Genomic DNA, 57,671 nt, shown 5'->3' with positions numbered 1-57,671 from the left:
AAAAAACGTAATCAAGAAACAAACAAGAAACAAAAATGCACCTAAAAAGAGCAAAGCAACAGAAAACGTAGAAAACAACTGAAAATAAAAACTCGTATATAAATTATTGATATATAGATGATTTATCTATATTTATTTGGAACTTGTTTTCATTTTATATATGTCTTTATGATTATTGGTAAGTAATTCCCTTTCAATAATTACCTTACTCATTACATTCATTTATCCGGCTGCCGGAGGTATAATACTACTTATCAACAAACAATTAGCCTCATCCAGTTTCTTGTCTTCGATTGGTTTCAGATAGGTTTCCGTCACCCGTAAAGAAGAATGGCCGAGTCCCTTGCTGATAATCCCTAAAGCCAAGCCCAGATAGAAGGCCAACGTCGCCCAGGTGTGCCGTGCGGTATACGAACTGATTTTCACGCCGGGCAATAGCTGCTTGCCGAGCTTTTTCAGCTTACGGTTGAAATTACGTAACGCTTCCAGGTAACAGCGATAGAGCTGCCACTCGTTTTTTAACTTTTCATTCAGGATTGGAAAGAGGTAGGGCGAAGCCGGGTTCTTATCGCGAAACGCTTCGAAATATTTCATCGCTTCACGGGGAATATCGACCACCATCTGCCGCCCTGTCTTATGACGGCAATAAACAATCGTGTTCCCTTTCAGTTCGTTTTTACGCAGATAGGCCAGATCGATAAACGGCATGCCGTGAAACATGAACATCAACAGGAACCAGGCGAGTGCACTTTTCATATCTTCGGGCAAAGTATCGAAATCGACATTCGAGAGCGTTTGCATCTGTTCCTCGGTCAGTGCACGTTTGGTTTTCGACTCGACTTTCGTATATACTCCGTCAAAGAGTTTCGGATCGTGTCCGGCCATTCCGGGTGGAAAAAGGCGGTTATACATGGCACGCAACACGCGCATATAGGTAGACACCGTATTCCAGCTCAACCCCTTTTGCCGCAACCAGTCCTGATACTCCCGCAGCGTGCCCGCCATAAAGACCCGGCAAACCGGTAGCGCAGCCTCTCTCCCACCGGAAAACATCGCCAAAGAATGCAACGCAGCCATATACGTATGTACAGAAGAGTATTTCCTCTCTTCCTTCAACTCCTCAACGACTGACAATACAGCATCTGTCAGATCACTTCTTTCATTTACTTCCATAATTATAATGTGTTAATGTGCTAATATGCAAATTTGCCAATAGAGATACCTAAAGATTCAGATATTGACTGTTTACAAACATAGAAACAGAGACATTGGTTGTTTCCAAATAAATTCGCTACATTTGTGACCCATTATATAAGGAAGGAAATAAATTAAATGATCGATCAACCTACCATAGACCGGATACTTGACGCTGCAAACATTGTGGATGTTGTTTCAGAATTCGTTACCCTACGCAAACGAGGGGTGAACTATGTAGGATTATGTCCGTTTCATACGGATAAAACACCCTCTTTCTACGTCTCTCCGGCCAAAAATATCTGTAAGTGTTTTGCCTGCGGCGAAGGCGGTACGGCTGTCCACTTCATTATGAAGCATGAACAGTTGAACTATTTCGACGCCCTGCGTTACCTGGCCAAGAAATATAACATCGAGATACAGGAACGGGAACTGACCGACAAGGAGAAGCAAAGGAAAAGCGACCGCGAAAGTATGCTGATCGTCAATAGCTGGGCGCAGCAATACTTTACCACCCAACTATACGAACACATAGAAGGGAAAACGGTCGGACTGCGCTACTTTGCCGAACGAGGATTCCGCGAAGACACCATCCGTAAATTCCAGTTGGGTTACAGCCTCGACCAACGGGATGCCCTTTACAAAGAAGCGAAAAAGAACGGATACAAAAAAGAATTTCTGGAAAAGACCGGGCTAGTAATCGCTTACGATAACGGAGGGGTGAACGACCGCTTTCGTGGCCGTGTGATTTTCCCGGTTCATACGTTGAGCGGTAAAGTGGTCGCCTTTGGCGGACGTGTACTCAAAAAGGATGAAAAGACGGCCAAATACGTCAACTCCCCCGAGAGTGAGATTTACCACAAGAGTAACGAGCTCTACGGTATTTTCTTTGCCAAGCAGGCCATAGTCAAAGCCGACTGTTGCTTCCTGGTGGAAGGGTATACGGATGTGATATCCATGCACCAGGCAGGTATAGAGAACGTAGTCGCCTCTTCCGGTACGGCTCTTACGCAGGGACAGATACGGCTTATACACCGTTTCACCAGTAATATAACCGTATTGTATGACGGTGATGCCGCCGGTATCAAAGCTGCCCTGCGCGGTATCGACCTGCTGCTGGAAGACGGCATGAACGTCAAAGTGGTTCTTTTGCCGGACGGTGAAGACCCCGACTCGTTCGCCCGTAAACACAACGCGAGCCAGTTTGCAGAATTTATCAAACAAAACGAAACGGACTTCATCCGCTTCAAAACCCGTTTATTACTGGATGATGCAGGAAACGACCCGATCAAGCGTTCGTCGCTGATCACGGATATTATCCGCACGGTAGCCATCATCCCCGATAATATAGCCCGTTCCATCTATATCCGCGAATGCAGCAGCATGATGGAAATAGACGAACAGGTGTTGCTGAACGAGGTCAATAAGATCCGGTTAAGCAAAGACGAAAGACAGAGTACCCAGGCTCCTCCTCCACAGGCAAACATCAGCCCGATCCCGGAATACACCGATATTCCCGGCTATCAACCATACACGGGAGAAGTTGCGGGAGAAGCAGAGAGCTTCCTTCCGCCGGACGATAACATGCCGCCTCCTCCTCCACCCGAAGAATATCCAACGGAAGAGACAGGCCCTATGGAGGTTCCGCCGATGGCTCCGCCTCCTCCCCAGCCGCAGATGCCTCCGCAACCGAAACGTTCGCCTTATGAGGCGTATGAGGTGACATTGATGAAATATATCGTGCGGTATGGTGAAAAGGTATTGTTCGACTATGTGGATGAGGAAACAAACGAGCATATCGTTATGCATGTCGCCGATTATATCCGTTACGACCTGGAGCGTGACGACCTGACTTTCTATACCCCGATCTTCAAGAGCATGCTCGACGAAGCCGCCGAGAAATGCAAGAACGAGGGATTCATTGCCAACCGTTACTTCCTTGCCCATCCCGATCCGAACGTAAGCCGTCTGGCCGCCAACCTGATAAGCGAGAAGTATCAGCTGAGCAAATACCATAGCAAGTACCGCGAACTGGAACAGGAGGAGGATAAACTGGATCAGCTGGTGATCCGTGAAATATATGCCATCAAGGATGCTTATATCATCCACCAGATAAAGGAAACCCAACTGGCGATCAAGGAAGCGCATCTGAAAGGAAACGAAGACCAGGTGTTCGAGCTGATGAAAAAGCTGACTCACCTGAACGAGATAAAGAATGTATTAAGTAAAGAACTGGGAGAACGTATCGTATTAAAAATGTAACAACAACTTATAGCCTATGAACTTTTTGGAAACGGAAGATGTGGTAAAACAGTATGCCAACCATCTTGCATTGAACAAGGTTAGTATACAGGTTCCCGAAGGAAAGATATTCGGGTTACTCGGGCCTAACGGTGCCGGCAAAACCACCCTTATTCGTATAATCAACCGCATCACCGCTCCCGACAGTGGGCTCGTTCGTTTCAACGGACGTGAGTCGCAGCCGGAGGATATCTATCAGATCGGATATTTACCGGAAGAACGCGGACTGTATAAAAAGATGAAAGTCGGCGAACAGGCAATCTACCTGGCGCAACTGAAAGGGTTATCGTATCCCGAAGCCCGCAAACGCCTTACCCGTTGGTTCGAGAAGTTCGATATCATGCCCTGGTGGAACAAGAAGCTGGAAGAGTTGTCGAAAGGGATGCAGCAGAAAGTCCAGTTCATCATTACGGTTATCCACGAGCCGGCATTGCTTATCTTCGACGAACCGTTCAGCGGTTTCGATCCGGTGAATGCAGAACGGCTGAAACAGGAGATCCTGGAACTGAAGGAGAAAGGCCATACCATTATTTTCTCTACCCACAATATGGCTTCGGTCGAAGAGATATGTGATAATATCGCCCTGATCAATCAGTCGCAGGTCGTACTTTCGGGGAATGTAACGGAAGTAAGGAACCGTTTCCGCAACAATACGTTTACCCTGCGTATCACTTCCGACAGTTCCCTGCAGGACGACCAGACACATATCTTCACGTTACTTTCCGAAAAGGAACAGAGCGGGATACGCGAACTTCAGATACACAAGGCCGAAGGGATCAGCAATTCCACCCTATTATCCACCCTGTCGGAACAGGCTGAGATCCTTTCATTTGCAGAAGAGCTACCTTCCATGAACGATATATTTATTAACACCGTATCAGGTACAAACACGACACAGGCATGAATAAAATAGGACTTATAATCAAAAGAGAGTATTTGCGCCGGGTAAGTAAAAAGTCGTTTATCCTGCTTACGTTACTGACTCCGTTCCTGTTTGCCGCACTGGTATTCGTACCGTTATGGTTATCCACGATCAAAGGAGACGAAGTGCGTAATATTGCCATTATCGATACGACCGGGAAATATGCCCAACTGTTTGAGAATAACGAAAGTTTCCACTTCATCCATAGCGACAAGACGTTAGACGACTATCGCCGGAACAGCGACAAGGAAATATTCGCCTTCCTGAGTATCACAGATGACCTGCTGAACAACCCCAAGGCTGCAACCCTTTATTCGGAAAAGCAGGTACCTGTCGAACTGAGCCGGCTGGTCAACCAGACATTAAGCAAACAACTGGAAAGCGAAAAGCTTGCTTCGTTCAATATTCCCAATCTGAAAGAGATTATCAAAGAAAGCAAGATCAACTTTAACGTACAGACTATCAAGTGGAGTGAAGACGGGCAGGAAAGTACCTCGTCGGCCACCGTAGCTTCTGTGATCGGAATGGTGTTTACCTTCATTATCTATATGTTTATTATGATGTACGGGGCGATGGTGATGCAGGGCGTCATGGAGGAAAAGACGAACCGTATCATCGAGGTGATGATCTCTTCCGTACGGCCGTTCGACCTAATGATGGGAAAGATCATCGGGATAGGCTTTGTCGGACTGACACAAGTGTTCCTATGGGGGATTATCACGACCATACTGGTTAGCGTAGGAGGTTTTATGTTCTCCGGTGGAGTCGATGTGGCATCCCTGCAAGCCGGGCCTCAAATGGGGATGATGGATGCGAATGCGCTGGCGTCTTCTTCGGGCAATGAAATTATGGGGATTATCAATTCGATCAATATCGCAGAGATCGGTATTTCCTTTATTATCTACTTCATTGGCGGCTATATGTTGTATGCATCCATATTCGCAGCTATCGGTTCGGCCGTAGACAGCCAGGAAGATACACAGCAGTTTATGGCGCCTGTTACGATCTTTATGATCTTTGCGCTGTACGCCGGTATTTATAGTATGGAAAATCCGGATGGCCCGCTGGCTTTCTGGTGTTCGATGATCCCGTTCACGTCACCGATCGTTATGATGGTACGTATTCCGTTTGAAATACCTTTGTGGGAGAAGCTGCTATCCGTTTCCTTATTATATGCTTCTGCTATCGGTATTGTCTGGTTATCCGCCAAGATATACCGTGTAGGTATCCTGATGTACGGAAAGAAACCGAGTATCAAAGAAATGGTTAAGTGGATCAAGTATAAATAAGATGGACTCAACGATATCACTCATATTAAGCCGTCATGGAGAGACGGAAGAGAACAAACTGCATATCATGCAGGGACAAATGCCCGGCCATCTGTCTGAATTAGGTAAACAGCAGGCGGAACAACTGGCCGCCCTGCTGGAAAAAGAAGAGATCGACGTGATCGTAAGCAGCGACCTGGCCCGCAGTTACGACACCGCTATGGCTGTTGCCCGGCGCAAAGGACTGGAGCCAGTCCAGACTCCCCTTCTCCGCGAAATGGATTGGGGAATCTATACCGGAAAAGTAGCCAATGAAATGGATTTCAAGAATCTGCCGGAAAGTGTGGAGAGCGTGGAGGCGTTGTACAAAAGAGCCGGAGAGTTCCTGCAATTCCTGCAAACGGAATTTCCCGGTAAACGTATCTTGGCCATCGGACACGGCGGGTTCAACCGGGCTATTATCGTACAGATAGAAAAAAGGCAGCAAGAGGATATCCTGAAGCTGCCAATCATGAGAAACACAGCTTGCCTGCGTTTCTCGATATAAAACCGAATTTGTTTATACCTGTGGTTGTACGACACTGAATGTGCCGGATGCTTTGCTGACGAGCTTATCGTCGCAGTAAATCTCGCATTCGCTGAAATGTACATGCCGTCCAGGTTTGATAACCGTGCCTCTGGCAATCAGTTCTTTTCCCCAGGCTGCCCGCAGGAAAGAAACTTTCAGTTCTGCTGTCAGCACATCCTTGTCCAACGGGGTCATTGTATAAGCGGCAAAGCCTGCGATCGTATCTGCCAGGGCTGCCAACACACCGCCGTGGATAACGCCGCTGTATTGGCGCTGTTCGTCATGCAAAGGCATACGCGCCTCAACGATCCCGTCTTCGACAGTGGTGAATTGTACTCCCAGATGATTTACATAGGGATTGGTCTTCACCCTGTCGAGCAATCTTTCTTTTACTTCTGTATTCATTATTTTTACTCAATTAGTTGGTCTCTTTCTAGCGAATCGTGATCTTGCAGTCGTCCAGGCTGTCGATAATAGCCAGACTTTCCACATGGATACCCGACTCGCGTAAGGCTTTCCCTCCATCCTGAAAAGCTTTTTCAATGATGAAGCCCATACCGGCAATCGTTGCGCCGGCCTGTCCGGCCAGGTCGATCATTCCCATTGCGGCATTACCGAATGCCAGGAAGTCGTCGATAAACAGGATATGGTCGTCTGCTGTCAGGAAGTTATTGCTGATACAAACTGAATAATCACGGTCTTTGGTGAACGAATGGACTACCGTACTCAACATATTCTCCATTGTCTTGGGTTGCTTTTTCTTCACAAACACAACAGGCAATTGCAGGATATATCCGACCATGATAGCCGGAGCGATACCGCTGGCTTCGATTGTTACGATCTTGTTGATATGTTCTCCTTTAAATCGATTGATAAATTCTTCGGCAACCTTATACAGAAGCATCGGATCCATCTGGTGATTTATAAAACTATCTACTTTCAGGATACCTCCCGGATAACATCTGCCGTCTTGCAGAATACGCTGTTTAAGTAATTCCATTTGCTTTTTTATTGTGTTTTATCTTCTTTATCTTCCTTCACCCGGATGAATATATTGGCAATAATAGCCGTCAGGCCACCCGTCGTAATGCCGGATGCAAAAATACCTTTTATAGCATCCGGAGCCGTTTTCAGGATATCGGGCATCAGCTCCACTCCCAGTCCCAACGACAGGCTGACAGCCAGAACCAGCGTCGCCTTCCGGTTGATCTCCTGTGAAGCGATGATACGGATACCTGCCGCAGCCACAGTACCGAACATCAGCAGGGTCGCACCTCCCAGAACCGGATCGGGCATCAGCGAGAACACTACGCCCACGATCGGGAACAATCCCAACAGGATAAGCATTCCGGCTATATAGTAACCTACATAGCGGCTGGCTACCCCCGTAAGCTGAATAATTCCGTTATTCTGTGCAAAGATAGAGTTTGGAAACGAATTAAAGATGCCGGCGATAAAAGAATTTACACCGTCTGCCAGTACACCGCCCGAAACACGTTTCAGATATCCCTCTCCTTCAATGGATTTACCGGAAATCATTGAATTGGCTGTAACATCCCCGGTCGCTTCAATGGCTGTGATCAGGTAGACCAGGCCGATGGCAATAAAAGAAGATATATTAAAATCCAGTCCGTATTTAAAAGGCATCGGGATATTGAACCCGGCCAGGTTCTGGGAAGCGGCGGCACTCATGTCGACCATTCCCAACGCGAAAGAAAGTCCGTAGCCGATACACAACCCCAACACGATGGAGCTCATGCGCAGGTATTTATTCTTACAACGGTTAAAGAACAATACGCTTAACAGCACAGTTGCCGCAACACCTATATTCTTCAGACTTCCGAACGTACCGTTATCCATAGCGGCAAAACCACCGCCACAGGATACCACGCCTACTTTGATCAAGCTCAACCCGATCAGCAATACCACAATACCCGAAACAAGCGGGGTGATGATAGAACGCATATACTTAAACGTACGGCTGATAACCATTTCAACCGGAGCAGCCGCCATACAAACACCAAAGATAAGCGGCAATCCGCCTGCCAGCCCGGCCGATATGATCGGGCCGATAAAGGAAAAGCTGGTACCTTGTATACAGAGCAGCCCGGCTCCTACCGGGCCAATCCGCTTACATTGCACGAAAGTTGACACACCTGAGGCGAAGAGCGCCATCGACACCAGGAAACCGGTCGTTTCGAGATCGAGTTTTAATGCTCCGGCGATAATAAGAGGCGGAGTGATGATGGCGACAAAAATGGCCAGCAGATGCTGCAAAGCGGCAAACAAAGCCTCTTTCAAAGGCGGGCGGTCATCTATACCATAAATCAGATCTGTTTCTTTTACCGGAATAATAGTCTCTTCTAGCTCTTCAGTGTTAATCTTCATATTTACTTTTTATATATTACAATTTTAAATCCTGGAGGGTTTCGCCTTTAGCATTCAATACCCGTAACGTCATTTCCTTTCCTTTTTTCTGAAGTACCATGACCGTTGCTCCGTCCATCCGGTAACCGCCGCCTACAACAACCGGGAAGTTGTTATTATTGGCTTCTCCTTTCGGATAGTAAGCATGACGATGCGTATGTGCATTGATACAAACATTGAACGGAGCCTTAGCCAGTAAACCGCCCCACAATTCCAGACAAGGATTATAACGGTCTACATCTTTTCCATAAATAGGCACATGGTGGATCAGGACACGTTTAGCTGCTTGCTTGAAAGGTTTGGAAGCCAGCTCTTCTTTCAGGAAGCCGACCTGTGCTTCACGCAAAGCGGAAAAGTCGTTCAGTCCGTAATACACCCAATGATCATCGGGTTTATCTTCGCCGCAATCGAGCATAACGATACGGGTATCTCCCCAGTTAAAGGAACCATATGTTTTATCTCCTACATAGTCAAACAGGTTACGCAGTCCGATCGAATAAGCATTTCTGATCTCATGGTTTCCACGCAGATAGAAAACAGGCTTATTAGCTGCACCTACTGTTTCATTCAGCTCTGAAAGGAAATGAGTCGCTTCGTCATGATTGGCCGGGTCATCGATACAGTCGCCGTTGAAGATCACGAAATCATAATCTACATCCTTTACCTGTTTATACAAGGCCTGTAATGTTTCAGAGTGTTTGTGCAGGTCATTGAAGATAACTGCCGTGAAATCTGACTCGGAAGATGATGGCAACGTGAATGTATGGAAATCCGAAACGGCTGTTTCGCCGAACACCTTCTTGTATGCCTGATAAAGCATGATCTCCTGTGAACAGATACGGTAATAATAGGTTTTACCCGGTTCCAGATTATCCAGTCTTATTTTATTTTGCAGGTCATTACAAATTACCTGTCCGTCTACAATCGTACGGGCTTTCTTTAGTTGGTTCTTGTCCGTGCCATATTCTACCCAACTGTAAGTAGGTACGGTTGTCTGCCACATAACAGTGATACCGTTTCCTACCGGATTCTGCAGATAAGGTTCTGTACGGAATATCTTAGCGGCAGGTTGCACAAAAACAATATCCGTAACGATCGGACGGTGATCCGAAGCAACCGGTTCGTCTACCACCCAGGAGGAAAGACGGGTGAATGCGGTAGTATCTTTTGCATAAGCAGCAATATAGTCGATTGTTTCTGTCGGTTTATCAGCCGGGAAAGTCGGTTGCTTGATATTGGAAAGAATAACGAAATCGTTTTGCATTCCCTTGATTACCTCCGAGTCGGGATGTGCATTCAGGTCTCCGGCAATAAATAACGGTTTATTGGCTTTAGCCGCTTCCTTACGGATGATATCCAGAGAAGCCAGACGATCTTCCCCTGTCAGGGAAAGATGGGTACAACAATAAATATAATTCTCAAATTCAACGATCAACAGGGCACGTTCTTCTTCCCTCCCCGGCAGAGCCAGGTAACGGGTAACGAGCGGCTTTTCTTTACTTAACATACCGATCCCGTATTTACCTCCATCATAATCGATGGCCGGCGCATAAGTAGGGTACATCAAAGTCTTTTCACCCAGGATACGCAACACATCGGTCTGTCCGCTCCTGCCTGTCACACTATCCACTTCCTGCAAGGCAACAACATTCGGACGCACTTTATTGATCACATCAGCCGTACGCTGATAGTCGGTAACATCATCCATCCCTTTTCCGTTGCGGATGTTATAACTCATAATACGTAAGGTATTATCCTCCCTTGCTCCATTCTCCTGTGAATGAAGGCTGCATAATGGCAGTAACATAAAAAGTATTGCCATTAACCTGTTACTGTGTTTCATGATATTTGATTTTAGTGGTTTATTATTTCATCACTTCTTTCAAGTCCTGCTCAAACTGCGCGATATCTTCTCCGGTCGTATCCCAGGAAGTTACCAGGCGCGCCTCGTTATTTTCTTCATTCCACATATAGAAGAAATAACGCTCCAACAACATCTTCAAGGGTTCGGAAGGAATTGTAAAGAATATCTGGTTGGTTTCCACCTTTTGCGTAAACTGTATCTGAGGATATTGCTTAAGGGCTTCCGCCAGTTTTGCAGCACTGATATTAGCTTTCATGGCGTTTTCAAGCCATAGGTTATTCTCCAGATAGGGAATGAACTGGGCTGACAGATAGCGGAGCTTGGAAGCCAGTTGGGCTGACTGCTTTCTGTAATACTGCAAATTCTCCGTAATCTCAGGACGGAATGAAATGACAGCTTCTCCCATCATCATACCGTTCTTTGTTCCACCAAAGCTCAGGATATCCACACCTGCGTCTACCGTAACCTGTTTCATCGTACATTTCAGATAAGCACAGGCATTTGCCAGACGGGCACCATCCATATGCAGATACATATTATGGGCATGCAGCAAATCAGCTATAGCCTTCACCTCCTCTATCGTGTAAACGGTTCCCAATTCGGATACCTGCGAAATATAGACCGCTTTAGGTTGCGAATGATGGCATACGCCAAAATTGTGTAAACGGGGTTTGATGAGTTCAGGAGTCAGTTTACCGTCTGTCGTCGGAATGGTCACGACGGCACATCCGGTCATCCTTGCCGGAGCTCCACACTCATCGACATTGATATGTGCCGTTTCAGCACACAATATACTATTGAAAGGACGTGTAACAGCCTGCAAAGCGACCGAATTGGCTCCGGTTCCGTTAAAAACAAAAAAAGGAGAAGCCTCTTCACCAAATACACTTTTAATCTTCGCTACAGCGGCTGCTGTCCAGGGGTCATCACCATATCCTACTGCGTGATCCTCATTTGCCTTAATCACGGCTTCCATGATCAACGGATGGACGCCGGAGTTATTATCACTTGCAAAACTTCTCATTATATTCCTGATTTTTGCGGCAAAAGTACGGATTTATTCATTAATATGTCATTTTTAGGATCTATATATTAAAAAAGAAGGAGTATCCGTTTGGACACTCCTTCTTTTTATTAACTTGTTTGTTAGAATATTAACCATTATCCCAAGCGAAAATCCTTCAAAACTTTCTGTAATTCCTGGCGGGCAAAGAATATACGGCTCTTTACCGTTCCCAGTGGTACATTCAATTTGTCTGCGATCTCGTTATATTTATAACCACTCAAAAACATTGAGAAAGGAACTTTCAGTTCATCATTCAATCCATTAATGGCTTTTGTGATCTCTTGAATTTGATATGCTCCGTCCGGAGAGTCAAATCCCGAATCATTTACGACGTCCAAATTATACAAGTCGACACCTTGGTCTACAACTGTTTGCGTACGTACTATCTTATGATAATTATTAATGAAAATGTTACGCATGACGGTCAGGACCCATCCTTTGAAATTAATATTGTCAACAAACTTCTCCTGATTGTCTAAAACCTTCAGCGTTGTGTCTTGCATCAAATCTTGGGCGTCATCCCGATTTGCAGTGAGCATCAGTGCAAAATTCATCATGTTTTCTTGCATGCTCAGTAATTTTTTCTGAAATTGCAACGCGTTCATATTATTACTTATTTATAAAAGGTTAATACCGGTTAAGTATTGCCTCTCACTATCGAGCGGCAATACAAATATAGGTATTTTTCCTGAAATAAATAACCCTTTGAGGAATATTAATATTAAAAACCGTAACTTAATATATTTATAGTAAATGTCGCTGAGAATGAACAGTATTTGCAAGTTTAAGACTTGCAGAATTACAAAATTTACAAGTTACGAGTTACAATTTTCAACAATGTATAAAAAGTATAGACAATTAGACAAAATGATGAAAAATTCAGGATTCTTATGGATACTATTTTTACTACTGACAACAGCCTTTAAATCAGTAGCTAAAGACACTCCGCTCATTTATCAGATCGATATAAAGAAGGAGATAGATAATACAACCCGTATTTATCTTAGTAACGGTTTATCAGAGGCCAACTCACTGGGTGCCGATGCAATCCTGATCCATATGAATACGTATGGAGGATTACTCGAAGCGGCAGATTCAATGCGTACCGCCATTCTGTACAACCCTGTTCCCGTCTACGTTTTTATCGATAATAACGCAGCTTCGGCCGGAGCTCTTATCTCGATCGCGTGTAAAAAAATCTTTATGAGAAAGGGGGCCAATATCGGTGCAGCGACGGTCGTCAACCAAACCGGAGCCGCTTTGCCTGATAAATATCAGTCGTATATGCGCTCCATGATCCGCTCTACCGCGGAAGCACATGGAAAAGACACCATCATCCAGGGGAACGACACCATCTATAAATGGAAAAGAGATCCGCTGATTGCCGAAGCAATGGTAGACGAGCGCGTAGTTGTCCCCAACCTGATCGATACGGGGAAAGTGCTCACCTTCACCGCCGACGAAGCCCTGCAATGGCATTATTGCGACGGGATCGCAGAAACACCGGATGAAGTGATCACCCAATATCTCGGATACGATACCTATGAGCTGAAAACATACAAGCCATCCTGGTTCGACGACCTGAAAGGATTCCTGATGAACCCGATGCTGCAATCACTTCTTATCATTATTATTATAGGAGGGATCTACTTCGAAATGCAAACGCCGGGATTAGGGTTCCCGTCGGCCGCTGCCCTTGTCGCCGCCATCCTCTACTTCGCCCCGTTGTATCTGGACGGGCTGGCCCAGAACTGGGAAATACTGGTATTTGTCATCGGCTTGCTGCTGATAGCCGCGGAGATATTCGTTATCCCCGGCTTTGGAATAGCCGGGATCAGCGGAATTATTTTCCTGATTGCCGGCCTGACCCTCAGCTTACTCAATAACACGGATTTCAACTTTGATGGTGTTTCTACCAAAGAGATAGGGGAAGCCTGCCTGACAGTACTGGTTGGTCTCGGCCTCGGATTCGTCCTGATGATCTGGCTCTCCAATAAGATCGGAACCAAAGGGCTGATGCGAAAAGTGGCACTCCACAAAGACCTGGAGGAAGCCCACTCCTCTCCTTCCCTCGCTCCGCTTATCGGAAAGGAAGGGACAGCCTTTACGGTGCTCCGCCCTTCCGGGAAAGTAATGATCGACGGCGAATTATACGACGGGGTATCCGATTCCGGTTTTATCGAAAAAGGGACGAAGGTGAAAGTCGTGCGTTTTGAGAATGCCCAGGTATATGTAGAAACACTGCATTTATAAGGAAAGCTTATCCTCTCCCGGTATGCGCTGATAGAGGATGCGTTTATCCACCACTACATACCGCAGGGCATCGATCGCCAGCAGATCGCTCAGAATATTTTTGGCCGTGTAGTAATTTACGCGGCCAATCCGGCAAAGCTGGCTTACATTTATATATGGGTGTTCATCCAGATAAACAAACAAACGTTCGACGGGTTTGCTGATCTTCAGCAAAGTACCGTCCGGCTTATGCTTCTTCTCCCAGGATAGCATGAGAACTTCATTAGCCAGGATATTTTCATCCGCCACACGGATATAGGCTTTGTATTTATCTTCTTTGTCAGGGGCCAGATGGGGCTTCTCACTGCTCGGTGCTATATAAACCTCCAGCACCGTCTTCCCGTTTATCTCCCAACGGGTAGCCTCGAAAGGGACTTCCGGACGGGTGTACATCTTCGAAGCAGCCTCTATCATGTAATATTCTTCTTCACTCCGGACACCGGATATATTTCCGTTATCCTTCACTCCTATCAGCAACCGACCGCCATCGGTATTGGCAAAAGCAGACAAAGTACGGGCAATTTTCTTACTGTCGCTTACTTCGAACTTAAAATCGAGTTGTTGATGCTCGCCCTGTTCAATCAATGCTTCTATCGGATGTTTCTTCTTCATTTTGGCATACTGTTTGACCAGCAAAATTAAAATAAATGTCTAACTTTGCCAACGGAAAAAGAATGAAAGCATGTCGCAGATTCCTCCATTAATTTCTGACCTGGCAGTAATATTGATTTCTGCAGGGTTTGTCACTTTGCTTTTCAAGAGATTAAAGCAACCGGTCGTATTAGGTTATATTGTTGCCGGAATTCTGGCCGGACCGGCTATAAAAGAGATTCCCACTGTTTCAGATGTAGAAAGTATCCGTATCTGGGCGGATATAGGTGTCGTGTTCCTGCTTTTCGCACTGGGATTGGATTTCAGTTTCAAAAAACTGATGAAGGTAGGCGGGACTGCTGTTATCGGAGCGATAACGGTCGTGATCGGCATGATGACGTTCGGATATATCACCGGTATGTCGCTGGGTTGGGGACACATGAACAGCCTTTTCCTGGGCGGGATGCTCTCGATGTCGTCTACTACAATCATATTCAAGGCATTCGATGATATGGGGTTGCGCAACCAACGGTTTGCCGGCGTTGTCTTCGGTATACTGGTGGTGGAAGACCTCTTCGCCGTCTTATTGATGGTGCTACTTTCCACCCTGGCTGTCAGTAAGCACGTCGAAGGTATGGAGCTATTGGACAGCGTGGTCAAACTGGGCGTTTTCCTGCTCTTCTGCTTTGTCGTGGGAATTTACCTGATCCCTTCTTTCCTGAAAAAAGCCAGGACATTCCTTAACGACGAAACTTTACTGATCGTCAGCCTCGGTCTTTGTCTCGGCATGGTGATGATCGCCACTAAAGCCGGTTTCTCCTCCGCACTGGGAGCCTTTGTGATGGGATCGATCCTGGCTGAAACAATCGATGCGGAACATATCGAACATATTGTAAAACCGGTAAAAGACCTTTTCGGAGCCATCTTCTTCGTTTCGGTCGGTATGCTGATAGATCCGGTATTGCTCTGGGAATATAAAATACCGATCCTGATACTGACAATCGTCGTGATGGTCGGACAGATATTATTCGGTAGCTTCGGAGTGCTGTTATCCGGACAGACAGTAAAGGTAGCCATCCAATCCGGTTTCTCGCTGGCACAGATCGGTGAGTTCGCCTTTATCATTGCCTCCCTGGGGTTGACATTAGGCGTGACCGATAATTTCCTTTATCCGATCGTTGTCGCCGTCTCCGTCATCACGACTTTCTTTACCCCTTATATGATACGGATGGCCGGCCCTGCCTATAAAATAGCCGAACGTACCATTCCGGCCAACTGGATGAGCTTCCTGGAACGTTATTCCTCCGGCTCGAATACCATCCGGCAGAAAAGTGCCTGGAACAAACTGCTAAAAGCATTGATGCGCATTGTCGGAACTTATACCGCCGTAACACTGGTACTGATCTTTATCTGGCTGCAATTCGTCGCACCGTTCATCATCAGCAAGTTGCCTGGCATACGGGGAGAAGTGATTTCATTAGTCTTGATCCTTATCATGATATCTCCGATGCTCAGGGCCATCATGATGAAAAAGAATCATTCCGCCGAATACCAGCAACTCTGGCACGACAGCAAATACAACCGAGGCCCGTTGGTTTCCCTGATCGTATTACGTATTGTATTATGCATAGGTCTTGTGATGCTCCCCATAGCACGTTTGCTGAACGCTGCCGCAGGAATAGCGATTGCCATCGCCGCCACAGTAATAACGCTCGTGATCCTTTCCAAATGGCTTAAAAAGCAATCGATCCTGATGGAACGTCATTTCTTTACCAATCTGACAGCCCGGGAAATGGAAAGCGAACGTAATGCCCCCATCAAACAGAAATTTGCCAGCCACTTGCTGGAGCGCGACCTTCACCTGGCGGACTTCGAGGTGAAACAAAACTCACCCAGTATGGGCAAAACCCTGATGGAACTGAACTTCCGGCAAAAATGCAACGTCAATATCGTTACCATTATCCGGGGCGACCGCCGTATCAATATACCGGGCGGTAACGAGCGGCTTTACCCGTTCGACAAATTGATCGTAGTCGGTGCAGACGACGACCTGAACCATTTCCGGCATTATATAGAAGAACGTTATAAGGAATCGTTGAATAACCGCCAGGAAACGAAAGAGGTCAATATGGAGCAATTCTTTATCAGCGAAGGCTCCGGACTGATCGGACGAACCATTCTCGCATCCGGGATACGCGACAATTCGGGTTGCCTGGTGATCGGTATCGAGCGGGACGCCCGTTCCATCAAAAACCCTCCTCCTACGACCGTATTCGAACAAGGCGACATCGTTTGGATCGTAGGCGAACATGAGAAAGTAGTACGCCTCAGTGAAGGAAAAACAGTGAAATAGTAATTAAATATATAAACAAACGGAGTATGAAATTTATCGGAATTATACCGGCAAGATATGCCTCGACCCGCTTCCCCGGGAAGCCTTTGGCCGACATGGCCGGAAAACCCATGATACAACGCGTTTATGAGCAGGTAAAAGATGTTCTGGATGCTGTATGTGTTGCGACCGACGATGTTCGCATAGAAGCTGCGGTAAAAGCCTTCGGCGGTGAAGTCGTTATGACATCCGACCAGCACCAGAGCGGAACCGACCGTTGCTACGAAGCTTATACCAAAGTAGGCCTGGGATATGATGTCGTTGTCAACATCCAGGGAGACGAACCTTTTATCCAGCCGGAACAAATAGAAACACTGAAGGCCTGCTTTACCGATGCCGGCACACAGATAGCCACATTGGTAAAACCGTTCCGTCCGGACGATGATTTCGAGACAACGCTGTTCAATGCGAATTCCCCGAAAGTCGTTCTGAATAAAAACAGTGAAGCCATGTACTTCAGCCGATCGATCATACCGTATCTAAGAGGTAAGAATTACCGGGAATGGTTGCCCAACCATACCTATTATAAGCACATCGGTTTATATGCCTACCGTGCCGATACATTAAAAGAGATCACCCGCCTGCCCCAATCATCGCTCGAATTGGCCGAAAGCCTCGAACAACTCCGGTGGCTTGAAAACGGCTATAAGATAAAAGTCGGCATCACCTCACAGGAAACAATCGGTATCGACACACCTGAAGATATGGAGAAAGCCCTGGCTTTCCTTAAGAAACAGCATGGCTAAGCACAGAAGATATCACAATTAATATCAGCAGTCCGGACATCACGGATACCGACCATACGTTGGCACGCATGTTCCGGATTGCCTTGAATTGAATAACGACCAATACACCGGCGACCGCTATACCCGGAAAGAATGCCGGAAGCCACGGATGCGGATATTGATAAGCCTGTGCCTCAGAAAGAGAATACACGCTTTTCAGGAATTCGGGTAATACAGTTCCCGTTATCAACAGTAAAGCCCAGTAAACCCATCGTTTTTCTCCAATCTCCGCCTCATACAGCAACACCAGGATAACAAAGATAAACAACCTGCTACCCACCAGGCTGTACACAATAAACAACAAGGCAAACCCCGACAACATCGACAGCCATTTATTTTTAATGAGTGTATAACCGCAAAACACCAACAGGACAAGAACCAAAGACAGGATAGAAGCCAGATGATAGCTCGGACTGCAATAAGTACCCCATTCCAGGGCGACAGGAAATAAAGCATATAAGAAAGCCATCTCCCCTACATTAAACCGCTTCAGAATGACTGTTAATACCCACCACTCCAATAACAATATAATAGTAAGCAGTAAAGCTCCTCCTCCAACAGGCACCAGCAGTGACAAAAGAGTTTTCGCCAAAGCGCAAGCCAGCCATGCCGGTTTATCCATACATTCCGACACAGCATCCGACAGGAATGATAACCCCACCACCTGCTCTTTATCAAACAAATGATTCGAATCGAAAAACTGGAAAAAAACGATACATGACAATACAAAGATCCCAGTTATAACTCCTTGTAAAAGTCTTTCCCTCTTATTCATCTTGGTTAATTATTTAGAATCCAATCAAAAAAGTCGTCAACATCAACCTAACAACCATAAAATGACTTACTGCCTAGTGTTGCAAATATGTAGGCTAAGCACCCAGCGCCTTGTCATATTTCTATGGTAGGTTTCCAAATGCTCGCCCCCGAACCGGACTTACACCTCTCAGCGTATCCGGCTCTCCACTAATTTTAGTCTATCTTTCCGTCATGTATCTTTTTGTGACAACTCCTGCACACGGCAATCGTTTTGCGTTTGCGGGCAATCATGTGTCGTTCCCAGCTTTCCTTACCCTGCAAGTTCTTTAGTTTCCTTACATGGTGCATAACAAGGTCGTCTGTCGCTCCACATAATTCACACTCATGGGCTTTCAGCCTTTCAACAAGACTTGTCCGCCCCGCAGTATAAATTGTTCGTGGCATGGTGTCACATTCCGATTTATAGGTGGGCTTCTTGCGTTTGAAGCCACCGTCGTAAAAGTATCTTTCCTTTACACCTGTTTTAGTCATGTGCTTTATGATAAACCTACCGTTCTTACGATATTTCTTGTTTACCTTGCGTGTGCGGCACTTATATTTGCCTGCAAACGTTTTGTACATGCTGTATTCCATGATGTACTTGAAATTATTCAAGGCATGGGCACAGTTGTTGGCTATGGAGTAGTAATTATAGAAACCCACGATTTCCCGATTATAGCTATCAAGGATTTCAAGGTCGTCATTGAATATCAGTCCCGATTTACATTTCGGTTTCCATATTTCCTTTCCGTTACGGTTTGTCATTTCCAAGACTCCCCAATCGAACAGTTTTTTACGGACAGTTTCCATACTGACATTCAAGCAGACCCTTTTACCATAGGTTCTTCTTAATCTACCCCGTTTATCACGTCTTTGGTCGTTGGACTTTCTTACAGTAATTTCATATCCGAGAAACTTGGCAGGTCTTTCGGTATGGGTGACAAGTGTCTTTTCATCAGACAGTTCCAATGCCAGTTTATCAGCAAGGAAGTTTTTAATATCTCCCTTTATCTGTTGCGCATCTTGCTTACTTCCGATAATTCCCACGAGAAAATCATCTGCATATCTCGCATATTTCATTCTCCTGTAATCGGCATCCATTTCTTCGCCATTGGGATATTTAGCCCGTCCTTGTTCTATTGCTTTCAGTTCAAGGATTAGCTTTACCCTTTGCCTTTCGTCTTTTACGGACTTCAATCTTCGCACAATACGTTTTCTTGCATTGCCGAAGTCCAAACTTTCTCTACTGAATTTTCGTTTCTTCCCTTTATCGAATTTGGCTATGTATTCCTTTATATACTTATCCAGCTTGTCAAGGTATATATTAGCCAATATCGGGCTGATGATACCCCCTTGCGGTGTGCCACTGTAAGTATTGTGGAATTGCCATTCTTCGATATATCCCGCTTTCAAAAACTTGCGTACTAAGCGTATGAAGCGTTCGTCCGCAATGCGCTCCTTGAGTATGTTTATTAATACATCATGGCTTATATTATCAAAGAAACCTTTTATATCTCCCTCTACAAACCACTTTGCACCGCTAAACTCCTTTTGGATGTGAGTTAATGCAGTATGGCAGCTTCGATTGGGTCGAAACCCATGCGAGGTGTATTCAAAATTTCCCTCGTATATGGCTTCCAATACCATTCTTACTACTTCTTGTATTAACTTGTCATTGAAAGTCGGTACGCCAAGAGGTCTTTTCTTACCGTTTTTCTTCGGTATGTACACCCTCTTTGACGGTTGGGGCTGGTACGTTTCATCTTTTAACGTATCAATCAACTTTTCAATTCGTTTCAGGCTCATGTTGTCAATGGTCTGACCGTCCGAACCTTTAGTCATGTTGCCCTCTTTGGCGTAGATGTGCTGATAGGCAACATAGAACATTTCCTCATTGAACAAAATTCTGTAAAGACGTTCAAACTTGTAGCTTACATCCTTACTGTGTTCTGATAGACTGTTTAATACTCTTTCTGGACTTCTCATAATGTCTCTCACATTTTCCGTTAATTGTATTAATAATTAGCTGCTTCCCTTCGCCATGTACAAGGCGTTACCTTGCTCGGACTACTATGGAAGCTCCGTTACCACTCCGAATTTTCATAGGTCAAACCTAATAGCCTTTCGGCACTTCGGGATAGGTAATCCCCGTTTATTACATCGTAACTGTTGGCATGATAGATTGTCGGATACGACTTCCGTCCTTCACTCGCTTACTGCGGTTGTGTCGTGATAAGTTCTTGCTACATTCATACCTATACACTGAAGTAGTATCACGATATGGCGATTGATAGTTACCTTACGCCATAGCCTAAAGGGGAACCACTCGGACTATCGTTTAATCAATTCGGACTTTATCCTCATATCTATCTTTTCATCTCGCCATTCAGTCGCAGTTTGGTAACTAACTGACTTATGACTTTTCCGACATGCTACACTCCCTGCTCGGTTAAGTTTTCCCGAAAACAGATAAGTCGGCTGATGATAGGTTATTTTCAAAGAACACTTTCCTAATCTCTTGCCAAAGAGATGTTTACGATGCAACCTTTACGGGCGCACATAAATATTATATAATAAAATGATCTCCCTCCCATTCAAATTCAATAATCCGATCAAAATATGCAAGCTTTTTATCAGTAAGTTCAACTTTTTAGAAACACAAAAGGTGTGCCTGCACCCTGTAGGGCCGACACACCTTTCGCATTTATTGCTATATCAGAGGAGATATTATCTTCTCTTTTTTTGCTCCTGTTGCTTCTTCAACTGTTCCTGCTGTGCACGCTGTGCTTCTTCCAAACGTTTCATGAAACCGGATTTCTTCTGCGGCTTCTTTTTGTTTGCTTCCAACTTAGCCAGCAACTTATCTTCATTGATCGTATAACGGAACACCAGTGTCTGGACGATCGTAAACAAAGTGGAGATAAAGTAGTAGTAAGTAAGACCGGATGCATACTGGTTAAAGAACACCAGGAACATCAACGGCATCATATACATCATCGCCTTCATACCAGGCATCTGCTGTTGTCCGGTATTGGTCATTTCCATATTATATTTCGTATATATGATATTGGTTGCCGTCATCAGCACACAGAACAGACTGATATGGTTACCGAAATACGGAGTAATAATAGGAATATATTTATTCCAACTGAAGATCGCATCATACGTTGACAAGTCATGCGCCCAAAGGAAACTCTGCTGACGCAGCTCGATAGCCGACGGGAAGAACATAAACAAGGCGATCAACACCGGCATCTGCAACAACATCGGGATACATCCGGCCATCGGACTCGCCCCGGCCCTGCTATACAGCTCCATTGTCGCACGCTGACGTTCCACTGCCTTATCCTGTCCCGGATACTTCGCATTCAGCTCTTCTACCTGCGGACGAAGTACGCGCATCTTGGCAGACGACATATAAGATTTATACGTCAGCGGGAATAAGATCAACTTCACGATAATGGTCATCAGGAAGATGATCAGACCATAGCTACTGATATATTTTCCCAAAAAGTCGAACATCGGAATAACAAAATACTGGTTCACCCAGCGGAATACGCTTGCACCCAGCGGAACCAGACGTTCCAGATCCAACTGATCGTCGGTAGGAACCCCTTTATCGAATGATTTCAGCAAGGTATAGCTATTCGGTCCGAAGAAATAACGGAAAGTAGTAGGTTCGTTTCCTCTCAGGTCGAAAGGAACCGCCGTAGCAGTCTTGAATTCTTTGACGATACCGTCGGCCTCAACCATCTTCGAGTCGAAAGTAGCACTCTCGAAACCTTCACCGGAGATCATGACGGATGAGAAGAACTTATCCTTATAACCGATCCATTTCAGACGGCCTGACACCTTCTTATCCTCACTTTTGCTTTCGCTCAACTGTTCAACGCCATCAGCCAGGAATTTATAATACAAGGCAGTATATCTGTTTTCATATTTAATACCCTGCTCCTGCTGGCGGATCTTCTGTTTCCAGACCATATCCAACGCCGTTGTACTCGGTGCCAATACACCGTTCAGGCCGGAACCCTTAATATCGAACTGAACCATATAATCGTCCGGCTTGATCGTATAGATAAAGTTCAGCGAACTGCCTTCACCCGTGTTCAGGCGCATGATCAATTGATTCGGATCCTGTGTCTTTACCGGAGTAAAATACATTTCACCGGTATTCAGCACACGGTTGGTTGCCGTTACCAACGTAAAGTCGAGCGATGCATCTTTTCCTTCGAAAAGGATCAGCGGTTTGTCGTCGTACGTTGTATAATCTTTCAGGCGGGCATAAGAGATACGTCCCCCTTTATTGCTGACATGAAGTTCGATCAGGCTATTTTCCAATACAGTAATATCGTCAGTACCTGTCATGGCATCGGCAAATACCCCGAAATTACTTTTCAGCCGGGCTTCTCTCACAGAGTCCGGCAGATTATCAAAAGAGTTATCGGCAATGCTCTTGCTATCCTCTTTTTGCATATCAAGCTGTTTAGCCAGTTCGATCTGTGCGATCGAGTCCTGATAACGGCGCTGCGCTTCCAACTGCTCAGGCGTCGGTTTGTTTAACCAGCTGAATGCAAATAAAACAATACCAATAAGCAGAAAACCTAATAATGTGTTTTTATCCATCTATAACGTTCTTATTTATTATCAATAGCGGCTTTTACAAAGCTGACAAAGAGCGGGTTCGGATTAACTACCGTACTGTTGTATTCCGGATGGAACTGTACACCTACAAACCATTTCAGTGAAGGTATTTCAACAACTTCAACCAATCCTGTTTCCGGGTTCTCACCGACACATTTCATCCCGGCAGCTTCAAACTGGTCGCGATACTGGCTATTGAACTCAAAACGGTGACGATGGCGTTCCTGGATATGTTCTTTTCCATACGCTTCATAAGATTTCGAACCTTTCTTCAAAACACAGTCGTAAGCACCCAAACGCATGGAACCACCCATATTGGTAACATTCTTCTGCTCTTCCATCAGGTCGATCACTTTATATTCCGTATTCGGTTCCATCTCCGTAGAGTTGGCATCCGTCATACCCAGCACATCGCGGGCATATTCAATAACCATACACTGCATACCCAGACAGATACCCAGGCAAGGCACATCATGTTCGCGGGCATATTTCAAAGCGGCAAACTTACCTTCGATACCCCGCTGTCCGAATCCCGGAGCGATCAGGATACCATCCATATCTTTCAACAGTTCGGCTGCATTGTTCTCATTCAGTTTTTCAGAATGGAAAAGATGCAGATCCAGTTTACGGTCGTTGTAAATAGCAGCCTGCAATAAAGATTCGTCGATCGACTTATAAGCATCCTGCAATTCCACATATTTACCAACCAAACCGATCTTAACAGTTTCAGTTGCATTTGTTTTCTTCTGAAGGAACTCGTTCCACGGCTTCATTTCGGGAGTCGGGCCTACTTCCAGTCCCATCTTCTTCAGGATGGTAACATCCATGTTCTGACGCTGAAGCACCAGAGGAACCTCGTAAATGGTCGGAACGTCTACAGACTGAACAACCGCATCGGCATCCACATTACAGAACAAAGCGACTTTGCGTGTAATATCGTTGCTCAGCAAATGTTCCGTTCTCAATACCAGCACATCCGGCTGGATACCCAGTTCCTGCAATTGTTTTACAGAATGCTGTGTCGGTTTAGTCTTGAATTCTTTTGCAGCTGCAATGTAAGGTACATAAGTAAGATGTACGCACATACAGTTCTTACCCAACTCCCATTTCAGCTGACGTACGCTTTCGATGAAAGGCAGCGACTCGATGTCACCCACCGTACCACCGATCTCCGTGATCACAAAGTCAAACTTATACTTCGATCCCAACAGTTTTACGTTACGTTTGATCTCATCGGTAATATGAGGAACTACCTGTACTGTTTTACCCAGGTAATCACCTTTACGTTCTTTATTTATTACGCTCTGATAAATACGGCCGGTCGTAATGTTGTTCGACCGTGTAGTCGGGACATTCAGGAAACGTTCGTAGTGTCCTAAGTCCAAGTCTGCTTCATGTCCGTCTACGGTTACATAACATTCACCGTGCTCATAGGGGTTCAATGTACCCGGGTCGATATTAATGTAGGGGTCAAACTTTTGGATAGTAACCTTATAGCCTCTTGCCTGAAGGAGTTTACCCAATGATGCAGCAATAATTCCCTTACCTAATGAAGAGACTACGCCGCCCGTAACGAAGATGTACTTTGTATCTGCCACGATAGTAATATTTTAATTATCTTATAATTGCTCACTCGCATTTCAAAACTGCAAAGTTAGTCATTTTCGTTCAGACGGCAAGGGTCTCGGATATTTTTTCAAGCGGAAATCGAAATGAAAAGTTACCGTGCTACCTTTTGTTTCACCTATATGAAACAGTTGTTCCACCTATATGAAACAAGTGTTTCACTATGATGAAACACAGACAACCTCCCAGAAAAAGACTAGTTCGTTCACTATCGTGCCTGTCTTACTATTCGAATCGTTAAGATTGTTATATGATGTAAAAGATTAGCACATCTCATACTTTTTATCTAATTTCGCACTCTAGATACTTAAAGAGTGTAAATTATAAGGTATTATGGTTATCAAGAGGTACTTCATTCTATTTTCTATACTTACATCACTGACAAGCCTGGCAAATGCACAGGAGGGTACTGTCATTACTGGAGCTAATGTCAATAAGGCAGCAGAGAGAGACGTGCCGGACACTATCCCCATGATTGAAATCGAAGATCCGGATCTGGATAATATCATAAGTCTGCGGGCGCAATTTGAAAAACAGAACCGGTCGTACTCCGCACCGGCCAAACCGACTGAAAATCTGCTCCGTTTCCTGAAGAAAGATGAAGTGGAAATATCCGACGAAGCCATGTATTGGGCACGCCTGGTACGGGATGCCTCTACCATATTCGACAACAATCTGACTTTCCGTGATACCGTGATTGTAAGTCCTTTGTTCCTGCCGATCGTATTTAAAGGTGAACTATTGCCTAAGGATCTTACCTTCTATAAAGAAAACTTCTGGGAGAAAAACGACCAGTTGCCTTTGCCGTTCACTCCTGATACATTATTTAAAGAAGAAGAGTTGAAAAAAGAGGTAGAAGACAAGGCATATAAATATGTACAGTCCAATTATCCGGATTATTTCCGCTATTCGACAAGGGATCTTCCTCAAGACAAGGTGATAGCGAAGGTGATCAAGAAAACGAATTACAAACCGGAACTTATCAAGGTGGAAAGCGAAGCGGATTTCAGCGATGTGGATGCACCGGTAAAGTTCATTCCGGAAATACGTTACTGGACTTCTCATTTTGAAAGTGCTATTCAGTTTGCACAAAACTATATCTCCCCCAACTGGCATAAGGGAGGTGTAAGCACGCTAAACCTGACAAACCGTGAACTGTTTACCTTTAATTATAACAAGGATAAAGTAAAGTTTACGAACTCGCTCGAAATAAAGAATAATTTATATACAGCGCCTAAAGATACTTTACGTGACTACAAGGTTGGAGATGATGTATTCCGTATCTACAGCAACTTAGGTTATAAGGCTTTCAATAAATGGTATTATACACTGGAAGTCGATTTCAAAACCCAGTTATTCAGCAGTTATGCAGAGAATCAAGATGTTAAACTGGCTGGATTACTTTCTCCATTCAGTATCAATATCGGTCTCGGTATGCAGTACGACCTGAATAAAACGTTCGCATCGTCAAAGCATAAAAAAGTTGCCCTTTCAGCTAACATCGCCCCTATATCTTATACGTACATACGAACCATAGATAAAGACATTGATTTGGCACGCCACTTCCAGAAGAAAGATAACGAAGAAAATTATCCGTACAAACAAAGCTTGTTCGGTTCAACTGTGAATGCAACAATGACATTCCAGTTCAGCCGGAATATTAGCTGGTATTCGCGTCTGAACTATACAACTAACTATCAACGTATCCAGGGTGAATTTGAAAACCGACTGAATATGGCGATCAGCCGATTCTTCTCAACCATCATTTCACTCAACTTACGTTATGACGACGGAATCGCAAAAAACGAAGACTTCGACAGTTATTTACAGATCAACGAACTCTTGAGCTTTGGTTTTAATTACAAATGGTAAGTAAAGCTCAATTATTTCTATAATAAACTTTGTTAATCGTGACATAATATCTAAATAATCCTTACTTTTGCCGAGGTTTTGCAATGTCGAGATTACAAACATGAGCGAAAGTATCAATCACAACGGACGAATTGAAAAGATCGAAGGCAATGCGATCTTTGTCAGGATCATTCAACAATCGGCTTGTTCCGGTTGCCATGCACAAGGCATGTGCGGTGCTTCAGAGAAGAAGGAGAAGATTATTGAAGTGAACGACAACTCCGGAAAATATCATGTGAATGAAGAAGTGACATTATGCGGCCAGAGTTCGCTTGGATTACAAGCGGTATTGCTGGCTTTCGTCCTTCCTGTCATATTTGTAGTCGCAGCCATTGTAGCAGGAAACTACTTGCAATGGGACGAAACAACCAGCGGGTTAACCGGTCTATTATTATTAGTTCCCTACTATTGCATACTATACTTTTTACGCGAGAAACTAAAAAGAAAATTTATATTTACCTTGAAAAAACTTAATTGATCAAATATCATGATTTTAATTGCCGTTATTTCATTAGGAGCCATTGGAGCCATCGGTGCAGTATTCCTCTACGCCGCCTCCAAGAAGTTTGAAGTATACGAAGATCCTCGTATCGCACAGGTTCAGGAGGCACTTCCCGGAGCCAACTGCGGTGGTTGCGGATATCCCGGTTGCGGTGGTTTTGCTGCGGCCTGTGTAAAAGCTGATTCGCTGGAAGGACTGTTATGTCCGGTAGGCGGAGCCGACACAATGGGGAAAGTCGCATCTATCCTGGGTATGGAAGCCGCTACTACCGAACCGATGGTAGCCGTTGTACGCTGTAACGGAACCTGCGAAGCCCGTCCGCGTACCAACCGTTACGACGGCGTGCAGAGTTGTGCCATTGCATCTTCACTGTACGGTGGCGAAACGAACTGTACGTTCGGTTGCCTGGGTTATGGTGATTGTGTAACAGCTTGTGCCTTCGACGCGATCCACGTCAACCCTGCTACCGGACTGCCGGAAGTAGTGGAAGATAAATGTACTTCATGCGGTGCCTGTGTAAAAGCTTGTCCGAAAAACATTATCGAACTGCGTAAGAAAGGCCCGAAATCACGCCGTATTTTCGTTAGCTGCGTAAACAAAGACAAAGGAGCTGCCGCCCGCAAAGCCTGCGCCAATGCTTGTATCGGTTGCGGTAAGTGTGTGAAGGAATGCCCGTTCGAAGCGATCACGCTCGAAAACAATGTAGCTTATATCGACTATCGCAAATGCCGCTTGTGCCGCAAATGTGTAGCCGTATGTCCTACCGGTGCTATTCACGAACTGAACTTCCCGCCGCGTAAAGAAGCTGCTCCGGCTGTGGACGCAAAAGTGACGCCCGAAACAAAAACAACAGAAGAAACAATTCAAAAATAAAAATCTAATAGTATGCTAAGGACATTTCGAATCGGCGGTATACATCCACCCGAAAATAAATTGTCTGCCGGAAAAAAGATCACCGGACTGGCTATACCCAAACAGGTCATTATACCGTTAAGCCAGCATATCGGGGCTCCTGCCCAGGCTGTGGTGAAGAAAGGTGATCCGGTTAAGGTAGGTACACTGCTGGCTAAGGCCGGAGGTTTCGTATCGGCAAACATTCACTCGTCGGTATCCGGTAAGGTAAACAAGATAGATAACGCCCTCGACGCTAGCGGATACAAACGTCCCGCTATCTATATCGATGTAGAAGGTGACGAATGGGAAGAAACAATCGACCGTAGCGAAACACTTGTAAAAGAGTGCCCGCTTCCTTCCAAAGAGATCGTAGACAAGATTGCCGCAGCAGGCATCGTAGGTCTGGGTGGTGCCACTTTCCCGACACAGGTGAAACTGATGCCGCCTCCCGGAAGCAAAGCCGAGATCATTATCATCAATGCGGTCGAATGCGAGCCGTATCTGACTTCCGACCATTCGCTAATGATGGAAAAGGCCGAACAGATCCTGGTCGGTGTGACCTTGCTGATGAAAGCAGTCAACGTGACCAAAGCTGTGATCGGTATTGAAAACAACAAGCCTGACGCCATTGCTCATCTGGGTAAACTGGCAAAAGATTATAAAGGCATAGAGATCATGCCGCTGAAAGTACAATATCCGCAGGGAGGTGAAAAACAGCTGATCGATGCTGTGATACGCCGCCAGGTAAAGAGTGGGGCACTGCCTATCTCCGCCGGAGCTGTGGTACAGAATGTCGGTACGGCTTTCGCTGTATATGAAGCGGTGATGAAGAACAAACCTTTGTTCGAACGTGTCGTGACAGTTACCGGTAAAGCGGTTACTACTCCTTCCAACTTCCTGGTGCGCATGGGTACTCCGATCAGTGCACTGATAGAAGCGGCCGGAGGTGTTCCTGAAAATACAGGTAAAGTGATCGGTGGCGGCCCGATGATGGGTAAGGCGCTGATCAGTCCGGAAGTACCGGTTACCAAAGGTAGTTCAGGCGTATTACTGATGACAAAAGAAGAATCCGTACGTAAACCGGTATATGATTGCATACGTTGTGCCAAATGTGTCAGCGTCTGTCCGATGGGCCTCAACCCTACCCTGCTGATGAATGCAACTGAATTCACAGAGTGGGATCTGGCTGAAAAGAATTATATCACCGACTGTATCGAGTGCGGTTCTTGTAGTTATACCTGCCCGGCCAACCGTCCGTTGCTGGATTATATCCGTTCAGGTAAAGGAAAAGTAATGGGTATCATACGGGCACGAAAGTCATAATAAAGAGCAATATGGAAAATAATTTAATAGTATCTCCTTCGCCCCATATCCACGGCGGCGATAGCATAAGCAAAAATATGTATGGTGTACTGATTGCCCTTGTTCCGGCTTTCCTGGTATCCCTCTACTACTTCGGACTGGGTGCGCTGATCGTTACTGCAACATCGGTCGTAGCCTGCGTCCTCTTTGAATATCTGATCCAGAAGTTCCTGATGAAAAAGGAACCGACCGTATGTGATGGTTCGGCCATCCTGACCGGTGTGCTGCTGGCATTCAACCTGCCGTCGAACCTGCCTGTATGGATCATCCTGATCGGTGCACTGGCGGCTATCGGTATCGGTAAGATGTCGTTCGGCGGACTGGGTAACAATATCTTCAACCCGGCACTGGTCGGACGTGTATTCCTCCTGATCTCTTTCCCGGCACAGATGACAACCTGGCCGGAAGTCGGACAGCTGACAGCCTACACCGATGCAACCACCGGTGCGACTGTTTTGTCCCTGATGAATGAGGGAGCATTGGATAAACTGCCTACACTGGTGGATATGTTGCTAGGAAAGATGGGGGGTAGCCTCGGTGAAGTAAGTGCACTGGCACTGTTGCTGGGACTTGCCTTCATGTTATGGAGAAAGATCATCACCTGGCAGATCCCGGTTTCTATCCTGCTGACTGTATTCGTATTCACAGGCATTATGCACCTGGTTAACCCGGTACAATATGCAAGTCCGTTCGTTCACCTGCTGTCGGGAGGTTTGATGCTGGGAGCTATCTTCATGGCAACCGACTATGTGACTTCGCCGATGAGTAAGAACGGCATGCTGGTTTACGGTGTCGGTATCGGTATCCTGACTACGGTGATCCGTCTGTTCGGTTCTTATCCGGAAGGTATGTCGTTTGCTATTCTTATTATGAATGCATTTACTCCGCTGATCAACAGTTATATCAAACCTAAACATTTTGGAGGGAAATAAGCATGGCAAAACTAAAATCAACATTACCCAACATGCTCTTGTCGCTTACCATCATCTGTTTGGTTGCGGGAGCGATATTAGCCGGAGTAAATATGTACACCACCGGCCCGATTGCAGCCTCCAAAGCTGCGGCATTGGAAGCAGCTATCAAAGCTGTTACGCCGGAATTCGATAACAAACCGTCGGAAGATGCTTATATGGCTATTACAGCCGATGGTGATTCGCTGAAGATCTATCCGGCCACCAAAGGCGGCGAGTTCGTCGGTGCGGCTGTCGAAAGCAACACCAAGAAAGGATTCAGCGGCGAGATCAAAGTAATCGTCGGATTCGATAAGGAAGGCAAGCTGTTGAACTATTCCGTATTGCAACACGCAGAAACTCCCGGCCTGGGAGCCAAGATGCAGGAATGGTTCAGTACGGACAAGAACAAACAGAGCGTTCTCGGACGCAGCCTGGCCGGAGGTGCATTAAAAGTAACTAAAGACGGTGGCGATATAGATGCTATTACAGCAGCAACCATCACCAGCCGTGCATTCCTGGACGCGGTGAATCGCGCTTACAGCGCATTTGCCGGAACTGACGGAGTAACCGGTGCAACAACCGCTAACACTAATGAGGGAGGAAACGACAATGAGTAATATGAAAGTATTGATGAACGGTATCATCAAAGAGAACCCGACATTTGTCTTATTGCTGGGTATGTGTCCAACTCTGGGAACCACTTCCTCAGCACTGAACGGTATGAGTATGGGACTGGCAACCATGTTCGTCCTGATCTGTTCCAATATGGTTATTTCAGCCTTGAAGAACCTGATCCCCGACATGGTACGTATTCCTGCTTTTATTGTTGTGATCGCCACCTTCGTGACCGTGGTGCAGATGTGTATGGAAGCATTCGTTCCGGCTCTCTACGCCAGCCTGGGATTGTTCATCCCGTTGATCGTTGTAAACTGTATCGTACTGGGACGTGCAGAAGCATTCGCCGCTAAAAACGGCGTGATCCCTTCCGCATTCGACGGACTGGGTATGGGACTGGGCTTTACACTGGCACTGACCTTGCTGGGAGCTACCCGCGAACTGCTTGGGACAGGTAAACTGTTCGGCCTGACACTGATGCCCGAACAATATGGTTCGCTGATCTTCGTATTGGCACCGGGTGCCTTCATCGCGCTGGGTTACCTGATTGCTATTGTAAACAAATTGCGTAAAGCCTGATATTAAAAAACGAAAGATATGGAATATATATTAATATTTATCGCAGCCGTATTCGTTAACAACGTTGTATTAGCGCAGTTCCTCGGAATCTGCCCGTTCCTGGGTGTTTCCAAAAAGGTAGAGACAGCGGCCGGTATGGGGGCAGCAGTAACATTTGTTCTTACTATTGCAACCATCGTAACCTTCCTCGTTCAGAAATATATCCTGGATAGGTTCGGGCTCGGGTTCATGCAGACGATCAGCTTCATCCTGATCATTGCCGCATTGGTACAGATGGTGGAAATTATTCTTAAAAAAGTTTCTCCGGCTCTTTACCAGGCATTGGGCGTGTTCCTTCCGTTGATTACCACGAACTGTTGTATCTTAGGTGTGGCTATCCTTGTCATACAAAAAGAGTATAATTTGTTGGAATCTGTTGTATATGCGATCTCCACAGCTATTGGATTTGCGCTAGCTTTAGTTATCTTTGCAGGGATTAGAGAACAGTTGGCATTGACACGTGTTCCCGAAGGTATGAAAGGTACCCCTATCGCGCTTATTACAGCCGGTTTGCTGGCGATGGCGTTTATGGGATTCTCTGGAATCGTATAATTAATCTAAATAGAGACTAGCATGAAAAAGAAAATCTTAGTAGCAGGTGGAACCGGATATATTGGCTCACACACTACAGTTGAGTTGCAGAATGCAGGTTATGATGTAGTCATCATCGACGACCTGTCGAACTCCAATATCGAAGTATTGGATGGCATTGAAAAGATCACCGGTATCCGTCCTGAATTCATCAAACTGGATTTGAAAGATAAAGAAGGAACCCGCGAAGCATTGAAAGCACATCCGGGTATCAACGGTATCATCCTTTTCGCAGCCAGCAAGGCAGTAGGCGAATCGGTTCAACAGCCGCTGAAGTACTACCGCAACAATGTCGTTACGTTGGTCAACCTGCTGGAACTGATGCCGGAATTCAATATCGACGGTATCGTGTTCTCTTCTTCCTGTACTGTTTACGGACAGCCTGATCCGGAAAATCTGCCTGTAACGGAAGATGCTCCGATCAAACCGGCTACTTCACCATATGGTAATACCAAACAGATCAACGAAGAGATCATCCGTGATACTATTCATGCAAATGCTCCGTTCAAGAGCATCATCCTGCGCTACTTCAACCCGATCGGTGCTCATCCGACTGCAGAGATCGGCGAATTGCCTAACGGTGTTCCTCAGAACCTGATCCCGTATCTGACTCAGACTGCGATGGGTATCCGTAAGGAATTGAGCGTATTCGGCAACGATTACGATACTCCCGACGGGTCCTGCATCCGCGACTATATCAATGTAGTCGATCTGGCTAAAGCACACGTGATCGCTATGGATCGTATGCTGGGTGGCAAAACGGAAGAAAATGTTGAATATTTCAACCTCGGAACCGGCAACGGTGTAACCGTATTGGAACTGATCAACACATTCGAACAAGCTACCGGCGTAAAAGTTCCCCACAAGATCGTTGGCCGCCGCGAAGGAGATATCGAAAAAGTTTGGGCTAATCCGGAACGTGCAAACAAAGTATTGGGCTGGACTGCTAAAGAAACATTAGCCGACACATTGGCTTCTGCCTGGAAATGGCAAGAAAGACTGCGTGAACGCGGTATTCAATAAAAAAGACGTATTTTACATACTAAATACAAGAATAAAAGGCATGGAGCGTATAAAAACTCCATGCCTTTATTTTTATATGAAAGAGCTTAAAATACAAGATTAGCAGAATAAATATCCACCTTAGGGGATATAAACGACGAAATAACATGAAAAACATCCACTCCTGTTGAATTATAACGTTTTTTTAGTTGCTATATTCATTTTTTATCTACTTTTGTAAAATTCCTTCGAACACAGGCAAACGGTTCGTTACATAAATGGCATTAAAGAAACATGACAAGCGAATATAAAGAGAAGCTACAGGCATATGGGGTTAACCTGAACAGCGCATTAAACCGATTCATGGAAAATGAACAATTCTATGAAAGGATACTTTCCAAATTTCCAAAGGATGAAAACTTCACCTTGATGGAAAAAAGTATCAACGAGAATAACATTCCCTTGGCATTCAGATATGCCCATACTTTAAAAGGATTGGTGGCTACACTCGATCTGACAAATCTATTAACCATATTAACCCCGATGACAGAAAAACTCAGAGCAGGGGAAACAGATGGTATACAAGAAATGCTTGACCAGCTAAAAATAGAGTACAAGCAAATCTGCGAACTGATTACTAAACAAAACGACTGATTAACAGCGAATAAAATGAATCATACATTTAATCCAAACGGATCGTTGGCGGACTACCAGTATCTCATGGATACCATTTGGACTATTTATCTGGAAGACGGATACGTTGAAGTACAAAAAGACTCCATGAATCCCGAGCTTGCGAACACAAAGCACGATTATATCAGTCTCAACAACATAATAAAAAACGATGTCTATCCTCCCGACCATTGTTTATGGGATGAAACCGTTTCGCTTGAAGCTTTCCATAAAATGATCGCAGAAGGATGTTTTCATAAAACATTCGATATGCGTTTCAGCAATGATCATTTCGGTTTTGAATGGCACGAATGTTTTATCGATATCCTTTTCGATGAAGAAAGTAAGCCGGACAGGGTGCTTATATCCAGCCGCAATGTTAATGATTCCAGAAAATCGCAGATCATAGAAACCGCCGTTAAGTCAGAATACGACTATGTGATTTATATAGAAGCTTCAAAAAATAGCTACGTTATGTACACGGCCGGTTCAGCAAGCGAAACCCCTCCTCCTATCGCCAGCAGCAATTACGAAGCTGTTGTTGCCGAGTACAACCGGCAATATATGGATCCGGAGCTTAGCGAGGCAATGACCGAAAAAATGCGTATAGCTCATGTCGATCCGATACTCCGGAAGCACGGAGAATACATTCTATACGGTACTATGATAGAAAACGGCGAGCATCGCGATAAGAAAATGCGATTCAGCTATTTCGACAAAGAAAAGAATATCTGGTTAATGACCAGAACCGACATAACGGAAATCAAAGAGGAAAGAAGACAGAGGCAACTCTTACAGGAAGCTTTGCAAAGCGCAACAGCTGCCAACCGTGCCAAATCCGACTTTCTTTCCCGTATGAGCCATGATGTACGCACCCCTATCAACGCCATCGTCGGCATGACGGCCATAGCCAGCCTGCACATGGACGACCAGAAGCGTATAGCTGACTGCCTGAAGAAAATAACCATTTCTTCCAAGCTCCTGCTGAACCTGATCAACGAAGTGCTGGATATGTCGAAACTGGAAAGCGGACATATCATGCTGGCGGAAGAAAGTTTCAGACTCGATGAGCTGCTGGAAAGTCTGTTCGTGATGGTGCAATCCTCTTTTGAGACGAAAGAACAAAAGCTACTCATACACACCAAGGTAAAACACGAATGCCTGATCGGTGACGTACAACGCATACAACAGGCATTGATGAACATGCTGACAAATGCAATCAAATATACGCCGGAAGGAGGACAGATCCGGATAGAAGTAGAAGAGAAACCTTCCGTTTATAACGGTTACAGCCGATTCGAGATAGCAGTAGAAGACAACGGCATAGGTATGAAGCCGGAGTTTTTACACAAAGTGTTCGAGCCGTTCGAACGTTCGGAGGATATATCTGTCCGCAATATTCAGGGAACAGGCCTCGGTATGGCCATCAGCCGCCATATCGCCCAAATGATGAACGGCGATATCCTGGTGGAAAGCGAATACGGAAAAGGCTCCAAATTCACCATGACATTCCATGTTAAACTGGGAGGTTTGGATGAATACGACAAAGAAATGTTGGTCGACCTGCCGGTATTGGTGGTGGATGACGATGATATCTCCTGCGAAATAGCCTGCGAGAACTTACTGGAACTGGGTATGAAACCTGACTCTGTCTTTTCCGGCAAAGAGGCCGTACAGAAAGTAACCGAAGGCAACAACTATTTCGCCATTATCATAGACCTGATGATGCCCGGAATGAACGGTATCGAAACGACAATGAAAATACGGGAATATGTAGGCCCGGATATTCCTATCATTATCATATCGGCTTACGATTACTCCGGTTACGAAAACGAAGCTCTGAGAGCCGGAGTCAACGGCTTTATTACCAAGCCCATCATGAAATCGAAGTTATTCCATCTGATGAAAAAGTTTGCTACAGACAAAAAGGAGGAAGAACAGCAGAGCATTGTTCCTGCCGATATCACCTCTTTCCCCGGTAAACGAATACTGGTGGTGGAAGACAACGAACTGAACCGTGAGATAGCCTACGAGCTACTACAGGAAACCAAAGCCGTAGTAGAAACAGCCGTCGACGGACAGGATGCGTTAGATAAGGTATCCGCTTCCCCGGAAGGATACTACGATCTGATTATCATGGATATTCAAATGCCTGTGATGAACGGCCTTGAAGCGACAAAAGCCATCCGCCGACTCGACCGGAAGGACATAAAAGACATGCCGATCGTCGCCATGTCGGCCAATGCTTTCGCCGAAGATGTACAATTAAGTCTGGATGCGGGTATGAACGAACATATCCCCAAGCCTATAGAGATCGATAAACTCTACAGTGTCATGGGGAAATGGTTTCATTGACGGCTTCACGCCAATCCTCCCCGTTTTTGGGTTGGTAAGTAACGAAGCCAAGCGCCTGTCCTACTTCGATATTACTGCTGCCATCATCCACAAAGAGTGTTTCCGAAGGGATCAGGCCGGTGTCTTTGATCATATAGTCAAAGATACGGCGGTCGGGCTTTGTTGCACCGACTTCATAGGAGGTGTACATTTTATCAAAATAAGCACCGATCGGACGACCGGCCGGAGTAAATTGATCCGTCCTCGCCCAGCCTTCCTGGATGATAGGATTGGTATTGCTCAACAGATAAACATTGTAGTGTTCGCGAAGCTTCAGCAGGTAGTCGAGCTTATACTGGGGCGTATCGGAAATAAATCCGAGCCAGGCATGTTTTATGTCCTCATAAGGAATATCTTTTCCTGCATGCTTACGAAGCTTTTCACAATACTCTTCAGCTGTGATCGTTCCGTTCTCCACTTCCAGAAAGATACCTTTTTGCTCATAAGGATCCAGCAACTGTTCAGCATCTGCCACGCCTATCTCTTTAAAACGACGGACTGCCTGCCCATGATCCAGATCGATAAGGACTCCTCCCAAATCAAATACAATGTTTTTAATCTTTGCCATAATTATGTGCTTTTTACATATATATTGTCTCTATCGTAATGCCGAACAAAGATACTAATAATAAGTGTAAACAACAGTCCTTACACCACGGCAAGTCAATACCCGAGCGTAAACCGTTCCTTATGATGTTTCTCCTGTTCCAACTCGTCAATCATAGCCACAGCAAAATCTTCAACGGAGATATTACTGTCGCCACTCTCGTCGACAATCAAATCATCCTTACCCAAACGGAATTTATCGGTACGTTCTCCCGGAGTCATATTAGCCGCCGGACTCAGGAATACCCAATCGACCGACTTTTCCGGAATCAACAGGTCGGTATATACTTTTGCCAGGCTGCGTATGCCAGGTAAAAGTTTCTTCGGAACATCCGGCTCATCCATCAGCAAACGTCCCGGAGCGACAAACAGGCTTCCGGCACCGCCTACCATCAGGAAACGGTGCACACCAGAATTTCTTACGGCACAAAGAATGGAACCGTACCCTTCTATCGTTTCATCATAAATATTCGGATTAGACCAGCCGGGATTGAATGCACTGATCACGGCATCCGCCTTGGCCAATTCACGGGACAGGAAATCGGTATCGGTAACATCACCTCCTACCACTGTCAGTCGCGGATTTACAATCGTTAGTTTCGATGGATTCCGCACAATTGCTTTAACCTGATGTCCTCTCCCTAATGCTTCTTTCAGAATGGCAGAACCGACATAACCGGTTGCGCCTATGATAACTATTTTCTTCATGACTATATGTATGTTTGATTACTTTATATAGAACAACATACAGTAGCCAACTGTTCCCGTGCCCGACACGGGGAGAAGTCATTTCTGAAATACTTTTGTCGATTTGATCATTACATCACGAAGGGGACGGTCGTTCTTATCGGTCTTTACCAGCGACATCTTTTCTACAATCTCGAAGCCGTCTACCACCTCTCCGAAGATGGTCACAGAACTATCCAAGTGAGGCACTCCCCCTACTGTCTTATATACTTCGCGGTGTTCAGCCGGGATCACGTACGGGCCGAGTTCTGCCAATGTATCTTCTACCATAATCAGCGCACGGTTGGTCAGTTCTGTTTCCATCGAGTCGACAGCCAGAGAAGGATCTTCTTTCTTCAACCGATCCAGGAATTTATAATACAACCAGTTGCGGCGGATCTGGTTAATCCGTGCCTCTTTCTCGTCCAGTTCGGCATCGGTATGTTTTTTCCCCTGTACGAAACAAAACTGCGTACCGGCTGATGCCCGTTCAATATTTACATCGTCGCTTTCCTTGGCATCGATCAGGGCACCGCGTTTATTGAAATGGTTGGGAAGTATTTCGGCCGGAACGGTATATCCCCCGTCGCCGTCGCCATACAAAACACCGGGGTCGTGCGCTTTGCTTGTCGGATCCCCACCTTGCACGACAAAATCTTTAATGATACGGTGGAAAAGCATTCCTTCATACTCTCCGGACTGGCATAGTTTGATAAAATTATCACGATGCAGCGGAGTATCGTCATACAACATGACAGTGACGTCTCCCATCGTCGTCTTTACCGTCACATAAACAGGTTTCGACGGGTCGAGCGGTTTATCGGCACAGGAAGCCAACGTAAAAAGAAAAAGTAAAAGGGTAAATAGTTGTTGTTTCATAACACATTGTTTTATTTAAGTTTACCTTTTTCTATAACCATCCCATTATCACTCATTATACACCAACATCTGGCACCGCTTGCAATCAAACTGCAGGCGGAGCCGAGTGTCTTTATATAAAAGGTAATAGGGTTCCTTATAAGGGGACTTTTGCTTCTGATAAGTCGGACACCATCCCATGCTATACCGCAAACAATGCTTCGTAAACATCAACGGTACATCTTTCTCCGGCTTTAACTCGAAAGCTTCGGCAACCGTCTCTACCCCATGCGTTTTATAAAAAGCCTCTGCCCGGCTGTTCGATACATTCCCCAGATAGGTCAACTGGCGTTCCGGGAATGGAATCTCTTTTGCAGGTTCAACCTTACGCGACAGTTCACGCTGATAGCGGATCATACGGTCTGACTGTAACTTCTCTACGGCCTTGCGACGCATATCTGCCAGAAGGGACGACGGGACGAACCAGTTTTCACTCAGCTCTATATGTACTTCCGATGCTTCAAACGGCGTGTTTCCCAGCTTTGAAAGCTGTGTACAGATATTGTCCTGCTGGTCACGGCGGGCAAGCTCTTTATTGAAAGGCTCGGTCAGCATGACACGTGCACCGGTTTCATCCTCCATAACCAACGTAAAGCCGAAAGGATTGTCGAGAAATTCTATCTTTACAGCCAGCTTACGCTCGGCAGAAGGTTTCGCCAATTGCTTTTCAAAAACCTGGTCGAAGTTACGATACAAAGGTGTCTTGGGTTTTATATCCGGCATATCCAACGGAAAGACACGGTTCGCCTCTACCCTGTTGACACGAAACCCTTCCAACTCACCCCGACTATTGAAGAAAACCAGGCCATCTCCGTTGTTGAGTTGCTTCAGTCCGGCAATGGTAAAGGAGTTTCCTTTCAGTTCCTTAACTGTTCCTACGGGTTCACCTAACGATTTCGGGGTATTGAAAGCTGTTATATCTTTTGTACGTTCATGCAGGAAGAAAGGAGTAAATCCCCGGTTGAAACTTTTCTCGGCTACCGGCTCAAACTCATAGCTGCTTTTACCTGCCGAAGCACGGACATACTCGGGTCGACGCGACAAGATAGCGTCGAGTTTCTTCCGGTAATAAGCCGTTATATTCTTTACATAAGTGACATCTTTCAGGCGCCCCTCTATTTTAAAAGAAGAAGCACCCGCATCCAACAGGGCTTCCAGTTGGTCGGAACGGTTCATATCCTTAAGAGACAACAGATGTTTATCATGCACGATCTCGGTGCCGTAGGCATCCACCATCGAATAAGGTAGGCGGCAATACTGCGCACACTCCCCCCGGTTGGCACTGCGTCCGCTAAGCGCGGCACTCAAATAGCACTGCCCGCTATAACTCACACACAATGCCCCATGTACAAAAACTTCCAGCGGCACAGATACCTGCTCCGAGATACTACGGATCTCATTCAGCGATAATTCGCGCGCCAGGACGACCTGGGTAAAACCGGCTGCTTCCAGAAACCTGACCTTTTCGGGCGTACGGTTATCCGTCTGGGTACTGGCATGCAAAGGGATCGGCGGCAGGTTCAGACGGGTAATCCCCATATCCTGCACAATCAGGGCGTCGGCACCGGCCTGATAAAGATCCCATATCAGTTTTTCCGCTTCCGGCAATTCCTCTTCGCGAAGGATCGTATTCAGAGCGACATAGATACGGGCATTATATAAATGAGCATGCTCGCAAAGGGCACGGATATCATCCAGTGAATTACCGGCTGCGGCACGGGCTCCGAACTTCGGGGCACCGATATACACGGCATCGGCACCATGATTAATGGCTTCGATACCACAGTTCAGATCTTTAGCCGGCGATAGTAATTCTATGCGGCGGGGTTTTATTGGCATATTGTTGTTTCAGATTTATCAAAAAAGTACAACTCACAAAACAAATTCGCGCATCACCTCCGGTTGCCAGCCACGGTAAACAGCGGCTAGCAGGCGTAAACGGGTGTTACCGGTGCTGCTGAGTATCTTTTCGTCTGCGGCGTAACGGTGCAATTGTTTTTCGGCTTCCTGCAATAAGGCTTCCACATCGGTTGTCGTATCATCCCGTTTCAGGTATTTCAACTCTACCAGATAGGAATATTGCATATCCGGATAGTTTGCCAGATTGGGCATCAGGTAAAGATCGGAGAAACCACGGCCTGCCTCAAACTCAGGCCAGATAATAAAGTAATCCGTCAACCCCATATAAGCAACCATCAGTGTTTTAATGGTCGACTCCTGATAGATCGCATCACGAAGAACCGCTTTCTTATCAACCTGACGGGCAAAAAAGTCCAAAGCAGCTTCCCATTCCCCGAAATAAGCCATACGCCGCATCCGGTCGGACAGGTCCATAAAAGGAAAAACAACCGACTCGCGTTCTTTCATCGCTTCCACCAGATAACTGTAAATCTGTTCGCGGACGGCCAGGTTAGGTACTTTCATGATCGTTTCGCCATATTCCATCCGGTCGTAAGTCAGCAAGCCGAAATAGTAAAGCAGCGAGGTAAAGTTACCCGGATCAGCCAGGTTCTCTGCAGGAAAACTGTCTTTTATCACGTTTCCGTTCACTTCGCCGGTATCGATCAACTTTGTAATGACCGAACAACCTTCTTCCTGCATCCTGTCGATACGGATAAAGTGGCGCAATTTGCTGTAATCCGTCCGGATATTACGGTCGACCATTTCGGAAGGCGGACGTTTCCTCTGCAAATAATTATTCAGGAAATAGAGCACCATATCCGAATTATACATCGTCTGCCCGATACATTCTTTGGCAAAACAGTAATTATCGTACCAGGGTTTCATCATCCGGACAATATCATCGATAGAATCGGCCAGCATACCTTCCGATTGGTAATAAGATAACATCTCATGCAGTTCCGATTCGCTGAAACCGACCATCGAATTAAACTGTTCATTGGTCGTTATATTCGTCCCGATATTGAAACCACTCGTCACATCATCCAGCGTAACGGGCGACACACCGGTAATGAACATTCGTTTCACTGGGGCTTCCGCTCCGGTGGTAACACCTTTTACCACATTAAAGAATGAGCGATAGAAACCTGAATCGTGCGTCAAAGAATGATACACATCATTTCCTTTAGAGGATAATATCGTATTGGTAAAATTATCGTATTCGTCGATCAGCAAGTAGATAGACAGTCCTTGTTCTTTGGCACACAAGCAAATATATTCCAGACGTCCGGCAGCCTCCGGAATCAATTTTAGCTGTTCCTGGAAATCAGGTTTAAAATAAGAAGCATATACACTGGCAAAATACGCTGTTTCCAAACTGATATGCCGGTTGAAGGCAGCTTCCAGTTTATCGTCCGTAGCCCTTACCATGCTGAAATTAAAACGTAAAACCAGGTATTTACCCTGTTCAGCAGTCGGATGCTTGCCGATGTATTGATTGCCGAACAGTTCCTCAAAACGGTCGGCATATTTCACATCGTAATAGCAGTTAAGCATATTCAGGAACAACGACTTCCCGAAACGGCGCGGACGGATCAGAAACAGGAAACGTCCGGTCTGCTCCAACAGATCAATATACTGCGTTTTATCTACATAGTAATAATTATCAGTCATTACTAATACATAATCCGTCAATCCGTAAGGTATTTTCTTTGCCATATATACTCTTTATTTAATAGTTTCGTCAGCTCCTTTCGGTAGCGATATTTACAGACTACCCAGATTCTTTATATCCTCGATATTGAATGGTGTTTCCTGGTAAACGTAATAGTTCAGCCAGTTCGTAAACAGGAGGTTCGCATGGCCGCGCCAACGAACTACCGGGCCTTGTGCCGGGTCATTGTTACGATAATAGTTATGAGGGACAGAAATAGGAAGCCCTTTATTTATATCGCGGATATATTCATCGCTCAATGTATAAGGCGAATACTCCGAATGCCCTGTGATATAGAACTCACGCCCACCACGCGACATCGCCATATAAACGCCCGACTCCTCACTTTCAGAAAGCAGCGTCAGCTCGGGCACCTTGCGAATATCTTCGCGGCGGATTTCCGTATGACGGCTGTGCGGCACATAAAACTCATCATCGAACCCGCGGAATATCGGCAGGTAAGGCTCGCGCAACGTATGACGGAACACGCCGAACATCTTCGCAGGCAAATCATACTTAGGCACGCCATAGAAATGATACAGGCCGGCCTGAGCCGCCCAACATATATATAATGTAGAGGTTACATGCGTACGGGCCCAGTTAAAGATAGTCGTCACTTCATCCCAGTAGCTGACCTCTTCGAAAGGCATCTGCTCCACCGGGGCACCGGTGATGATCATACCGTCATAATAATCCTTTTCTATATCATCGAAGTCCTTATAAAACTCCTGCATATGTTCGATCGGGGTATTCTTCGGGGTATGTCCCTTTATCTTCATAAAGTCGAGCTCTACCTGCAAAGGGGTATTACTCAGCAGACGGATCAGGTCTGTCTCTGTTGTGATCTTCAGCGGCATCAGGTTCAACACCACCACGCGCAACGGGCGGATATCCTGTTCCGAAGCCCGCAACGAGTCCATCACGAAGATGTGTTCCTTCTTAAGAAGTTCAATAGCGGGTAAATTCTTTTGTAAATTTAATGGCATTGTGATTCCTCTCTATTTATTTTTCAGAAGTACAAACTTAAGCAAAATATACGATTTAAAAACGTTTACCCGACAAGAAAATAATAGTATAACGCAACATTCAATTGAAAAGATTCCGCAACAAGATGATCCCATTGAGAAAAAGAGATACACTATTTAGATAATAGTTCTTAATGGACTATGCATTTATTAACAGCCGCAAATATAGGAATAATAATTGATAAACAAAGCCTTATCTCTCTTTTCTTATTTTAGCTCCTCTCAAAAACAGCAGATATATTTAACTACATTACACATATAATATACTAATACATAGTCATTTATAAGATTAACAATCACCATAGTCCATTAAGAACTATGGTAAAATCAATTCAATATGGCAATAGAAGAACCTAAAAAACACAGCATTACCGGTAACCTGGTAGCCAACATGCTAACAGAACGTGAAGATGATTACACCTTCAATGTTACTTACACAGCCAACCGTACCATCAAAGATCTTTGCCGATTAGCCGCCAACAGCAGTAAATTCACGGCATCCGAGCTTGAGAGTGCCTACAAAGACCTGGAAGAAGTAGCCAAAGCAGAAGTATTTAACGCTGCAACGGTAGAATTTGGTTTCACCAACAACTCGCTGGGCGTAGACGGCCCCTTTATCGGGCCGGCTCCACTCTATAACCCTCTCGTCAACAGCGTTACCTTACGCTGCATTCCGCGATCCGTATTCAAAAAAGAACTGGCTGATATGGACGTGATTGTCGGACAGGTAGCCGAAGGCCTGCCTACCATCAGCACCGTAACCGATGTAGTGACAGGCGAAGTGAATGCCCACATCACGCCGGGCGGTAGCCTTAACGGCAAAGGCAAGCGCCTGCGCATCATCGGCGAAGAGGGCAAAACTGTCGGTTATTCCTTTATTAATACAACCGACAATACCGAAACTGTCGTTCCCATGACGGCCCTTTCACGCAATGAACCGTCTAATTTCTCTTTCATCATTCCGCAATTGGCCGATGGCTCCTACTATCTGGAAATAGCCACCCAGGCAGGAACCAACAGCAAGACATTGGTAAAAGAGGTGCGCCGCAACCGTTTCCCCTACGTATTGACCGTTGGAAACGGAGGCGGAAGCGGAGAAGACGACCGCCCGGTAATCGAATAAAACGCACTGCTCCCTTTGACGGAGGTCGTCAACCCAGATTGACGGCTCCCGTCAATGAGCGTTGACGACCTCCGTCACCTCTCGTTGACGATCGTCGTCAAAAAAAAGTTTCCAAACAAAAAAGCTAAAGAGGTAAAATCAATTCACATGATGAAGATAAATAAGCATCATACATACAATCGGGCAGCCTGCATTTGCATCGCTGCCTGTCTGCTATTCCTGTCGGCGCTGACGGCATGCAGCAGCGAGGCGGAACCGGAAGTCATGAACGAGGAATGGATACCCCTGGAAATCAACATCGGCAGCATTGAAAAGCTAGAAGTAAGCCCTATGAGCAAAGCCGAAACGACAGAACTTCCGGATATCGTCAGAACGAAATTCAGAGTGGGGGATGAATTAACGCTGTACGTTTCCGGTGAGCGTCCGTCTCTCGTTATCCTGCAAGCCGACGGCTCCTGGAAAAAGGAGGACGGCACATCACTAATGCTCCGTCCCAACACCGATTATACCATTTCTGCAGAATATGGAACCGAATTGGAATACGAGAGTTTCGGCAATACCGACTACTTGCGGGCAGAAGATGCTATTCCTGTCTATAACGAATCAACCAAAACATATACTTGCAGTTTCAACTTCAAGCGTCTTGATTTATATTCTTGCTTAAAGATAGAATTTGATATAATTGATCCCGGTGATCCGATATGGGAGGATGCCAATGGACCTGTATATGTAACCTTTACAAATGCAACGCTTATTACAACTTGGACCAGAGATCCTGCTCCATTTCCTATTATCAACAACTGTCTCGAAACTTTTTATAGGGGGGAGGATTTGATAGTACATGGTGTAGCATTGGAGCGTTCACATGATCAAGGAGAGGTACGTCTCGAATATTTCGACTCCGAGAATTCCAGCTATAGTTTCACTCTGACTCCCGACCATATTACAAACGTACGCCTGATATACCCATACCCCGTATGGGAAATACCTTAAACAAAGATACTTCATGAAACTATTCTATTTACCGGCCATTATTCTGCTAGCAGTAAGTTGCACAAACGAAATAGCGGAAAATACCGATACCGGAGAAAACATTCTCCGTATCGGAGAGATCGACACGCGTTCCGGCGAAACAAGCGAATGGGTATGGAAAACAGGCGACGAACTGACCGTAACGGTAAACAGTCAGACCGCCGTTTATACACGTACCGCCGACGGGAAATGGACTTGCGGGAATGCATCTTTCACCAAAGAAAAACTTGGAATGGTGGCGGCTAACGGCGTTTCATTTACTTTTGGCCAGTACGAAATTACCGAGGATCAAACGACAGAAAGTAAATACCGCGAAGCCGACTATATGACCGGCACCGGATCGCTCGACGTTGTCACGATTATCGGCAGCCTGGCCCATCAGCATGCCGATATGGTAATCAATATTACAGAGGGCAAGGGATGGAACGGTATGTTCCAAACTGCAATGGCCGATGCTGCTATCGGGTTCGATATAGCAGCAGGTGGAAGCCATACCGTCAAGACATACCATAAGGGAGCCACTTTCCGGGCAATTCTCCCGCCGAACTCGGTACCCACAGGCAAGGACATTACTCTGGGAACCCTGACATTAGGAAATGGCAACGGTACCCCACAGGCACTAAGAGGGAAAACAGCGACCATTATCTACACCAACGATAATGGTTTAACGGCAATCGGTAAGCGGCTCACGCTCTCCGTTAAGCTGGACGCATCGCTTAACCTTACGATAACCGGCATAACGGTCAAAGATTTTATCGGTAAAGACGTTTCCGACGAACTCAAACCATAATCACAAGTCAACAAAATACATCTCAAATGAAAATAGATCGTTTATTCAACAAAGGCATCACCGGTATGCTGGCACTGGCCGGCATCTTGTGTGGCTGCGCGGAAGAAGAGCACGAAACTTCGCAAACAGTGCCCCTCAGTATCTCGGCAACCTGTCCGGTTCTAGCCGGAGACGTTACTACCCGCGCCACAAATACAGAAGTGAAAATAGCTTTGAACGCTACGGTGGGAGAGTATGCGACAACCGCCAAGACATACCGGGTGACAACGTCGCCCTCTATCACATTCGCCCCCCAAGACGCAGATAACACCTGGGAGGTTACAGGCGATCTCACCTCGACACCGCTAACCATATACGGTTGGCTCGACGAAAATACACCGGTAGCCTATAGCAAAAATAGCATAGCAGTCGACAACGGCAATATATCGAATGTCGCTCTTTCTCCGCTCTATGCCTGCATCGGCGTACGCGTAGTGCTCGGTAAAGATACGGAAAGGGCGGGTACCTACAAGATTAGCAGCAAGCTGAATGGCATCGGTACCGCATCAGCTAACAATGGCTGGGATACGTCAGGGGTTATGCCGGTTCTCAAGGCCGGCAGTTCATCGCCGGCAGCGATAAAAAATACCGATAAAAAGACAGTCGTAGGAATCAAAGCCAACGATCTCACAACCGACTACTTTATGCGGGTTGCCCCCACTACAATTCAGCCGTCGACCGCCAGCCTCTTTACGATTACCTTACCGAACAATAAGCAATTGTCAATCGCTTCCGGCGCAAAGGCAATAACGATTGAAAACGGAAACTGCTACCTCTTCACCGTCAACATCGGTAGCGAAACTTCTTTGACGATCAGCAGCATCGACCAAATGACGATGGATGCCAAGACAACCATAGTACTCCACCCTGACAATGTCCCCCGAAAGCCGGGTATTTTTTCCAGAGATAATTGGGATCAGTTTGTGGAGGACTACATAAACAATCAAGATATAACGAAATGGCTGGATTCGGACCGTGTCCTTAATTTATATACAGACATCGACTTGAATAATGAAGAATGGATACCGTTCATCGGTAACGGTGATAAGGGATTTGGTTTTAATGGAAACGGCCATACAATTTATAATCTGAGAACTATTTCTGTAAATAAAAAAGGAGGATTTTACGCAGAACTACACGATCCATACAGCATAAAAGGATTGACTATAGATGGGGTTATATCCGATGGTCATGACAATATGCAGAATAGCGGAGCTTTTGTAGGTACTTTGTATGGAGGGTCTGTTATTGATTGCCACGTTAAAGGGAAGGTCGAGATTAGTACGTATGAGTCTGCTGGTGGCATAGTTGGAGCCAGTAATGGTCAGGGAAATATTTATGCATGCACATTTGCACCTGATGAGACGCCTATCCTAACCGCACCATACGCTGTAGGAGGTATAGTTGGTCTTCTGTTAGAGAACGACCGTGTAATGGGCTGTATAGTCCATGATTTTACTTTTACAGACAAAGAAGCAGAGTTCTTGGGCGGTATCTCTGGGATGGCACGTGGTGATGATATCTGTCAGGGTTGTGTAGTTTATAATATAAAAGCCAATAGGAGTGGGACTTTGGGGTGCATAAGCCCTATAGGTCTTTATCGGTATTGCTATTACTATGATGTATTCGATCGTTCTTCTTCAGAAAGTGAGGGGGCGAATAGTGTAGCTATAAACAAATTGGAAGATCTTAGTAACAAAACAGTTATAACCGAACTTAATGTTCCTTTATACTATTCACTTATTGAACCCAAATTCCATTTTGAAGCATCCCCCACTCCTACAATAACAGGCCCGACAATAAAACCGGGGAAACCGGAGGAACCAATACTAAACTAGCCTCCCTCCGCTCTTTGACATATTGGAAACGAAAACAACCTGATTCAAACAACATTTCCAATATCTCAAAGAACGAATAGGGTATATTAAAATTGATTCGTAAACGATTTAATATAACACATACATGTTGAAAGTAAACATACCGATATTGAAACATCACCTATTCTCAGCTTTCAGGGCATTACCGTCAGCCGCCATCGTTGCACTGCTGTCGTTGGCGCTTGCGGCATGCAGTAAAGACGATCCCGAACCGGAGCCGCCCCTCCCGCCGAACCCGCCGACACCGGTTGAGCCCGGCGCTGCGCAAAGGGTGGTCCTGCGCCTTCAGGCACGTCCTGCCGGCGACAATCCCGAACCCTGGTCGCCTACCGACACCCTGCACCTGGTACTGGCTGAACCCGCTGCCCGCACAGCCTTGGGCGATACCGCCCTGTTCCGCTACGTCTTCCCCGAAAAGGCGGATGCAATGGATAAGGCAACCTGCTTCATCCCTGTTTCGGCAGCCGACAGCGCTTTTCTCCCGTCCGACAGCAGCCTGGTAGACCTGATGGTTTACCGCCCGGCATCACCTGCTTTCCAACTCGACCGCTTACTTCTATCCGTCGACACCCGCGAGCAGACAGCCACCGGACGCCCCCTGATGACGGCCGAGCGCACCGTCGGACTTCATGCCGGACAGCCCGAAGCCAACATCGTCCTGTCGCATCGCTTGACAAGGCTATACGTCAATATGAACATGATAGACAGTACCGGCACTGCCACCGCTACCGGAACAAAAGCAAAAGCAGTCGCCCCCTCTATCACCTTACACGGTAACCCGGCGCAAGCCGTATGGAGCCTGCCCGACGAGAGATTCATCGAGTATGGCGACACGCTGCCGCAACCTTTTGCCATGCAGAACGACGGGCTGGGCGGTTACCTCTATACCCTACCCGGTATCGAAGGAAATACGCCTTCCCTGACACTAACGATAGAGATTCCCGACCGCGCCCCGTTAAATATCTCCTTGAACGAATACCTGCCGGAAGGCTTACTGCAAACGGGGGTCTCCATCGAAATACAGATAGATGTGCCGAAGAACCCCGATCCCGGTATAGACCCGGAACCCGATCCAACCCCTGACCCCGACCCGAGCCCAGATCCCGATCCTTCACCGAATCCCGATCCGAGTCCCGACCCAAATCCGAACCCGAGTCCCGACCCGGACCCCAGCCCAGGCCCCGATCCGACTCCGCCCGATCCGAATATTCTTCGCATACAGGTAACGCAAAGCGACTGGGAAGATATCATCTACGATATTACCCTCGAACCTGACGGGAAAGGCTGGTAAGCGGTTATTCACAAACAAATAAGCAAATAGAATACAAACAATTAAAACAATATCCTCATGAAAACAAAACAACTCACAAACGTAGCCCTGTCTCTTAGCTGCTGCTTGGCAGCACTGACAGCCTGTGTAGGGGGTGAAACCGACGTTTTCCCCCCGGAAAAGCAACCGGTAGGTATCTCCGCCACGATCACCGGAGAGGTGACGACCAAAGCGGATCTGGATTACAAGCCGGCATCAGATACGAAGATTTACATGTATTACAAAAACGGTGGCAATACCACTACCGGCGAAAAAGGAATTTACACGTATAATGGTGGTAAGTGGAATGCTGCCAACGAGCTTTTAAATGCCGGGGATCGTATCTTCTGGGACGATCTCGTAGCAGTATCCGGCAAATATCCGTTCTTCGCCGTCTCTCCTAAAGACGTGTCTACTTTAACAGGAGTCGCAGTAGATCAGAGTAACGATACTAACTTCGCCAATGCCGACCTGTTGATGGCTTACAGCGAGGTGGACACCAGGCAGGCAAAAGTGCCCCTTATATTCAAGCATATGCTTGCCAAATTGACGGTAAAGGTGAATACGGGAGCAGTTTCTACCACTATTTCCAAAACGAGCGTTTCTATGGAGAACGCCATAAAGGATTATACGGTAACTTACACAGGAACAGGAACACTGTCCGGAGATTCACCGGCAAAGATAACAACCGGCTCAACGAGAAATGCAACCTTTACCCCACACACTGAAAGTACAGAAAGCAACGGAAAGGTCTATGTTTATTCCGTGATCCTTCCGGCACAGGATATCAGTAGCGCAGCGGCAAAGGTAAAAACAACGATCACGATTGGTAGTCCGGGTAGCACGGAAGACCTTGTATATACGTATGCCCCGGACCCGGACCCGCTCACTGTAACTAAACTTGCCAACGGCAAAAACACCATCCTGACACTTACCGTTAACGGGACAGTGCTCGAACTCGGGGATGTGAAAGTGACAAATTGGAATGAAGTTTCGGCAGACGGTAATATATCTCTCGACAAATAACTCTGGCCATAGATATACAAAACAAATTATTCACTAGTACAATAATATTAAACAGTATGAAAACAAGAAGTTTAGTAAGCGGCACAGCCGCATTGGCGTTAAGCGCCCTCTTATTCACCTCATGCAGTAACGAAGACGATCCGGTGCCTGCAATCAGTAGCCAGTATGTAACCATTGCCCCCAGCGTAAGCGGCGAAGTAATCACCAGAGCCGGCAGTGCCTACGGGGAAGACGGCGACAAATTGTATCTGTATTACAACACGGCCGGAAATAATACCGACAACCAATCTGCCGATTTCCACTACGATGGTACGATCTGGGATTTGGGGACAACTAAAATGAAGTGGAGTGATTTACATTCCGCAGCCTCAGGTAATCTCCCGTTCTACGCAACCGCTCCCGTTATAGCTCCGACAACTGCCACAAAAGTGGAAACCGATCAAAGCTCAACTGCCGGTTATAAAAAATCCGACTTGCTGGTTGCCTATAAAGAGATAGCAAAAGCCGGCGATGCGACAAAATATACCGCTCTTGACATCGACATGAAGCACGTACTGGCTAAGCTGACTATCGAGGTCAACGCCAAAGCGATAGAACAAGCCACTATCAACTCGGTTACGATCAGAGGTGCTGTACCTGATTATACGGTAACTTACTCCAAATCCGAAGATATCCCGGCAACAACAAAAGCTGTAGATGGTAATATTACAGATATTAAGCCACAGGTGAACGGAACTATTTATAGCGTAGTTTTACCGGAACAGGCAATTCAGAAAACAGACGGTATTACTATCGTTATCTCTGTTAAGGATAAAACCTTTACTTATCAGCCAACAGATGCCATAAACCTGCAGCAAGGTAAGAACACCACGCTGAAGCTCCGTCTGTCCGGTGAAGGTGTAGCCCTGGGTGATGTTACCGTTTCCGATTGGGGAAAAGGTGATACGACACAGGGTAATATCGAGGAAGATCCCCAACCCTGATACGGGATCATAAAGATACAGGCCGTATCCTATATTTTACTATAAGATACGGCCTGCTTTTTTTGCGGCTCCCTGTCGAGCACGGGGATAAGGTACATAAGGACTAATCAATTACTTTCATATCCTCCTCCCAGAGCTTTATACAGATAAACAACCGCCAGTAATTCATTTAGTACAGCATTGTTCAAGCTGATCTGGGCATCCAGATATCCACGCTGGGCATCCAATACATCGATATAATTAGTTACTCCGTTGATGTATTGCAGTTCCGCCAGTTTCAGATACTTGCCGGAAGCGGCTTCCAGCCTTTCCTGTGCAAAACGGATCTCTTTCGCTTTGCGGATAGTTATGATCGCATCATTCACCTCTTTAAAGGCACCGATCACACTTTTCTGGTAGCTGTACACTTCCTGTTCGTAACGGGCTTTGGACGCTTTCAGCTTCGCCTTATTCTTACCCATAGCAAAAAGCGGTTGAAGCAGGTCGCCTGCCAGGAACCACGCCGGGCTTTTCAGCAGGTCGCCCAGTTCTTCACTTTCCAGCCCGAAGTTGCCGGTCAGACTGATCTTCGGGAACAGGTCAGTATAGGCTACTCCCACCTTGGCATTAGCTTCACGCAACTTCAATTCGGCCTGCCGCATATCGGGACGGCGTTCCAGCAAAGCGGACGGCAACCCTACCGGTAAGGCATCGGGCAAGCGCTGTTGTCCAAGAGATAATCCACGGGGAATATAGCCAGGATATTCGCCCAACAAGAGGGATATATCATTTTCTTTTATCCTGACCTGACGTTCCAATGACGGGACAAGTGTTTCCGTACGGGCCAATTCCACTAATGCCTGGTTGTAAGAAGTCTCGGAAGTCAACCCGCCTTCAAAGCGAAGTTTAGCCAGACGAACACCTTCACGACGGGCCTCCAACGTCTGACGGACGATATTCAACTGCCGGTCGAGGGCACATAATTCATAATAAGCAGCAGCTACTTCAGCGACTAAAGTCAGTTGAAGGCCACGCTGGGCCTCTACCGATTGCAGGTAAGCTGCGATCCCGGCTTCATTTGCCCAACGCAGGTTTCCCCATAGGTCGAGTTCCCACGAGAGAGTCAGCTTTGCTCCATATTCAGGATCGGGCTTCGGATTATCACCGCCATAATTCAAACGCTCCTTCTGTCCGTATATACGTGCTCCGATTTCGGGGAACTGTTCGGCAAAAGTGATACGTTTGGCGGCTATCATCTCTTTGATCTTGGCAGCTGCGATCTTCATATCTTTATTATTTTCCAGAGCCGTTGTTATCAGCCGTTGCAAAGTGGTATCGGCATACAAACTTTCCCAGGGAATGTTCTCCACGGAAAGCGTATCCGATTCTCCCTCAAACTGAGCCGGAAGATCCAGTTCCGGACGGGCATACTTCTCTCCCAACTTACAGGAAGAGAGCGATACCAATGCAACCGTCACAACCGCAATAAAAAGGAACAGCTTTCTTTTCCGGAGAATTTTCTCCTTCGGAATGATCCGGCTAACGCGTTCCAGTTTCAATACCTTCTTTACTTTATAGATAAAGACAAAGAAGAACGGTACCAGCACAATCCCCACGGTAATAACCACCAGCATACCAAAGAAGACTCCGGTTCCGAGACTATGACGGGAAGCCGAACCCGGCCCGCTGGCCAACACCATTGGAAGCATACCCAGTACAAAAGCCAGGGAAGTCATCAAAATGGGACGGAAACGCATCTGGGCTGCATGAATGGCCGCTTTTATGACGTCGACACCCGCATCCACCTGCACCTTGGCAAACTCCACGATCAAAATCGCATTCTTTGCCGCCAAGCCTATCAGGGTGACAAGCCCGATCTGGAAATAGATATCGTTATGTAATCCGGTAGCCCAAATCCCCAGATAAGCTCCCAGGGCAGCAACCGGTAACGACAGCAATACGGCAATCGGTACAATCCAGCTTTCATACTGTGCTGCCAGGAATAGGAAGACGAACAGGAAAACAAGTGCAAGCACCATACCGGTCTGCCCTCCGGCTTTCTTTTCCTGATAAGACAATCCGCTCCATTCCACACCGATATTATCCGGCAGATGTTCGCGGGCGATCTGTTGCATAGCAGCCATCGCTTCTCCTGAACTGTATCCGGGAGCAGCCACGGCACTGATCGCAGCCGTAGAGAACATATTGAACTTCTTGATCGTACCGGGCCCGGTTGTATAACTTGTCGTTCCTAATGCGGTCAAGGGAACCATCGAACCATTCTGTGCTCTTACAAAGAATAAGCCCAAGCTTTCAGGAGTGGCACGGTAAGGTGCTTCCGCCTGGATATATACCTTATATATACGGTTGAACATATTGAAGTCGTTCACATAGACGGATCCCAGATAAGCTTTCATCGTCGAAAAGATATCGGTCAGAGGAATCCCCAGGAATTTAGCACGGTCGCGATCCACATCAAAATATAACTGAGGGATCTGCGGTTGCAAGGCAGAAGATACACCGGTCAGTTCCGGTGCTTTCGATGCATACAGCATGAAGGTATCGGTTGCACTTACCAGATTTTCCCAGCTGGCTTCCCCACGGGCTTCCAATTGCATTTCCAAGCCACCGCTTTCTCCCAGACCGGGAATCACAGGCGGACGGTTCAGATAAGCCAGTATCTCAGGATAATACTCAAACTCCTTACGGGCAACTTCCATTACATCTTCAACTCCCATATCGGAAGACTTACGTTCTTCCCAGGGTTTCAGAATAACGGTAAGGGTAGAACGGCTTTGTGATGTTCCTACACGGGTACTGCTACCGGTTACGTTTTGCACATAGGCTACAGCCGGTTGTTTCTCCAAAAACTCGATGGCACGGTCGGTCACCTTACGCGTACGTTCAAGGGTTGCTCCTTCGGGCATTACTAACTCCACGGTAAAAAAGCCCTGGTCTTCTTCAGGGATAAAACTGGTCGGAATAAAACGGTTCAGTACAAAGATGAAAACCAGCACCATACCGAAGCCCGCCAGTATCCGCTTAGGATTTCCAATAGCTCTTGACAACAAATGGATATATTTATTATTTCCCTTATGCAGCCAGATATTGATTTTACGGAACACGAAATTCTTCTTTCCGGTGGTCGGACGCAAGATCAAGGCACACATAGCAGGACTCAAGGTCAAAGCGACTACTGTTGAAAGCAATACGGAAACAACAATCGTTATAGAGAACTGGCGATACAACGCACCGGTAATCCCGCTCAGGAAACTTACTGGAACGAATACGGCAGCCAGTACCATTGATGTTGCGATCAAAGCGCCGGTCAATTCACGCATGGCCTTATGGGTGGCTTCACGGGGTGTCAGCTTTTCTTCATGCATAACACGCTCCACATTTTCAACGACAACAATAGCATCATCCACCACGATACCGATAGCCAGGATCAATCCCAGCAAGGTCAGCATATTCAAGGAGAATCCCATGATCAACATGAATCCGAATGTACCGATCAGAGAAATGGGAACGGCAATAGTCGGGATCAAAGCGGCACGCCAGTTCTGCAATGACAGGAACACTACCAATACTACCAGGAACAAGGCTTCAAACAAAGTCTTATAAACCTCATGGATCGATTGTGAAATATATTCCGTCATATCGAACGGAAACTTATACTCCAATCCTTCCGGGAAGTTCTGGCTGATTTCTTTCATCGCTTCCTTTACATTGGTGGCAACTTCCAGCGCATTAGCTCCCGGCAACATATAAATACCGAGGATCGCAGCGTTCTCTCCGTTTATCCCACTTTCAGTAGAATAGGAAGAAGCCTCCAATGAAATACGGGCCACGTCACGCAAACGGACGATAGAACCGTCCTGGTTAGCACGAACGACAATATCTTCAAACTCTTTCACTGTCGAAAGACGACCACGGGCTGTAATAGGTATGGTGACATCGACATCTATAACCGGTTGTTTTCCCAACTCTCCGGCTGCCGATTCACTATTCTGCTCTTTCAGGGCATTCTGTATATCTTTTACCGTCAGTCCCATATTGGCAAGACGATCGGGATATACCCATATCTGCATACCATAATAACGGCTACCGATGTTCGATACACGTCCTACTCCCGGAATACGACGAAGGACATCGAGCACATTGATCGTAGCAAAGTTACTCAGGTAAATCTCATCAAAGCGCGGATCATCCGAACTCAGACTTAATGTCATCAACTGGCTGGCGGATTGCTTCTCCACCGTAATACCGTTCTGTACGACATCGGACGGAAGACGCGATTCTGCCAGTTTCACACGATTCTGTATTTCTACAGCAGCCAGGTCGGCATCTGCCGACACATCGAAAGTGACCGTAATGGTCAAACCTCCCGAATTACTACTGCTACTCTGCATATAGATCATACCCGGAGTCCCGTTTAATTCCTGCTCGATCGGCGTAGCTACAGCCTGCGATACCGTCAACGCACTGGCACCCGGATAAGAGGCACTGATCTTCACGACCGGCGGCGTGATCTGCGGATACTGATCCACCGGCAACAACATCAATCCAATAATCCCGACGATAACAATTAATAAAGAAAGTACAGTCGAGAATACGGGACGGTCTATAAAGAATCCCGGTTTCATTCGCCTGCCTCCTCTCTATATGCTTCGACTGCTTTATCATCACCAGCCTGAACCGGACGTACCAACATACCGGGAACTAACTTATGATAGCCTTCTACAACGACAGATTCATTTTCACCAAGACCACGCTCGATAACAATGCTGTTTCCTATTTCCGGCCCAGTCTGTACAAAACGTTTCTCCGCTACATTGTCACGACGGATAATATAAATAAAGACACCACCCTGTTCAATGGAGATGGCTTTCCGGGGAACAACGATTGCATGTTCACGCACATCTAATAATAGTTTCACGCGGGTAAACTGTCCGGGAAGTAATTTTTGATTCGGATTAGCTAATTCTGCACGTACACCGAAAGTTCCGGTTTGTGGGTCTACGATCGGATCAGCGAAATCAACAATTCCCTTTACCGGATATTCAGAATTATCGGCAAGGGTTACAGTGACGGTCGGTTGCCAGGAACGGGTTGTATCCTGTTCACCAAATTTGATATTACGACGTTCAGCACGCAGATAATCCAATGCCGTCATTTTAAAGTCTACCAATACCGTATCGCTTTTTACAACAGCAGCCAGTTTTGAATTGACACCGGGCCCCACCAGAGCACCGACATCGACAAAACGTTCACTGATATATCCCGCAATCGGTGAGGTAACTGTCGTATATCCTAATTCCAGTTGAGCCTGATCAAGATCAGCTTTACTCATAGCAATATTAGCTTCCGAATCATCCAGAGATGCTAATGCGTTATCAAGATCCAGCTGACTGGCGGCATGTTGTTCATATAAGGGTTGTAAACGTTCCACATCCCTTTTGGCTTTCGCTGCCTGGGCTTCATTCTTTTTCAGTTGTGCTTTTGCTTTTTCTACACGTGCTTTATAAAGTGCGGAGTTTATTATAAAAAGAGGCTCGTTCTGTTTAACCTCTTTTCCTTCCAAAAAGAGCATTCTTTCCAGATAACCTTCAACACGTGCATGTATCTCTACATAGCTTGCTGCGCGGATTCGACCTACATATTCACCAAAGATCTGCACATCTTCTTTCTTTGGCTTATCTACTATAACAAGAGGGCGCAAGGGTTCTTCTTTCTTCCGACATCCTGTTACCAACATTAAAAGGGCAATTAAGATCAGCCCTCCTTTCATCAATCTTTCTCCTACCATTCTCTAATATCTATAAATGACATTTAAATAACCTATTCTTCTATCTCTATATCTTAAGAATGAAATAACCGTACCATTGTTCAATACAGATTGTTAAAAAACGCTATATAGCTAAATATTAACCAAATAAATAAACAGTTAAATAGAACAGCTTCTTTATCAAAAATGAGTATTGTGGAATTATTCCACAGACAAGTGTTATATAATCCACAAAACAAATATAAACCAAATACAAATAATGTATTTACAAATAGCTATAAATGCAAAAAGGGATCAACCTTACGATTGATCCCTTTTCCTTGTTTTGAGTCTCTGACTCTAAAACGGCGGCTATCTACTCTCCCACTTTTACGCAGTACCATCGACGTGGTTGGGCTTAACTTCTCTGTTCGGAATGGGAAGAGGTGGATCCCCAACGCTATAACCACCTTAATTTCTTTAAGATGTTTGACCTAGGACAACGCTACTTTATCAGTAACCTTCGCTTTATGGCCTGTATTGCTACTTGCCATCTGCTGATATATCAATCCTTCCTACCGGAAATAGAAAGTCTCGGGCTATTAGTAC

General features: G+C 46.0%; 45 protein-coding genes and 1 rRNA gene. 25 read left to right on the top strand and 21 right to left on the bottom strand.

The genetic code is table 11. From position 1 onward, the window contains the following. Window positions 1-222: 222 nt before the first annotated feature. Window positions 223-1,173: a tyrosine-type recombinase/integrase gene (locus HMPREF1536_RS00230; protein ID WP_028728588.1), complete on the bottom strand. Its 951-nt coding sequence runs from the start codon at window positions 1,171-1,173 to the stop codon at window positions 223-225. 159 nt (window positions 1,174-1,332) lie between these two features. Here HMPREF1536_RS00230 and dnaG point away from each other — a divergent pair, with 159 nt between their 5' ends. From dnaG to HMPREF1536_RS00210, 4 genes are read left to right on the top strand one after another with little or no spacing between them, the layout of a single operon-like run. Beyond that, window positions 1,333-3,456, top strand: coding sequence for a DNA primase (dnaG, locus tag HMPREF1536_RS00225; RefSeq protein WP_028728587.1), 2,124 nt, complete (start codon window positions 1,333-1,335; stop codon window positions 3,454-3,456). Between the two features lie 16 nt (window positions 3,457-3,472). Next, window positions 3,473-4,399 (top strand): ABC transporter ATP-binding protein, encoded by a 927-nt coding sequence (locus tag HMPREF1536_RS00220; RefSeq protein WP_028728586.1) that lies wholly within the window; start codon window positions 3,473-3,475, stop codon window positions 4,397-4,399. Then, a complete protein-coding gene (locus HMPREF1536_RS00215) occupies window positions 4,396-5,706 on the top strand; it encodes an ABC transporter permease (RefSeq protein WP_028728585.1) in 1,311 nt (436 codons plus the stop codon). Before HMPREF1536_RS00220 ends, HMPREF1536_RS00215 begins: the two co-directional genes overlap by 4 nt. Window position 5,707: 1 nt before the next feature. Beyond that, window positions 5,708-6,232, top strand: a complete 525-nt coding sequence (locus tag HMPREF1536_RS00210; RefSeq protein WP_028728584.1) for a histidine phosphatase family protein — start codon at window positions 5,708-5,710, stop codon at window positions 6,230-6,232. A gap of 12 nt (window positions 6,233-6,244) precedes the next feature. Here the strand turns inward: HMPREF1536_RS00210 and HMPREF1536_RS00205 are convergent, their stop codons facing one another. The 6 genes from HMPREF1536_RS00205 to HMPREF1536_RS00180 form a co-directional block, all read right to left on the bottom strand. Further along, entirely contained in the window at window positions 6,245-6,658 is a 414-nt protein-coding gene (locus HMPREF1536_RS00205; RefSeq protein WP_028728583.1) for a PaaI family thioesterase, read from the bottom strand. A gap of 28 nt (window positions 6,659-6,686) precedes the next feature. After that, on the bottom strand, window positions 6,687-7,253 hold the full coding sequence (xpt, locus tag HMPREF1536_RS00200) for a xanthine phosphoribosyltransferase (RefSeq protein WP_028728582.1): 567 nt from the start codon (window positions 7,251-7,253) through the stop codon (window positions 6,687-6,689). An 8-nt stretch (window positions 7,254-7,261) separates the two neighbouring features. After that, window positions 7,262-8,641, bottom strand: a complete 1,380-nt coding sequence (locus tag HMPREF1536_RS00195) for a nucleobase:cation symporter-2 family protein (protein ID WP_044192687.1) — start codon at window positions 8,639-8,641, stop codon at window positions 7,262-7,264. 16 nt (window positions 8,642-8,657) lie between these two features. Next, complete coding sequence (locus tag HMPREF1536_RS00190; RefSeq protein ID WP_028728580.1) at window positions 8,658-10,523, bottom strand: endonuclease/exonuclease/phosphatase family protein; 1,866 nt, start codon at window positions 10,521-10,523, stop codon at window positions 8,658-8,660. Between the two features lie 22 nt (window positions 10,524-10,545). Next, window positions 10,546-11,568, bottom strand: coding sequence for a threonine aldolase family protein (locus HMPREF1536_RS00185; protein WP_028728579.1), 1,023 nt, complete (start codon window positions 11,566-11,568; stop codon window positions 10,546-10,548). Between the two features lie 137 nt (window positions 11,569-11,705). Beyond that, window positions 11,706-12,215, bottom strand: coding sequence for an RNA polymerase sigma factor (locus tag HMPREF1536_RS00180; protein WP_028728578.1), 510 nt, complete (start codon window positions 12,213-12,215; stop codon window positions 11,706-11,708). A 262-nt stretch (window positions 12,216-12,477) separates the two neighbouring features. Here HMPREF1536_RS00180 and HMPREF1536_RS00175 point away from each other — a divergent pair, with 262 nt between their 5' ends. Then, window positions 12,478-13,863 (top strand): NfeD family protein, encoded by a 1,386-nt coding sequence (locus tag HMPREF1536_RS00175; RefSeq protein ID WP_028728577.1) that lies wholly within the window; start codon window positions 12,478-12,480, stop codon window positions 13,861-13,863. On the opposite strand, the gene HMPREF1536_RS00170 is transcribed toward HMPREF1536_RS00175, so the two are convergent. Next, window positions 13,858-14,514: an AlbA family DNA-binding domain-containing protein gene (locus HMPREF1536_RS00170; protein ID WP_028728576.1), complete on the bottom strand. Its 657-nt coding sequence runs from the start codon at window positions 14,512-14,514 to the stop codon at window positions 13,858-13,860. The genes HMPREF1536_RS00175 and HMPREF1536_RS00170 overlap by 6 nt on opposite strands. Window positions 14,515-14,584: 70 nt before the next feature. On the opposite strand from HMPREF1536_RS00170, the gene HMPREF1536_RS00165 reads away from it, so the two are divergent. Further along, window positions 14,585-16,846, top strand: coding sequence for a monovalent cation:proton antiporter family protein (locus HMPREF1536_RS00165; RefSeq protein WP_028728575.1), 2,262 nt, complete (start codon window positions 14,585-14,587; stop codon window positions 16,844-16,846). Window positions 16,847-16,872: 26 nt separating this feature from the next. Further along, window positions 16,873-17,631: a 3-deoxy-manno-octulosonate cytidylyltransferase gene (kdsB, locus tag HMPREF1536_RS00160; protein WP_028728574.1), complete on the top strand. Its 759-nt coding sequence runs from the start codon at window positions 16,873-16,875 to the stop codon at window positions 17,629-17,631. Here kdsB and HMPREF1536_RS00155 read toward each other — a convergent pair. The 4 genes from HMPREF1536_RS00155 to HMPREF1536_RS00140 form a co-directional block, all read right to left on the bottom strand. Continuing rightward, complete coding sequence (locus tag HMPREF1536_RS00155) at window positions 17,612-18,445, bottom strand: DUF6057 family protein (RefSeq protein WP_028728573.1); 834 nt, start codon at window positions 18,443-18,445, stop codon at window positions 17,612-17,614. The two genes, kdsB and HMPREF1536_RS00155, sit on opposite strands and share 20 nt — an antisense overlap. A gap of 194 nt (window positions 18,446-18,639) precedes the next feature. Continuing rightward, window positions 18,640-20,451: a reverse transcriptase/maturase family protein gene (locus HMPREF1536_RS00150; RefSeq protein WP_046151773.1), complete on the bottom strand. Its 1,812-nt coding sequence runs from the start codon at window positions 20,449-20,451 to the stop codon at window positions 18,640-18,642. A gap of 741 nt (window positions 20,452-21,192) precedes the next feature. Then, entirely contained in the window at window positions 21,193-23,091 is a 1,899-nt protein-coding gene (yidC, locus tag HMPREF1536_RS00145; protein ID WP_028728852.1) for a membrane protein insertase YidC, read from the bottom strand. 11 nt (window positions 23,092-23,102) lie between these two features. Beyond that, complete coding sequence (locus HMPREF1536_RS00140; RefSeq protein WP_028728851.1) at window positions 23,103-24,707, bottom strand: CTP synthase; 1,605 nt, start codon at window positions 24,705-24,707, stop codon at window positions 23,103-23,105. 361 nt (window positions 24,708-25,068) lie between these two features. Between HMPREF1536_RS00140 and HMPREF1536_RS00135 the strand changes: the two genes are divergently transcribed. The 11 genes from HMPREF1536_RS00135 (at window position 25,069) to HMPREF1536_RS00085 (ending at window position 36,210) form a co-directional block, all read left to right on the top strand. Then, entirely contained in the window at window positions 25,069-26,607 is a 1,539-nt protein-coding gene (locus HMPREF1536_RS00135) for a DUF3078 domain-containing protein (protein WP_028728850.1), read from the top strand. Between the two features lie 100 nt (window positions 26,608-26,707). After that, the gene (locus HMPREF1536_RS00130) at window positions 26,708-27,124 is read left to right on the top strand and encodes a SoxR reducing system RseC family protein (protein ID WP_028728849.1); all 417 of its coding nucleotides are present in this window, start codon (window positions 26,708-26,710) and stop codon (window positions 27,122-27,124) included. A gap of 9 nt (window positions 27,125-27,133) precedes the next feature. Further along, window positions 27,134-28,021 (top strand): Fe-S cluster domain-containing protein, encoded by an 888-nt coding sequence (locus tag HMPREF1536_RS00125; protein ID WP_028728848.1) that lies wholly within the window; start codon window positions 27,134-27,136, stop codon window positions 28,019-28,021. Window positions 28,022-28,033: 12 nt separating this feature from the next. Beyond that, complete coding sequence (gene rsxC, locus HMPREF1536_RS00120) at window positions 28,034-29,365, top strand: electron transport complex subunit RsxC (protein ID WP_028728847.1); 1,332 nt, start codon at window positions 28,034-28,036, stop codon at window positions 29,363-29,365. Window positions 29,366-29,376: 11 nt separating this feature from the next. Further along, entirely contained in the window at window positions 29,377-30,336 is a 960-nt protein-coding gene (locus HMPREF1536_RS00115; RefSeq protein ID WP_028728846.1) for an RnfABCDGE type electron transport complex subunit D, read from the top strand. 2 nt (window positions 30,337-30,338) lie between these two features. Further along, window positions 30,339-30,974: an RnfABCDGE type electron transport complex subunit G gene (locus HMPREF1536_RS00110; RefSeq protein ID WP_052349874.1), complete on the top strand. Its 636-nt coding sequence runs from the start codon at window positions 30,339-30,341 to the stop codon at window positions 30,972-30,974. Continuing rightward, entirely contained in the window at window positions 30,967-31,551 is a 585-nt protein-coding gene (locus tag HMPREF1536_RS00105) for an RnfABCDGE type electron transport complex subunit E (protein WP_028728844.1), read from the top strand. Before HMPREF1536_RS00110 ends, HMPREF1536_RS00105 begins: the two co-directional genes overlap by 8 nt. 18 nt (window positions 31,552-31,569) lie before the next feature. Next, window positions 31,570-32,142 carry an electron transport complex subunit RsxA gene (rsxA, locus tag HMPREF1536_RS00100; RefSeq protein ID WP_028728843.1) on the top strand — a complete coding sequence of 191 codons (573 nt, stop codon included), beginning with the start codon at window positions 31,570-31,572 and terminating at the stop codon, window positions 32,140-32,142. A 21-nt stretch (window positions 32,143-32,163) separates the two neighbouring features. Further along, complete coding sequence (gene galE / locus HMPREF1536_RS00095; protein WP_028728842.1) at window positions 32,164-33,204, top strand: UDP-glucose 4-epimerase GalE; 1,041 nt, start codon at window positions 32,164-32,166, stop codon at window positions 33,202-33,204. Between the two features lie 273 nt (window positions 33,205-33,477). Continuing rightward, window positions 33,478-33,837 carry an Hpt domain-containing protein gene (locus tag HMPREF1536_RS00090; RefSeq protein WP_028728841.1) on the top strand — a complete coding sequence of 120 codons (360 nt, stop codon included), beginning with the start codon at window positions 33,478-33,480 and terminating at the stop codon, window positions 33,835-33,837. Between the two features lie 15 nt (window positions 33,838-33,852). After that, a complete protein-coding gene (locus HMPREF1536_RS00085) occupies window positions 33,853-36,210 on the top strand; it encodes a hybrid sensor histidine kinase/response regulator (protein ID WP_028728840.1) in 2,358 nt (785 codons plus the stop codon). Here the strand turns inward: HMPREF1536_RS00085 and HMPREF1536_RS00080 are convergent. The 6 genes from HMPREF1536_RS00080 to metA all read right to left on the bottom strand — a co-directional run bounded on the left by HMPREF1536_RS00080 (window position 36,188) and on the right by metA (window position 43,098). Further along, complete coding sequence (locus HMPREF1536_RS00080) at window positions 36,188-36,817, bottom strand: HAD family hydrolase (RefSeq protein WP_028728839.1); 630 nt, start codon at window positions 36,815-36,817, stop codon at window positions 36,188-36,190. The genes HMPREF1536_RS00085 and HMPREF1536_RS00080 overlap by 23 nt on opposite strands. Window positions 36,818-36,912: 95 nt before the next feature. Continuing rightward, window positions 36,913-37,563: an NAD(P)-dependent oxidoreductase gene (locus tag HMPREF1536_RS00075; RefSeq protein WP_028728838.1), complete on the bottom strand. Its 651-nt coding sequence runs from the start codon at window positions 37,561-37,563 to the stop codon at window positions 36,913-36,915. A 78-nt stretch (window positions 37,564-37,641) separates the two neighbouring features. After that, on the bottom strand, window positions 37,642-38,460 hold the full coding sequence (locus tag HMPREF1536_RS00070) for a peptidylprolyl isomerase (protein ID WP_028728837.1): 819 nt from the start codon (window positions 38,458-38,460) through the stop codon (window positions 37,642-37,644). A gap of 48 nt (window positions 38,461-38,508) precedes the next feature. After that, window positions 38,509-40,338 (bottom strand): peptidase U32 family protein, encoded by a 1,830-nt coding sequence (locus HMPREF1536_RS00065; RefSeq protein ID WP_028728836.1) that lies wholly within the window; start codon window positions 40,336-40,338, stop codon window positions 38,509-38,511. 33 nt (window positions 40,339-40,371) lie between these two features. Continuing rightward, window positions 40,372-42,117, bottom strand: a complete 1,746-nt coding sequence (locus tag HMPREF1536_RS00060; RefSeq protein ID WP_028728835.1) for an ATP-binding protein — start codon at window positions 42,115-42,117, stop codon at window positions 40,372-40,374. Between the two features lie 48 nt (window positions 42,118-42,165). Continuing rightward, window positions 42,166-43,098 (bottom strand): homoserine O-acetyltransferase MetA, encoded by a 933-nt coding sequence (gene metA / locus HMPREF1536_RS00055; RefSeq protein ID WP_028728834.1) that lies wholly within the window; start codon window positions 43,096-43,098, stop codon window positions 42,166-42,168. A gap of 376 nt (window positions 43,099-43,474) precedes the next feature. Between metA and HMPREF1536_RS00050 the strand changes: the two genes are divergently transcribed. From HMPREF1536_RS00050 to HMPREF1536_RS00020, 7 genes are all read left to right on the top strand, one after another. Next, the gene (locus HMPREF1536_RS00050; RefSeq protein ID WP_028728833.1) at window positions 43,475-44,260 is read left to right on the top strand and encodes a DUF4469 domain-containing protein; all 786 of its coding nucleotides are present in this window, start codon (window positions 43,475-43,477) and stop codon (window positions 44,258-44,260) included. Window positions 44,261-44,407: 147 nt separating this feature from the next. Further along, the gene (locus HMPREF1536_RS00045; RefSeq protein ID WP_052349873.1) at window positions 44,408-45,253 is read left to right on the top strand and encodes a hypothetical protein; all 846 of its coding nucleotides are present in this window, start codon (window positions 44,408-44,410) and stop codon (window positions 45,251-45,253) included. Window positions 45,254-45,266: 13 nt separating this feature from the next. After that, window positions 45,267-46,082 (top strand): hypothetical protein, encoded by an 816-nt coding sequence (locus HMPREF1536_RS00040; RefSeq protein WP_028728832.1) that lies wholly within the window; start codon window positions 45,267-45,269, stop codon window positions 46,080-46,082. Window positions 46,083-46,108: 26 nt separating this feature from the next. Further along, on the top strand, window positions 46,109-47,959 hold the full coding sequence (locus HMPREF1536_RS00035) for a hypothetical protein (RefSeq protein WP_044192873.1): 1,851 nt from the start codon (window positions 46,109-46,111) through the stop codon (window positions 47,957-47,959). Between the two features lie 124 nt (window positions 47,960-48,083). Further along, window positions 48,084-49,289 carry a fimbrillin family protein gene (locus HMPREF1536_RS27790; RefSeq protein WP_028728831.1) on the top strand — a complete coding sequence of 402 codons (1,206 nt, stop codon included), beginning with the start codon at window positions 48,084-48,086 and terminating at the stop codon, window positions 49,287-49,289. A 57-nt stretch (window positions 49,290-49,346) separates the two neighbouring features. After that, window positions 49,347-50,333, top strand: coding sequence for a fimbrillin family protein (locus tag HMPREF1536_RS00025; RefSeq protein ID WP_028728830.1), 987 nt, complete (start codon window positions 49,347-49,349; stop codon window positions 50,331-50,333). A gap of 56 nt (window positions 50,334-50,389) precedes the next feature. Then, the gene (locus HMPREF1536_RS00020; RefSeq protein ID WP_044192871.1) at window positions 50,390-51,316 is read left to right on the top strand and encodes a fimbrillin family protein; all 927 of its coding nucleotides are present in this window, start codon (window positions 50,390-50,392) and stop codon (window positions 51,314-51,316) included. Window positions 51,317-51,423: 107 nt separating this feature from the next. Here HMPREF1536_RS00020 and HMPREF1536_RS00015 read toward each other — a convergent pair whose 3' ends face one another. From HMPREF1536_RS00015 to rrf, 3 genes are all read right to left on the bottom strand, one after another. Beyond that, window positions 51,424-55,941, bottom strand: a complete 4,518-nt coding sequence (locus HMPREF1536_RS00015) for a multidrug efflux RND transporter permease subunit (RefSeq protein WP_081693372.1) — start codon at window positions 55,939-55,941, stop codon at window positions 51,424-51,426. Beyond that, entirely contained in the window at window positions 55,938-57,104 is a 1,167-nt protein-coding gene (locus HMPREF1536_RS00010; protein WP_028728829.1) for an efflux RND transporter periplasmic adaptor subunit, read from the bottom strand. The genes HMPREF1536_RS00015 and HMPREF1536_RS00010 overlap by 4 nt, the downstream gene beginning before the upstream one ends. Window positions 57,105-57,425: 321 nt before the next feature. Then, window positions 57,426-57,536, bottom strand: a 5S ribosomal RNA gene (gene rrf / locus HMPREF1536_RS00005). Between the last annotated feature and the right edge of the window lie 135 nt (window positions 57,537-57,671).

Source organism: Parabacteroides gordonii MS-1 = DSM 23371 (genome assembly GCF_000969825.1).
Classification (GTDB): domain Bacteria; phylum Bacteroidota; class Bacteroidia; order Bacteroidales; family Tannerellaceae; genus Parabacteroides; species Parabacteroides gordonii.
This window is presented reverse-complemented; position numbering and strand designations above follow the sequence as displayed.

Excerpts from the sequence above, each read along its gene's own strand:
- HMPREF1536_RS00230 (WP_028728588.1), bottom strand. The coding sequence starts at position 1,173 with ATGGAAGTAAATGAAAGAAGTGATCTGACAGATGCTGTATTGTCAGTC.
- dnaG (WP_028728587.1), top strand. The coding sequence starts at position 1,333 with ATGATCGATCAACCTACCATAGACCGGATACTTGACGCTGCAAACATT.
- HMPREF1536_RS00220 (WP_028728586.1), top strand. The coding sequence starts at position 3,473 with ATGAACTTTTTGGAAACGGAAGATGTGGTAAAACAGTATGCCAACCAT.
- HMPREF1536_RS00215 (WP_028728585.1), top strand. The coding sequence starts at position 4,396 with ATGAATAAAATAGGACTTATAATCAAAAGAGAGTATTTGCGCCGGGTA.
- HMPREF1536_RS00210 (WP_028728584.1), top strand. The coding sequence starts at position 5,708 with ATGGACTCAACGATATCACTCATATTAAGCCGTCATGGAGAGACGGAA.
- HMPREF1536_RS00205 (WP_028728583.1), bottom strand. The coding sequence starts at position 6,658 with ATGAATACAGAAGTAAAAGAAAGATTGCTCGACAGGGTGAAGACCAAT.
- xpt (WP_028728582.1), bottom strand. The coding sequence starts at position 7,253 with ATGGAATTACTTAAACAGCGTATTCTGCAAGACGGCAGATGTTATCCG.
- HMPREF1536_RS00195 (WP_044192687.1), bottom strand. The coding sequence starts at position 8,641 with ATGAAGATTAACACTGAAGAGCTAGAAGAGACTATTATTCCGGTAAAA.
- HMPREF1536_RS00190 (WP_028728580.1), bottom strand. The coding sequence starts at position 10,523 with ATGAAACACAGTAACAGGTTAATGGCAATACTTTTTATGTTACTGCCA.
- HMPREF1536_RS00185 (WP_028728579.1), bottom strand. The coding sequence starts at position 11,568 with ATGAGAAGTTTTGCAAGTGATAATAACTCCGGCGTCCATCCGTTGATC.
- HMPREF1536_RS00180 (WP_028728578.1), bottom strand. The coding sequence starts at position 12,215 with ATGAACGCGTTGCAATTTCAGAAAAAATTACTGAGCATGCAAGAAAAC.
- HMPREF1536_RS00175 (WP_028728577.1), top strand. The coding sequence starts at position 12,478 with ATGATGAAAAATTCAGGATTCTTATGGATACTATTTTTACTACTGACA.
- HMPREF1536_RS00170 (WP_028728576.1), bottom strand. The coding sequence starts at position 14,514 with ATGAAGAAGAAACATCCGATAGAAGCATTGATTGAACAGGGCGAGCAT.
- HMPREF1536_RS00165 (WP_028728575.1), top strand. The coding sequence starts at position 14,585 with ATGTCGCAGATTCCTCCATTAATTTCTGACCTGGCAGTAATATTGATT.
- kdsB (WP_028728574.1), top strand. The coding sequence starts at position 16,873 with ATGAAATTTATCGGAATTATACCGGCAAGATATGCCTCGACCCGCTTC.
- HMPREF1536_RS00155 (WP_028728573.1), bottom strand. The coding sequence starts at position 18,445 with ATGAATAAGAGGGAAAGACTTTTACAAGGAGTTATAACTGGGATCTTT.
- HMPREF1536_RS00150 (WP_046151773.1), bottom strand. The coding sequence starts at position 20,451 with ATGAGAAGTCCAGAAAGAGTATTAAACAGTCTATCAGAACACAGTAAG.
- yidC (WP_028728852.1), bottom strand. The coding sequence starts at position 23,091 with ATGGATAAAAACACATTATTAGGTTTTCTGCTTATTGGTATTGTTTTA.
- HMPREF1536_RS00135 (WP_028728850.1), top strand. The coding sequence starts at position 25,069 with ATGGTTATCAAGAGGTACTTCATTCTATTTTCTATACTTACATCACTG.
- HMPREF1536_RS00130 (WP_028728849.1), top strand. The coding sequence starts at position 26,708 with ATGAGCGAAAGTATCAATCACAACGGACGAATTGAAAAGATCGAAGGC.
- HMPREF1536_RS00125 (WP_028728848.1), top strand. The coding sequence starts at position 27,134 with ATGATTTTAATTGCCGTTATTTCATTAGGAGCCATTGGAGCCATCGGT.
- rsxC (WP_028728847.1), top strand. The coding sequence starts at position 28,034 with ATGCTAAGGACATTTCGAATCGGCGGTATACATCCACCCGAAAATAAA.
- HMPREF1536_RS00115 (WP_028728846.1), top strand. The coding sequence starts at position 29,377 with ATGGAAAATAATTTAATAGTATCTCCTTCGCCCCATATCCACGGCGGC.
- HMPREF1536_RS00110 (WP_052349874.1), top strand. The coding sequence starts at position 30,339 with ATGGCAAAACTAAAATCAACATTACCCAACATGCTCTTGTCGCTTACC.
- HMPREF1536_RS00105 (WP_028728844.1), top strand. The coding sequence starts at position 30,967 with ATGAGTAATATGAAAGTATTGATGAACGGTATCATCAAAGAGAACCCG.
- rsxA (WP_028728843.1), top strand. The coding sequence starts at position 31,570 with ATGGAATATATATTAATATTTATCGCAGCCGTATTCGTTAACAACGTT.
- galE (WP_028728842.1), top strand. The coding sequence starts at position 32,164 with ATGAAAAAGAAAATCTTAGTAGCAGGTGGAACCGGATATATTGGCTCA.
- HMPREF1536_RS00090 (WP_028728841.1), top strand. The coding sequence starts at position 33,478 with ATGACAAGCGAATATAAAGAGAAGCTACAGGCATATGGGGTTAACCTG.
- HMPREF1536_RS00085 (WP_028728840.1), top strand. The coding sequence starts at position 33,853 with ATGAATCATACATTTAATCCAAACGGATCGTTGGCGGACTACCAGTAT.
- HMPREF1536_RS00080 (WP_028728839.1), bottom strand. The coding sequence starts at position 36,817 with ATGGCAAAGATTAAAAACATTGTATTTGATTTGGGAGGAGTCCTTATC.
- HMPREF1536_RS00075 (WP_028728838.1), bottom strand. The coding sequence starts at position 37,563 with ATGAAGAAAATAGTTATCATAGGCGCAACCGGTTATGTCGGTTCTGCC.
- HMPREF1536_RS00070 (WP_028728837.1), bottom strand. The coding sequence starts at position 38,460 with ATGAAACAACAACTATTTACCCTTTTACTTTTTCTTTTTACGTTGGCT.
- HMPREF1536_RS00065 (WP_028728836.1), bottom strand. The coding sequence starts at position 40,338 with ATGCCAATAAAACCCCGCCGCATAGAATTACTATCGCCGGCTAAAGAT.
- HMPREF1536_RS00060 (WP_028728835.1), bottom strand. The coding sequence starts at position 42,117 with ATGGCAAAGAAAATACCTTACGGATTGACGGATTATGTATTAGTAATG.
- metA (WP_028728834.1), bottom strand. The coding sequence starts at position 43,098 with ATGCCATTAAATTTACAAAAGAATTTACCCGCTATTGAACTTCTTAAG.
- HMPREF1536_RS00050 (WP_028728833.1), top strand. The coding sequence starts at position 43,475 with ATGGCAATAGAAGAACCTAAAAAACACAGCATTACCGGTAACCTGGTA.
- HMPREF1536_RS00045 (WP_052349873.1), top strand. The coding sequence starts at position 44,408 with ATGATGAAGATAAATAAGCATCATACATACAATCGGGCAGCCTGCATT.
- HMPREF1536_RS00040 (WP_028728832.1), top strand. The coding sequence starts at position 45,267 with ATGAAACTATTCTATTTACCGGCCATTATTCTGCTAGCAGTAAGTTGC.
- HMPREF1536_RS00035 (WP_044192873.1), top strand. The coding sequence starts at position 46,109 with ATGAAAATAGATCGTTTATTCAACAAAGGCATCACCGGTATGCTGGCA.
- HMPREF1536_RS27790 (WP_028728831.1), top strand. The coding sequence starts at position 48,084 with ATGTTGAAAGTAAACATACCGATATTGAAACATCACCTATTCTCAGCT.
- HMPREF1536_RS00025 (WP_028728830.1), top strand. The coding sequence starts at position 49,347 with ATGAAAACAAAACAACTCACAAACGTAGCCCTGTCTCTTAGCTGCTGC.
- HMPREF1536_RS00020 (WP_044192871.1), top strand. The coding sequence starts at position 50,390 with ATGAAAACAAGAAGTTTAGTAAGCGGCACAGCCGCATTGGCGTTAAGC.
- HMPREF1536_RS00015 (WP_081693372.1), bottom strand. The coding sequence starts at position 55,941 with ATGAAACCGGGATTCTTTATAGACCGTCCCGTATTCTCGACTGTACTT.
- HMPREF1536_RS00010 (WP_028728829.1), bottom strand. The coding sequence starts at position 57,104 with ATGGTAGGAGAAAGATTGATGAAAGGAGGGCTGATCTTAATTGCCCTT.